This is a genomic window from Streptomyces sp. NPDC049837, assembly GCF_040674455.1.
GTDB lineage: Bacteria > Actinomycetota > Actinomycetes > Streptomycetales > Streptomycetaceae > Streptomyces.
This window is the reverse complement of record NZ_JBFAMP010000006.1, coordinates 412,441-467,809: the sequence shown is the minus strand read 5'-3', so window position 1 is coordinate 467,809 and position 55,369 is coordinate 412,441. Positions and strand designations below refer to the sequence as shown.

57 protein-coding genes and 1 pseudogene (2 of these 58 running past the window's edge) are annotated in these 55,369 nt (G+C 72.0%); 38 read left to right on the top strand and 20 right to left on the bottom strand.

Annotation, left to right across the window (positions count from 1 at the left end):
• The 4 genes from AB0J57_RS19930 to holA form a co-directional block, all read left to right on the top strand.
• Positions 1–442, top strand: partial view of a ComEA family DNA-binding protein gene (locus tag AB0J57_RS19930; RefSeq protein WP_366129533.1) — the final stretch only. Its footprint begins 602 nt before the window's first position; the window shows 442 of its 1,044 coding nt (coding positions 603–1,044); its start codon lies off the left edge, out of view; it ends in the stop codon at positions 440–442.
• Complete coding sequence (locus tag AB0J57_RS19925) at positions 439–2,922, top strand: ComEC/Rec2 family competence protein (RefSeq protein ID WP_366129532.1); 2,484 nt, start codon at positions 439–441, stop codon at positions 2,920–2,922. The genes AB0J57_RS19930 and AB0J57_RS19925 overlap by 4 nt, the downstream gene beginning before the upstream one ends.
• Before the next feature lie 24 nt (positions 2,923–2,946).
• Positions 2,947–3,192, top strand: coding sequence for a hypothetical protein (locus AB0J57_RS19920; RefSeq protein ID WP_366129531.1), 246 nt, complete (start codon positions 2,947–2,949; stop codon positions 3,190–3,192).
• A gap of 68 nt (positions 3,193–3,260) precedes the next feature.
• Positions 3,261–4,247, top strand: a complete 987-nt coding sequence (gene holA / locus AB0J57_RS19915) for a DNA polymerase III subunit delta (protein ID WP_366129530.1) — start codon at positions 3,261–3,263, stop codon at positions 4,245–4,247.
• A gap of 509 nt (positions 4,248–4,756) precedes the next feature.
• Here holA and rpsT read toward each other — a convergent pair.
• Positions 4,757–5,023, bottom strand: a complete 267-nt coding sequence (gene rpsT, locus AB0J57_RS19910; RefSeq protein WP_366129529.1) for a 30S ribosomal protein S20 — start codon at positions 5,021–5,023, stop codon at positions 4,757–4,759.
• Positions 5,024–5,230: 207 nt separating this feature from the next.
• Here rpsT and lepA point away from each other — a divergent pair, with 207 nt between their 5' ends.
• The 4 genes from lepA (at position 5,231) to hemW (ending at position 12,894) form a co-directional block, all read left to right on the top strand.
• Entirely contained in the window at positions 5,231–7,102 is a 1,872-nt protein-coding gene (gene lepA, locus AB0J57_RS19905) for a translation elongation factor 4 (protein WP_366129528.1), read from the top strand.
• Positions 7,103–7,519: 417 nt separating this feature from the next.
• Complete coding sequence (locus AB0J57_RS19900; RefSeq protein WP_366129527.1) at positions 7,520–9,409, top strand: long-chain fatty acid--CoA ligase; 1,890 nt, start codon at positions 7,520–7,522, stop codon at positions 9,407–9,409.
• A gap of 176 nt (positions 9,410–9,585) precedes the next feature.
• Positions 9,586–11,634 carry a SpoIIE family protein phosphatase gene (locus AB0J57_RS19895; protein ID WP_366129526.1) on the top strand — a complete coding sequence of 683 codons (2,049 nt, stop codon included), beginning with the start codon at positions 9,586–9,588 and terminating at the stop codon, positions 11,632–11,634.
• Positions 11,635–11,661: 27 nt separating this feature from the next.
• Positions 11,662–12,894 carry a radical SAM family heme chaperone HemW gene (gene hemW / locus AB0J57_RS19890; protein ID WP_366129525.1) on the top strand — a complete coding sequence of 411 codons (1,233 nt, stop codon included), beginning with the start codon at positions 11,662–11,664 and terminating at the stop codon, positions 12,892–12,894.
• Between the two features lie 16 nt (positions 12,895–12,910).
• Here hemW and AB0J57_RS19885 read toward each other — a convergent pair whose 3' ends face one another.
• On the bottom strand, positions 12,911–13,711 hold the full coding sequence (locus tag AB0J57_RS19885) for a DUF3097 domain-containing protein (RefSeq protein ID WP_366129524.1): 801 nt from the start codon (positions 13,709–13,711) through the stop codon (positions 12,911–12,913).
• 10 nt (positions 13,712–13,721) lie between these two features.
• Positions 13,722–14,444 carry an MBL fold metallo-hydrolase gene (locus AB0J57_RS19880; protein WP_366129522.1) on the bottom strand — a complete coding sequence of 241 codons (723 nt, stop codon included), beginning with the start codon at positions 14,442–14,444 and terminating at the stop codon, positions 13,722–13,724.
• A 166-nt stretch (positions 14,445–14,610) separates the two neighbouring features.
• Between AB0J57_RS19880 and hrcA the strand changes: the two genes are divergently transcribed.
• From hrcA to AB0J57_RS19860, 4 genes are all read left to right on the top strand, one after another.
• Positions 14,611–15,627, top strand: coding sequence for a heat-inducible transcriptional repressor HrcA (gene hrcA, locus AB0J57_RS19875; protein WP_366129521.1), 1,017 nt, complete (start codon positions 14,611–14,613; stop codon positions 15,625–15,627).
• Entirely contained in the window at positions 15,628–16,767 is a 1,140-nt protein-coding gene (gene dnaJ / locus AB0J57_RS19870) for a molecular chaperone DnaJ (RefSeq protein ID WP_366129520.1), read from the top strand. It abuts the gene before it with no gap.
• A 78-nt stretch (positions 16,768–16,845) separates the two neighbouring features.
• Positions 16,846–17,922, top strand: coding sequence for a nitronate monooxygenase (locus AB0J57_RS19865; protein ID WP_366129519.1), 1,077 nt, complete (start codon positions 16,846–16,848; stop codon positions 17,920–17,922).
• The gene (locus tag AB0J57_RS19860; RefSeq protein ID WP_366129518.1) at positions 17,919–18,656 is read left to right on the top strand and encodes a 16S rRNA (uracil(1498)-N(3))-methyltransferase; all 738 of its coding nucleotides are present in this window, start codon (positions 17,919–17,921) and stop codon (positions 18,654–18,656) included. The genes AB0J57_RS19865 and AB0J57_RS19860 overlap by 4 nt, the downstream gene beginning before the upstream one ends.
• Before the next feature lie 14 nt (positions 18,657–18,670).
• Here the strand turns inward: AB0J57_RS19860 and AB0J57_RS19855 are convergent, their stop codons facing one another.
• The gene (locus AB0J57_RS19855) at positions 18,671–19,018 is read right to left on the bottom strand and encodes a hypothetical protein (protein WP_366129517.1); all 348 of its coding nucleotides are present in this window, start codon (positions 19,016–19,018) and stop codon (positions 18,671–18,673) included.
• Positions 19,019–19,077: 59 nt separating this feature from the next.
• On the opposite strand from AB0J57_RS19855, the gene AB0J57_RS19850 reads away from it, so the two are divergent.
• From AB0J57_RS19850 to AB0J57_RS19830, 5 genes are read left to right on the top strand one after another with little or no spacing between them, the layout of a single operon-like run.
• Positions 19,078–20,340 carry an ATP-binding protein gene (locus tag AB0J57_RS19850; RefSeq protein WP_366129516.1) on the top strand — a complete coding sequence of 421 codons (1,263 nt, stop codon included), beginning with the start codon at positions 19,078–19,080 and terminating at the stop codon, positions 20,338–20,340.
• Positions 20,337–21,467 (top strand): tetratricopeptide repeat protein, encoded by a 1,131-nt coding sequence (locus AB0J57_RS19845; RefSeq protein WP_366129515.1) that lies wholly within the window; start codon positions 20,337–20,339, stop codon positions 21,465–21,467. Before AB0J57_RS19850 ends, AB0J57_RS19845 begins: the two co-directional genes overlap by 4 nt.
• 40 nt (positions 21,468–21,507) lie before the next feature.
• Positions 21,508–21,870, top strand: coding sequence for a histidine triad nucleotide-binding protein (locus AB0J57_RS19840; protein WP_366129514.1), 363 nt, complete (start codon positions 21,508–21,510; stop codon positions 21,868–21,870).
• A 10-nt stretch (positions 21,871–21,880) separates the two neighbouring features.
• Positions 21,881–22,789, top strand: coding sequence for a ribonuclease Z (locus tag AB0J57_RS19835; RefSeq protein ID WP_366129513.1), 909 nt, complete (start codon positions 21,881–21,883; stop codon positions 22,787–22,789).
• A gap of 30 nt (positions 22,790–22,819) precedes the next feature.
• Positions 22,820–23,824, top strand: a complete 1,005-nt coding sequence (locus AB0J57_RS19830; RefSeq protein ID WP_366129512.1) for an adenosine deaminase — start codon at positions 22,820–22,822, stop codon at positions 23,822–23,824.
• 12 nt (positions 23,825–23,836) lie between these two features.
• Here AB0J57_RS19830 and AB0J57_RS19825 read toward each other — a convergent pair.
• Positions 23,837–25,150 (bottom strand): annotated as a pseudogene (locus tag AB0J57_RS19825) (MFS transporter); the annotation flags it as partial.
• 267 nt (positions 25,151–25,417) lie between these two features.
• Between AB0J57_RS19825 and AB0J57_RS19820 the strand changes: the two are divergent.
• The 9 genes from AB0J57_RS19820 (at position 25,418) to era (ending at position 32,918) form a co-directional block, all read left to right on the top strand.
• A complete protein-coding gene (locus tag AB0J57_RS19820) occupies positions 25,418–26,536 on the top strand; it encodes a PfkB family carbohydrate kinase (protein WP_366129511.1) in 1,119 nt (372 codons plus the stop codon).
• 120 nt (positions 26,537–26,656) lie between these two features.
• Positions 26,657–27,652, top strand: a complete 996-nt coding sequence (locus AB0J57_RS19815) for a PhoH family protein (protein ID WP_366129510.1) — start codon at positions 26,657–26,659, stop codon at positions 27,650–27,652.
• Between the two features lie 12 nt (positions 27,653–27,664).
• The gene (ybeY, locus tag AB0J57_RS19810) at positions 27,665–28,162 is read left to right on the top strand and encodes an rRNA maturation RNase YbeY (RefSeq protein WP_366129509.1); all 498 of its coding nucleotides are present in this window, start codon (positions 27,665–27,667) and stop codon (positions 28,160–28,162) included.
• Complete coding sequence (locus AB0J57_RS19805) at positions 28,159–29,430, top strand: hemolysin family protein (protein ID WP_366129508.1); 1,272 nt, start codon at positions 28,159–28,161, stop codon at positions 29,428–29,430. Before ybeY ends, AB0J57_RS19805 begins: the two co-directional genes overlap by 4 nt.
• On the top strand, positions 29,427–29,780 hold the full coding sequence (locus AB0J57_RS19800; protein ID WP_366129507.1) for an MmcQ/YjbR family DNA-binding protein: 354 nt from the start codon (positions 29,427–29,429) through the stop codon (positions 29,778–29,780). Before AB0J57_RS19805 ends, AB0J57_RS19800 begins: the two co-directional genes overlap by 4 nt.
• Positions 29,781–29,873: 93 nt before the next feature.
• The gene (locus AB0J57_RS19795; protein ID WP_366129601.1) at positions 29,874–30,680 is read left to right on the top strand and encodes a helix-turn-helix transcriptional regulator; all 807 of its coding nucleotides are present in this window, start codon (positions 29,874–29,876) and stop codon (positions 30,678–30,680) included.
• 96 nt (positions 30,681–30,776) lie between these two features.
• A complete protein-coding gene (locus AB0J57_RS19790; RefSeq protein ID WP_366129506.1) occupies positions 30,777–31,490 on the top strand; it encodes a hypothetical protein in 714 nt (237 codons plus the stop codon).
• 27 nt (positions 31,491–31,517) lie between these two features.
• Complete coding sequence (locus tag AB0J57_RS19785) at positions 31,518–31,871, top strand: cytidine deaminase (RefSeq protein WP_366129505.1); 354 nt, start codon at positions 31,518–31,520, stop codon at positions 31,869–31,871.
• A 105-nt stretch (positions 31,872–31,976) separates the two neighbouring features.
• Entirely contained in the window at positions 31,977–32,918 is a 942-nt protein-coding gene (era, locus tag AB0J57_RS19780; RefSeq protein ID WP_366129504.1) for a GTPase Era, read from the top strand.
• Between the two features lie 22 nt (positions 32,919–32,940).
• Here era and AB0J57_RS19775 read toward each other — a convergent pair whose 3' ends face one another.
• Positions 32,941–33,720 (bottom strand): SGNH/GDSL hydrolase family protein, encoded by a 780-nt coding sequence (locus AB0J57_RS19775; RefSeq protein ID WP_366129503.1) that lies wholly within the window; start codon positions 33,718–33,720, stop codon positions 32,941–32,943.
• Positions 33,721–33,780: 60 nt separating this feature from the next.
• Between AB0J57_RS19775 and AB0J57_RS19770 the strand changes: the two genes are divergently transcribed.
• Positions 33,781–34,428: a TetR/AcrR family transcriptional regulator gene (locus tag AB0J57_RS19770; RefSeq protein ID WP_366129502.1), complete on the top strand. Its 648-nt coding sequence runs from the start codon at positions 33,781–33,783 to the stop codon at positions 34,426–34,428.
• On the opposite strand, the gene AB0J57_RS19765 is transcribed toward AB0J57_RS19770, so the two are convergent.
• Together AB0J57_RS19765 and AB0J57_RS19760 are read right to left on the bottom strand one after the other, a co-directional pair.
• Positions 34,412–34,678 carry a protealysin inhibitor emfourin gene (locus tag AB0J57_RS19765; RefSeq protein WP_366129501.1) on the bottom strand — a complete coding sequence of 89 codons (267 nt, stop codon included), beginning with the start codon at positions 34,676–34,678 and terminating at the stop codon, positions 34,412–34,414. The two genes, AB0J57_RS19770 and AB0J57_RS19765, sit on opposite strands and share 17 nt — an antisense overlap.
• 9 nt (positions 34,679–34,687) lie before the next feature.
• Positions 34,688–35,752: a M4 family metallopeptidase gene (locus tag AB0J57_RS19760; protein WP_366129500.1), complete on the bottom strand. Its 1,065-nt coding sequence runs from the start codon at positions 35,750–35,752 to the stop codon at positions 34,688–34,690.
• Between the two features lie 294 nt (positions 35,753–36,046).
• Between AB0J57_RS19760 and leuA the strand changes: the two genes are divergently transcribed.
• The 4 genes from leuA (at position 36,047) to AB0J57_RS19740 (ending at position 40,756) form a co-directional block, all read left to right on the top strand.
• Positions 36,047–37,804: a 2-isopropylmalate synthase gene (gene leuA, locus AB0J57_RS19755; RefSeq protein ID WP_366129499.1), complete on the top strand. Its 1,758-nt coding sequence runs from the start codon at positions 36,047–36,049 to the stop codon at positions 37,802–37,804.
• Positions 37,805–37,963: 159 nt separating this feature from the next.
• On the top strand, positions 37,964–38,659 hold the full coding sequence (locus AB0J57_RS19750) for a TerB family tellurite resistance protein (protein WP_366129498.1): 696 nt from the start codon (positions 37,964–37,966) through the stop codon (positions 38,657–38,659).
• Positions 38,660–38,727: 68 nt separating this feature from the next.
• Entirely contained in the window at positions 38,728–39,717 is a 990-nt protein-coding gene (locus tag AB0J57_RS19745) for an ornithine cyclodeaminase family protein (protein ID WP_366129497.1), read from the top strand.
• 202 nt (positions 39,718–39,919) lie between these two features.
• Positions 39,920–40,756, top strand: a complete 837-nt coding sequence (locus AB0J57_RS19740; protein WP_366129495.1) for a nitroreductase/quinone reductase family protein — start codon at positions 39,920–39,922, stop codon at positions 40,754–40,756.
• A 52-nt stretch (positions 40,757–40,808) separates the two neighbouring features.
• Here AB0J57_RS19740 and AB0J57_RS19735 read toward each other — a convergent pair whose 3' ends face one another.
• Complete coding sequence (locus AB0J57_RS19735; RefSeq protein WP_366129494.1) at positions 40,809–42,173, bottom strand: FAD-dependent oxidoreductase; 1,365 nt, start codon at positions 42,171–42,173, stop codon at positions 40,809–40,811.
• 160 nt (positions 42,174–42,333) lie between these two features.
• Here AB0J57_RS19735 and AB0J57_RS19730 point away from each other — a divergent pair, with 160 nt between their 5' ends.
• On the top strand, positions 42,334–43,086 hold the full coding sequence (locus AB0J57_RS19730) for a hypothetical protein (RefSeq protein ID WP_366129493.1): 753 nt from the start codon (positions 42,334–42,336) through the stop codon (positions 43,084–43,086).
• A 12-nt stretch (positions 43,087–43,098) separates the two neighbouring features.
• Here AB0J57_RS19730 and AB0J57_RS19725 read toward each other — a convergent pair whose 3' ends face one another.
• The 3 genes from AB0J57_RS19725 to AB0J57_RS19715 all read right to left on the bottom strand — a co-directional run bounded on the left by AB0J57_RS19725 (position 43,099) and on the right by AB0J57_RS19715 (position 45,622).
• Positions 43,099–44,448, bottom strand: coding sequence for a PQQ-binding-like beta-propeller repeat protein (locus tag AB0J57_RS19725; protein ID WP_366129492.1), 1,350 nt, complete (start codon positions 44,446–44,448; stop codon positions 43,099–43,101).
• Between the two features lie 71 nt (positions 44,449–44,519).
• Entirely contained in the window at positions 44,520–44,801 is a 282-nt protein-coding gene (locus AB0J57_RS19720) for a DUF397 domain-containing protein (RefSeq protein WP_366129491.1), read from the bottom strand.
• Positions 44,783–45,622, bottom strand: a complete 840-nt coding sequence (locus tag AB0J57_RS19715) for a helix-turn-helix transcriptional regulator (RefSeq protein WP_366129490.1) — start codon at positions 45,620–45,622, stop codon at positions 44,783–44,785. Before AB0J57_RS19715 ends, AB0J57_RS19720 begins: the two co-directional genes overlap by 19 nt.
• 93 nt (positions 45,623–45,715) lie before the next feature.
• Here AB0J57_RS19715 and AB0J57_RS19710 point away from each other — a divergent pair, with 93 nt between their 5' ends.
• Both AB0J57_RS19710 and AB0J57_RS19705 read left to right on the top strand, forming a co-directional pair.
• Positions 45,716–45,949, top strand: a complete 234-nt coding sequence (locus AB0J57_RS19710) for a hypothetical protein (protein WP_366129489.1) — start codon at positions 45,716–45,718, stop codon at positions 45,947–45,949.
• Positions 45,946–46,161: a hypothetical protein gene (locus tag AB0J57_RS19705; protein WP_366129488.1), complete on the top strand. Its 216-nt coding sequence runs from the start codon at positions 45,946–45,948 to the stop codon at positions 46,159–46,161. The genes AB0J57_RS19710 and AB0J57_RS19705 overlap by 4 nt, the downstream gene beginning before the upstream one ends.
• Before the next feature lie 21 nt (positions 46,162–46,182).
• On the opposite strand, the gene AB0J57_RS19700 is transcribed toward AB0J57_RS19705, so the two are convergent.
• Both AB0J57_RS19700 and AB0J57_RS19695 read right to left on the bottom strand, forming a co-directional pair.
• Positions 46,183–46,569: a twitching motility protein PilT gene (locus AB0J57_RS19700; protein ID WP_366129487.1), complete on the bottom strand. Its 387-nt coding sequence runs from the start codon at positions 46,567–46,569 to the stop codon at positions 46,183–46,185.
• Between the two features lie 21 nt (positions 46,570–46,590).
• Complete coding sequence (locus AB0J57_RS19695) at positions 46,591–46,866, bottom strand: hypothetical protein (protein WP_366129486.1); 276 nt, start codon at positions 46,864–46,866, stop codon at positions 46,591–46,593.
• 126 nt (positions 46,867–46,992) lie between these two features.
• Here AB0J57_RS19695 and recO point away from each other — a divergent pair, with 126 nt between their 5' ends.
• From recO to AB0J57_RS19680, 3 genes are read left to right on the top strand one after another with little or no spacing between them, the layout of a single operon-like run.
• The gene (recO, locus tag AB0J57_RS19690) at positions 46,993–47,739 is read left to right on the top strand and encodes a DNA repair protein RecO (RefSeq protein ID WP_366129485.1); all 747 of its coding nucleotides are present in this window, start codon (positions 46,993–46,995) and stop codon (positions 47,737–47,739) included.
• A gap of 30 nt (positions 47,740–47,769) precedes the next feature.
• Complete coding sequence (locus AB0J57_RS19685; protein ID WP_366129484.1) at positions 47,770–48,621, top strand: isoprenyl transferase; 852 nt, start codon at positions 47,770–47,772, stop codon at positions 48,619–48,621.
• Between the two features lie 46 nt (positions 48,622–48,667).
• Positions 48,668–49,213, top strand: a complete 546-nt coding sequence (locus AB0J57_RS19680; RefSeq protein ID WP_366129483.1) for a YcxB family protein — start codon at positions 48,668–48,670, stop codon at positions 49,211–49,213.
• A gap of 57 nt (positions 49,214–49,270) precedes the next feature.
• On the opposite strand, the gene AB0J57_RS19675 is transcribed toward AB0J57_RS19680, so the two are convergent.
• From AB0J57_RS19675 to AB0J57_RS19660, 4 genes are all read right to left on the bottom strand, one after another.
• Positions 49,271–49,678 (bottom strand): Fur family transcriptional regulator, encoded by a 408-nt coding sequence (locus tag AB0J57_RS19675; RefSeq protein WP_366129482.1) that lies wholly within the window; start codon positions 49,676–49,678, stop codon positions 49,271–49,273.
• A gap of 78 nt (positions 49,679–49,756) precedes the next feature.
• On the bottom strand, positions 49,757–50,653 hold the full coding sequence (locus AB0J57_RS19670; protein ID WP_366129481.1) for a metal ABC transporter permease: 897 nt from the start codon (positions 50,651–50,653) through the stop codon (positions 49,757–49,759).
• A 1-nt stretch (position 50,654) separates the two neighbouring features.
• On the bottom strand, positions 50,655–51,437 hold the full coding sequence (locus AB0J57_RS19665; protein WP_366129480.1) for a metal ABC transporter ATP-binding protein: 783 nt from the start codon (positions 51,435–51,437) through the stop codon (positions 50,655–50,657).
• Positions 51,438–51,460: 23 nt separating this feature from the next.
• Positions 51,461–52,426, bottom strand: a complete 966-nt coding sequence (locus AB0J57_RS19660; protein WP_366129479.1) for a metal ABC transporter substrate-binding protein — start codon at positions 52,424–52,426, stop codon at positions 51,461–51,463.
• Positions 52,427–52,570: 144 nt separating this feature from the next.
• Between AB0J57_RS19660 and AB0J57_RS19655 the strand changes: the two genes are divergently transcribed.
• On the top strand, positions 52,571–53,953 hold the full coding sequence (locus tag AB0J57_RS19655) for a glycine--tRNA ligase (protein ID WP_366129478.1): 1,383 nt from the start codon (positions 52,571–52,573) through the stop codon (positions 53,951–53,953).
• Between the two features lie 83 nt (positions 53,954–54,036).
• Here AB0J57_RS19655 and AB0J57_RS19650 read toward each other — a convergent pair whose 3' ends face one another.
• Both AB0J57_RS19650 and AB0J57_RS19645 read right to left on the bottom strand, forming a co-directional pair.
• Positions 54,037–54,633 (bottom strand): TetR family transcriptional regulator, encoded by a 597-nt coding sequence (locus AB0J57_RS19650; protein WP_366129477.1) that lies wholly within the window; start codon positions 54,631–54,633, stop codon positions 54,037–54,039.
• Positions 54,634–54,665: 32 nt separating this feature from the next.
• A protein-coding gene (locus AB0J57_RS19645) for an aldo/keto reductase (RefSeq protein WP_366129476.1) crosses the window boundary here: on the bottom strand, positions 54,666–55,369 show its 3' portion. The gene runs 319 nt beyond the window's last position; the window shows 704 of its 1,023 coding nt (coding positions 320–1,023); the start codon falls outside the window, past its right edge — the gene reads right to left on this strand; the stop codon is at positions 54,666–54,668.

The following is a 55,369-nucleotide window of genomic DNA, read 5'->3' as shown; positions in this document are numbered from 1 at the left end:
GGCGGGGGCGCCGCCCGTCGTGGTCGACGTGAGCGGGAAGGTCCGGCGGCCGGGGGTGCTGCGGCTGCCCGCCGGGTCGCGGGTCGCCGACGCCCTGCGCGCGGCGGGTGGCGTCAGGCCCGGCACCGACCTCACGGGCCTGAACCGGGCACGGGTGCTCATGGACGGCGAGCAGGTCGTGGTGGGCGCCCCACCGGGACCGGCGGGGCAGGTGACGTCCGGGGCGTCCGGGCCGGGTGGCGACGCCGGAGGGCCGGTCAGCCTCAACACCGCCACGGTGGAGCAGCTCGACACGCTGCCCGGTGTCGGCCCCGTGCTGGCCCAGCACATCGTCGACTACCGCACGAGCCACGGAGGTTTCCGGTCGGTCGACGAGCTTCGCGAGGTGAACGGAATCGGCGAGCGCCGGTTCGCGGACCTCCAGCCCCTCGTACGGCCATGAGGCGCCAAGCGGTTCACGCCGCGTCAGGTACGCCGCTGGGCGTCGCCGACCCGAGCCGGGAAGGGCCGGCCGACCTGCGGCTCGTGGCGCCCGCGCTGGCGGCGTGGGGCGCGGCGGCGCTCGCGGTGGGCGCCCCGGGCCGGTGGACGGTGGTGGGCGTGACGCTCTGCGCCGTGGGCGGTGTGGTGCTGCTGCTCGGGCGTGGCGCGTTGGGCGTAGTAGCCCGGTGGCGGGCCAACGGCACGGCGTGCGCGGCGGTGTTGCTCTGCGCCGCGGCAGGCGCCGCGTCCGCCGGACTGCACGGCGCCGATCTGCGGAGGGGGCCGCTGCCGGGGCTGGCGGACCGGTACGCCCGGGTCACCGTCGAGGCGACGGTCACCTCCGACCCACGGCTCACGCACGCGAAGGTGCGCGGACCGCGGGCGGTGCCGGTCTCCGTCGTCCTGAACGCCGACGTGACGCGGGTGACGATGCCCGACGGGGCGGACACCAGGGTCCGCACGCCCGTGCTGGTGGTCGTGTCGCGCGGCGGAGCCGACTGGCGGCTGCTGCTGCCGTCGACCCGGCTGCGGCTGACGGGGCGGCTGGCACCGCCGCAGCGCGACGGCGACCCGTTCGCCGCCGTTCTGCGGGTGGACGCGGGGCCGCCCCGCGTCACAGGCCCGCCAACCGCGCTCCAGCGCACGGCCGGAGAACTGCGCGCAGGACTGCGGGCGGCGGCCGACGGGCTGCCCCCGGACGCCCGTGCCCTGTTGCCGGGGCTGGTCGTCGGGGACACGTCCCGCATTCCGCCCGACCTGCACGACGCCTTCCGGGCGACCGACCTCACTCACCTGTTGGCCGTCTCCGGGAGCAACCTCACTGTCGTGTTGTTGCTGCTCATCGGCCCACCCGGCAGCGCACTGAAGGCCGAACGCGGAGGGATGGCACCACGGTTGGGCATCCCGCTGCGCGCGACCGCACTGCTGGGCGGGGCGCTGACCCTCGCCTTCGTCCTGGTCTGCCGACCCGACCCGAGCGTGCTGCGCGCCGCAGCCTGCGGGCTGATCACCCTGCTCGCCATCGGCACCGGGCGCCGCAGGTCGCTGATCCCCGCGCTCGCCGCCGCCGTGCTGCTGCTGGTGCTCTACGACCCGTGGCTGGCACGCAGTTACGGCTTCCTGCTGTCCGTGCTGGCCACCGGGGCGCTCCTGACCGTCGCCCCGCGCTGGAGCGCCTCGCTGCGGAGGCGCCGGGTGCCGCCACGGATCGCGGAGGCGCTGGCCGCGACCGCGGCGGCCCAGGCCGTGTGCGCCCCCGTGGTGGCGGTCTTCGCCGCCCGGGTCGGCCTGGTGGCGATCCCGTGCAACCTGCTCGCCGAACTCGCGGTGGCCCCGGCGACCGTGCTCGGGTTCGCCGCGCTCGTCACCGCACCGGTCGCGATGCCGCTGGCCGGGGTGCTGGCCCAGTGCGCGGGGTGGCCCGCCGGCTGGATCGCCTCCGTCGCCCGGGCGGGAGCCGCGCTGCCCGGGGCGGAGGTTCAGTGGCCGGGAGGGTGGAGCGGAGGGCTGCTGCTCGCCGCCGTCACGGGGCTGGCGGTGGTGTGCGTACGGCGGGTGCGGCACCGGGCATGGCTGGCCGGCGCGTGCGCGGTGCTGTTGCTGCTCGCCGTGGTGCGGCCGCCGCCGCTCACCAGGCTGCTCACCGGGTGGCCACCGCCCGGCTGGGTGTTCGCGATGTGCGACGTCGGCCAGGGCGATGCGACGGTCCTCGCCGCGGGCCGGGACACGGCCGTGGTGGTGGACGCCGGGCCCGACCCGGAGCCCGTCGACCGGTGCCTGCGCGACCTGGGCGTCAGCCGCGTGCCGCTCGTGGTGCTCACGCACTTCCACGCCGACCATGTCGCGGGACTACCGGGCGTCCTGCGGGGCCGGGCCGTCGGGGCCATCCAGACCACGGACCTCCAGGACCCCGAGGACCAGGCGGCGTTCGTGCGGAGGACGGCCGCCTCGGCCGGGGTGCCCATCGTGCGGGCCGGTGCCGGCGAGCGCCGGCGGCTCGGGCCCCTCGACTGGCGGGTGCTGTGGCCGGGCACCGCCCGGGCGGGGTCCGAGCCGGAGGGACCGAACGACGCCAGCGTCACGCTCCTGGTCCGCGCCGGCGGCATCACCCTGCTGCTCCTCGGCGACCTGGAGCCGCCCGCCCAGCAGGGCCTGCTGCGGGCCCACCCGGACCTGCCGCCGGTGGACGTCCTGAAGGTGGCCCACCACGGCTCGGCCCACCAGGACCCGCGTCTGCTGAGCAGGGCCCGGCCACGGCTGGCCCTGGTCTCGGCCGGCCGGGACAACCCGTATGGGCATCCGTCACCGCGAACGGTGAGCGCCCTGCGGGCCGGGGGAGCGGTGGTGCTGAGCACCGACAGGCACGGCGCGATCGCCGTGGCGGGAAGGGGGAGGGAGCTGCGTGCCACCACGGCCCTGGGGCCGGGGCCGGAGCCGTAGCGGCGCGCAGGAACAATGTCTGTCGTGAGCGATGTGAGACATGTGCTGGTGCTGCCCGACCGGGACGCGGCCGAGGAAGCCGCCGAGGAACTCGGGGAGCGTTTCGGGATCACGGAGGAGCCCCAGCTCGTACGGGACGCCCTGGCCGGTGAGGACGACGCCGAGGACGCCCAGTGGCTGGTGGTCGTCGAGGACCCGGACGGGCGGCTCGCGGCCACCGAGCTGGACGAGTTCGCGGCGCAGTGGGACGGCTGGCGGGAAGAACCGTAGGGCAGCAGTAGGGAGGGGGCGCACGGGCGGAGCCGCGTTGTCGGTGGGCCGTGCGATGCTGGTTCGCGATGGCCACCAGAAAGAATTCGACCGACGACGTCCTCGCGCCCGTCACCCTCGCCGTGGGGCAGGAGGACCTGCTCCTCGACCGCGCGGTGCAGCAGGTGGTGGCGGCCGCCCGTGCGGCCGACGCCGACACGGACGTCCGCGACCTGACGCCCGACCAGCTCCAGCCCGGCGCCCTCGCCGAGCTGACGAGCCCCTCGCTCTTCGCCGAGCGCAAGGTGCTGGTCGTGCGGAACGCGCAGGACCTCTCCGCCGACACGATCAAGGACATCAAGGCGTACCTCGGCTCGCCCGTGGAGGACATCAGCCTCGTCCTGCTCCACGCGGGCGGCGCCAAGGGCAAGGGCCTGCTGGACGCGGCCCGCAAGGCGGGGGCGCGCGAGGTCGCGTGCCCGAAGACGACCAAGCCGGCGGAGCGTCTGACGTTCGTACGCGGTGAGTTCCGCGCGCTGGGGCGCTCGGCGACGCCGGAGGCGTGTCAGGCGCTGGTCGACGCGGTGGGCAGCGACCTGCGGGAGCTGGCGTCGGCGGTGTCGCAGCTCACCGCGGACGTCGAGGGCACCATCGACGAGGCGGTCGTCGGGCGGTACTACACCGGCCGCGCGGAGGCCTCCAGCTTCAACGTCGCCGACCGGGCGGTGGAGGGGCGGGCGGCCGAGGCCCTGGAGGCGCTGCGGTGGTCGTTGTCGACCGGCGTCGCGCCCGTGCTGATCACGAGCGCGCTGGCGCAGGGTGTGCGGGCGATCGGCAAGCTGTCGTCCGCGCGGGGCGGGCGGCCCGCCGATCTCGCGCGCGAGCTCGGCATGCCGCCGTGGAAGATCGACCGGGTGCGTCAGCAGATGCGCGGCTGGACGCCGGACGGGGTGGCCGTCGCGCTGCGCGCGATCGCTGAGGCGGACGCGGGGGTCAAGGGCGGGGGCGACGACCCCGAGTACGCGCTGGAAAAGGCGGTCGTCACCGTCGCCCGCGCGGCGCGCTCCCGCCGCTGACCCCGCGGGGCGGTGCCTCGTGCCGGGCTTCCCCGCGGGGGGCGGCCCCGGCGTCCCGGTCTCCCGCGGGGGGCGGTGCCCCGTGCACCGGTCGGCTGCAGGCCGGTGGGTGTGCGCCCGGCCTCCGGCCGGGCATGGGTTCCCACCCGCACCACCTGTGCGGGAAGGAATGTCGGTGCGGGTCTTCCCGTGGGGGTTGCTCGCCGTCGGCGGCTGCGGGCCGGTCGGCCAGCGGGGGAGGTCGGCCAGCGGGGGAGGTCGGGTGTGGGTCGCCCCGGGCGGTGGGGTGAGGCCGGGGCCGCCCGGGCGGCGGGGGATGCGGGAAGGCCCCGGCATGGCGAAGGCCCCGGCGACGGTCCTGGGAAAGGACGGGCGACGGGGCCTTCGGGTGGTGCGTTGGTGAGCTCGTACCCGCGTGGCGAACGCAGGCCGCGTACGGGCTCGGGGTGCCGGTCAGGAGCGGATGAGAGGGCCCGCTTGGTCCGTTCCGGCGATCAAATCAAGAAAGCTCAGCCCTGGAGGGAGGCAACCTTGGACGCCAGCGCCGACTTCTTGTTGGCGGCGGCGTTCTTGTGGATGACACCCTTCGAGACGGCCTTGTCCAGCTTGCGGGACGCCTCGCGAACGGCCACGGTGGCCTTCTCGACGTCACCCGCGGCGGTCGCCTCACGGGCCTTGCGGATCGCGGTCTTGAGCGACGACTTGACGGCCTTGTTGCGCAGGCGCGCCTTCTCGTTGGTCTTGTTCCGCTTGATCTGGGACTTGATGTTCGCCACGAAAGAGCCTTTTCAGGTTCGTAAGGATTTCTGATGCGTGCCCCGCTGCTTGAGAGGGCTACGAGACACAGCTACCCAGGCTACCAGTCGCCCTCCGGGCGGCCCAAACCGAGCGCCCGTCCCCGTCCGTGGGACCATGGAACCTACGTATCGATCCGACGTCGACCCGAGCAGAGACGCCCGGCGTCTCGAGAATCAGGACCCTGCGTGCCCGCGACCCCTATCCACGTGCCCGAGCCGAGCCGTACCGACCCGGCACTGATCCGCAATTTCTGCATCATCGCGCACATCGACCACGGCAAGTCCACCCTTGCCGACCGGATGCTCCAGCTCACCGGTGTGGTCGAGCAGCGGCAGATGCGCGCTCAGTACCTCGACCGCATGGACATCGAGCGCGAGCGTGGCATCACGATCAAGTCCCAGGCGGTGCGTCTGCCGTGGGCCCCCACCGAGGGGCCCGGCCAGGGCAGCACTCACATCCTCAACATGATCGACACCCCTGGTCACGTCGACTTCACCTACGAGGTGTCGCGGTCCCTCGCGGCCTGCGAGGGCACCATCCTGCTCGTCGACGCCGCCCAGGGCATCGAGGCGCAGACCCTCGCCAACCTCTACCTGGCGATGGAGAACGACCTCACCATCGTCCCCGTGCTCAACAAGATCGACCTGCCGGCCGCCCAGCCGGAGAAGTTCGCCGAGGAGCTGGCGAACCTGGTGGGCTGCGAGCCGGACGACGTGCTCCGCGTCTCGGCCAAGACCGGTCTCGGCGTCGAGGCGCTGCTCGACCGCGTGGTCAAGGACGTCCCGGCGCCGGTCGGCGTGGCCGACGCCCCGGCCCGCGCGATGATCTTCGACTCGGTCTACGACTCCTACCGGGGTGTCGTGACGTACGTCCGTGTCATCGACGGCCAGCTCAACAAGCGCGAGCGCATCCGCATGATGTCCACCGGCGCGACCCACGAGCTGCTGGAGATCGGGACGAACTCGCCCGAGATGCTCCCGGCCGACGGGCTGGGCGTCGGCGAGGTCGGCTACCTGATCACCGGTGTGAAGGACGTCCGGCAGTCCAAGGTCGGTGACACCATCACCACCCTGCACAAGGGCGCCACCGAGGCCCTCGGCGGCTACAAGGACCCCAAGCCCATGGTCTTCTCGGGTCTGTATCCGCTGGACGGCTCCGACTACCCCGAGCTGCGCGACGCCCTGGACAAGCTCCAGCTCAACGACGCCGCACTCGTCTACGAGCCGGAGACCTCCGCCGCGCTCGGCTTCGGCTTCCGCGTCGGCTTCCTGGGGCTGCTGCACCTCGACGTGATCCGCGAGCGGCTTGAGCGCGAGTTCGGGCTCGACCTGATCGCCACCGCGCCCAACGTGGTCTACCGCGTGGTCATGGAGGACGGCAGCGAGCACACCGTCACCAACCCGAGCGAGTTCCCCGAGGGCAAGATCAGCGAGGTGTACGAGCCGGTCGTACGCGCCACGATCCTCGCGCCCAGCGAGTTCATCGGCTCGATCATGGAGCTGTGCCAGACCCGTCGCGGCACGCTCCTCGGCATGGACTACCTCTCCGAGGACCGGGTGGAGATCCGCTACACCCTCCCCCTCGCGGAGATCGTCTTCGACTTCTTCGACCAGTTGAAGTCCAAGACGCGTGGTTACGCCTCCCTCGACTACGAGCCCACCGGCGAGCAGGCGTCCAGCCTCGTCAAGGTCGACATCCTGCTGCACGGCGACAAGGTCGACGCCTTCTCCGCCATCACGCACAAGGACGCGGCGTACGCGTACGGCGTGCGGCTCGTCGCCAAGCTGCGCGAGCTCATCCCGCGGCAGGCCTTCGAGGTGCCCATCCAGGCGGCCATCGGCTCGCGCGTCATCGCCCGCGAGACCATCCGCGCCATCCGCAAGGACGTCCTCGCCAAGTGCTACGGCGGTGACATCTCCCGTAAGCGGAAGCTGCTGGAGAAGCAGAAGGAAGGCAAGAAGCGGATGAAGATGGTCGGTTCCGTGGAGGTTCCGCAGGAGGCCTTCATCGCGGTGCTGTCCAGCGACGACTCGGCGGGCGGCAAGGCCAAGAAGTAGCCGGGCGGTCGCCGGGATCCGCGCCGGGCCGCCCCGGCGCCCCACCCCCGGCGCCCGCCGCCGGGCCCCACCCCCGGCGCCCGCCGCCGGGCCCCACCCCCGGCGCCCGCCGCCGGGCCCCGCCCCCGGCGCCCGCCGCCGGGCCCCACCCCCGGCGCCCGCCGCCCGGCCCCGTGCCCGGCCTCACCCCCCGCAGTACGCCGCCAAAGCGCCCGTTCGGTTCATGGACGGGCGCTTTTGCGTGGTCGGGGCGTGCCGTCGGGAGGCGTAGTCGTTATGAAGCGGGTATGAACCGCCGGGCCACAGCCCCTTACGTGGCGGACCATGGCGCTCTAACCTGATGCCGCCCGAGGGTTACTCGCCAGTTAAACAATCATCCCGTCGTGCAGCCCTGCCGCAAGCCGCCCGGAGGACGTCGTGAGCGACACACAGACCCTGATCGAGAACCGACCGCCCTCCGTGGCGGCCCTCTTCCTGGAGCGCGTGGCCAAAACCCCCGACGCCGAGGCGTACCGCTACCCGGTCCCCAACGCCTCCGGCCAGGGCCCCGACGACTGGAAGTCCCTGAGCTGGTCGCAGGCTGCCGAGCGCGTCTACGCCATCGCCGCCGGCCTCATCGACCTCGGCGTACAGCCCGAGGAGCGGGTCGCCCTGGCCTCCGCCACCCGGGTCGAGTGGATCCTGGCCGACTTCGGCGTGATGTGCGCCGGCGCCGCGACCACCACCGTCTACCCCCAGACCAACGCCGAGGAGTCGGCGTACATCCTCGCCGACTCCGACAGCCGCGTCCTGATCGCCGAGGACGCCTCCCAGCTCGCCAAGGCCCGTGAGCGCCGCGCCGACCTGCCGAAGCTCGCCCACGTCGTCGTCATCGACCCGGCGGGCGTCGAAGCGGACGCCGGCGACCCCGAGGGCTGGGTCCTCTCCCTCGCCGAGCTGGAGGAGCGCGGCCGCGCGTACCTGGAGAAGCACCCGGACGCCGTCAAGGACCGCGTGGCCGCCATCACCGCCGATCAGCTCGCCACGCTGATCTACACCTCCGGCACCACGGGCCGCCCCAAGGGCGTACGGCTGCCGCACGACAACTGGTCGTACATGGCCAAGGCCATCGCCGCCATCGGGCTGATCTCCGCCGAGGACGTGCAGTACCTGTGGCTGCCGCTCGCCCACGTCTTCGGCAAGGTGCTGACCTCCGGCCAGATCGAGATCGGGCACGTCACCGCCGTCGACGGCCGCGTCGACAAGATCATCGAGAACCTGCCGGTCGTCCAGCCGACGTACATGGCCGCCGTACCCCGGATCTTCGAGAAGGTTTACAACGGAGTCGCGGCAAAGGCACGGGCCGGAGGCGGCGCCAAGTACAAGATCTTCCAGTGGGCCGCCGAGGTCGCCCGCGAGTACGCCAGGACCAGCCAGGACAACCTCCGCCGCACCGGCAACGCGAGCGTGCCCTTCGGCCTGAGCGTCAAGCACAAGGTCGCCGACACCCTCGTCTACGCCAAGCTCCGCGACGCCTTCGGCGGCCGGCTGCGCGCCGCCGTCTCCGGATCGGCGGCCCTCGCGCCCGACATCGGCTACTTCTTCTCCGGCGCCGGCATCCCCATCCTGGAGGGGTACGGCCTCACCGAATCCAGCGCCGCCTCCTTCCTCAACCCGGGCGACGCCCCCCGCACCGGCACCGTCGGCAAGCCGTTCCCCGGCACCGAGGTACGGATCGCGGACGACGGCGAGATCCTGCTGCGCGGCCCCGGCATCATGGAGGGCTACCACGGGCTGCCCGAGAAGACCGCCGAGGTCCTGGAGCCGGACGGCTGGTTCCACACCGGAGACATCGGCGAGCTGTCCGCCGACGGCTACCTCCGTATCACCGACCGCAAGAAGGACCTGATCAAGACGTCCGGCGGCAAGTACATCGCCCCGGCGGAGGTCGAGGGACAGTTCAAGGCGGTCTGCCCGTTCGTCTCCAACATCCTGGTCCACGGCGCCGACCGGAACTTCTGCACCGCGCTCATCGCACTCGACGAGCCCGCCATCCTCGGGTGGGCCGAGGAGCACGGCCTGGGCGGCAAGTCGTACGCCGAGGTCGTCGCCACTCCGGAGGCCAACCAGCTCGTCCAGGGCTATGTGGACCGGCTCAACGAGGGGCTCCAGCGCTGGCAGACCATCAAGAAGTTCCGGCTGCTGCCGCGCGACCTCGACATCGAGCACGGTGAGCTGACGCCGAGCCTCAAGCTGAAGCGCCCCGTCGTCGAGCGCGAGTACAAGCACCTCATCGACGAGATGTACGCGGGGACCAGGGAAGTCTGAGCCGACGTACGGCGAACGGGGCCGCGCCACGGCGCGCGGCCCCGTTCGCGTGCGCGAGAGCCCCTTGCGCGATTTCACCCTGCGCGAGTTCGCGTGCGCGGCTTCCCGTAAGCGGCTTCCCGTGCGCGATTTCGCGTATACGGGTTCGCGCGGGCGGGTTCCCGTGGGCGAGTTCGATGACTCCGCGCTTATGGGCGTGCTCGATCTGTCACCCTGTCGGTGTCCGCACCACGAGCCGACCAGGAGCCGACGAGGAGCCGCACGTGGGGTCCTTTCCGACAGGGTCCTTCCCGACACAGCGCGCGACCACCGGTGAATTGCTGCTGCCGCCCCACCAACCGCCCCCGAGCCACACCGTCACACGCACCAGCCTGCCGGGGAACCCGCTCGCGCCGTCCGCCGCCCGCCGCTTCGTGCGCGCCGCGCTCGCGGACTGGACCGGCCTGGCCCTGCCCGCCGCCGCGACGATCAACGACCGGGTCGCCGACGACGCCGTCCTGGTGGTCGGCGAACTCGTCACCAACGCCGTCGTCCACGCCGGCACCACCGTCGAACTCCTCTTCCGGCTCGAGGACCCCGCCGACGGCCGGCCCGCCGCCCTCGTCCTCGAAGTCTCCGACCATCACCCCACCCGTACCGTCCGCCACGAGCACCACCACCGGGAGGACGACGACGGCCTGGACGAGTACGGTCGCGGGCTCCAGCTCGTCGCCGCCCTCGCCGAATGCTGGGGCATCACCTACCGCCCCGGCCTCAAGACCGTCTGGGCGCGCCTCCCCCTCGACGGCTGGGACACCTGCCCCGTACCCGGCGCCGAGCCGGCGATCCAGCGCGGGCTGCGCGCCGCCGAGATCCTCGCCCCGGCGCCGCGCCGGGTGGTGCGCGACGACCACGAGTGGGCCGGCCGCGGGGCGCTGTCGTTCCTCGCCGAGGCGTCCGACCTGCTCGCCGGCCAGTTGGACGAGGACCTCGTCGCCGCGCTCGCCGGCCAGCTCCTGGTGCCGCGCCTGGCCGACTGGTGCGCCTTCTGGCTGGAGGACGACGGCGCGGAGGGCGGCGCGCCGCGCCTGGCGCGGGTGTGGCACGCCGAAGAGTCGGCGCTGGAGACGCTGCGCGCGGTCCTGGAGAAGGAACCGCCCCACATGCCGGAGCCGGCCCGCCCCGGCCCGGTGCCGGTCCCGTGGCCGTCACCGGAGCCCGACAGCCCGGGTGGCGGTACGGCGGGCGGAACCGCGCTCGCGTACCGGCTGGTCGTGGGCGGCCACGCGCTCGGCACGCTGATGCTCGGGCGGCGCGGGCGGGGCCGTATCCCCGACGCCGTCACCACCCTCGTCGAGGACTTCGCGCGCCGCGTCGCCCTCGCCATCGGCGCCGCCCGCCGCTACACCCGCCAGGTCACCATCAGCCGGGTCCTCCAGCGCGGGCTGCTCCCCAGCCAGGTGGCGCAGATCCCGGGCGTCGAGAGCTGCGTCGTGTACGAGCCCAGCGACGACGGTCTCGCGGGCGGCGACTTCTACGACGTGTTCCAGGCCGGGCCGGGAGCGCGGCGCTGGTGCTTCATGCTCGGCGACGTCCAGGGCAGCGGCCCTGAGGCCGCCGTCGTCACCGGCCTCGCCCGCCCCTGGCTGCGGCTGCTCGCCCGCGAGGACCACCAGGTTGGCCAGGTCCTCGACCGGCTGAACCGGCTCCTCCTCGACGACGCCACCGAGGCCGCCGAAGCCGCCGCCTCCATGGTCGCCGCCGCCGGTGATCTGCCCGGTGACCTGCCCGGCGCCCCGCAGCCCCCGCAGCAGCCCCAGTCGCGGTTCCTGTCCCTCCTGTACGGCGAGCTCGTGCCGCTCGCCCCCGAGGAGGGCGGCGGCGCCCGCTGCACCCTCGCCTGCGCCGGCCACCCCCTGCCGCTCCTCCTGCGCCCGGACGGCACCGTGACGCCCGCGGCGGCGCCCCAGGTGCTGCTCGGCGTCGTGGACGACGTCGGGTACGAGAGCCACACCTTCCACCTCGCGCCCGGCGACACCCTCCTGTGCGTCACCGACGGCGTCACCGAGCGCCGCTCCCGCACGGGCCGGATGTTCGACGACGGGGACGGCCTCGCCGAGGCCCTCGCGAGCTGCGCCGGGCTGCCCGCGCGGGAGGTCGCCGACCGCATCCGGCGGGCGGTCCACACCTTCGGCGAGACGCCCGTACGCGACGACCTCGCCCTGCTGGTGCTCCAGACCCGGTAGGGGGCGCGGTGACGGACAATGGGGGGTATGCCTTCCGTACTGCCCGATGGTGAGCCCATGCCCGAGGACGGCGCGCTGCCCGCGTCCGCCCTGCTCGGGGCCGGTGAGCGGCCGCTCGGGTTCTATCTGCACGTGCCGTACTGCGCGACCCGCTGCGGCTACTGCGACTTCAACACCTACACCGCCACCGAGCTGCGCGGCTCCGGCGGCGTGCTCGCCTCCCGCGACAACTACGCCGCCACGCTGACGGAGGAAGTGCGGCTGGCGCGGAAGGTCCTGGGCGACGACCCCCGGCCGGTCCGGACGGTCTTCGTCGGTGGCGGTACGCCCACGCTGCTCGCCGCCGCCGACCTCGTGGCGATGCTCGGCGCCATCCGGGACGAGTTCGGGCTCGCGGACGACGCCGAGATCACCACCGAGGCGAACCCGGAGTCCGTCGGCCCCGCTTACCTCGCCGAGCTGCGCGAGGGCGGCTTCAACCGGATCTCCTTCGGCATGCAGAGCGCCCGGCAGCACGTCCTGAAGGTGCTCGACCGTACGCATACGCCCGGGCGGCCGGAGGCGTGCGTCGCGGAGGCGCGCGCGGCGGGCTTCGAGCACGTCAATCTCGACCTGATCTACGGCACGCCGGGGGAGAGCGACGACGACTGGCGGGCCTCGCTCGACGCGGCGATCGGCGCGGGGCCGGACCATGTCAGCGCGTACGCCCTGATCGTGGAGGAGGGCACCCAGCTCGCGCGGCGCATCCGGCGCGGCGAGGTGCCGATGACGGACGACGACGTCCACGCGGACCGCTACCTGATCGCGGAGGACGTGCTGTCCCGGGCCGGGTTCTCCTGGTACGAGGTGTCCAACTGGGCCACCTCGGACGCGGGGCGGTGCCTGCACAACGAGCTGTACTGGCGCGGCGCCGACTGGTGGGGCGCGGGGCCCGGCGCGCACAGCCACGTGGGGGGCGTGCGGTGGTGGAACGTGAAGCACCCGGGCGCGTACGCCGCCGCCCTCGCGGAGGGGCGCTCCCCGGGGGCGGGGCGTGAGGTCCTGTCGGAGGAGGACCGGCGGGTGGAGCGGGTGCTGCTGGAGCTGCGGCTGCGGGAGGGCTGCGAGCTGTCGTTGCTCAGGCCCGCGGGCCTGGCCGCCGCCGAGCGCGCGGTAAGTGACGGGCTCCTGGACCCCGGTCCTTACGCCCAGGGGCGGGCCGTGCTGACGCTGCGGGGGCGGCTGCTGGCGGACGCGGTGGTGCGGGACCTGGTGGACTAGGGGCCCGCGCAGCGGTCTACGGCGCCGTCACGAAGTCGATCAGCTCCTCCACCCTCCCCAGCAGCGCAGGCTCCAGGTCCTTGTACGAGGTGACCCGCGACAGGATGTGCTGCCAGGCCGCGCCCGTGTTCGTGGGCCAGCCCAGGGCGCGGCAGACGCCCGTTTTCCAGTCCTGGCCGTGGGGGACGGAGGGCCAGGCGGGGATGCCCAGGGAGGAGGGCTTCACGGCCTGCCAGATGTCGATGTACGGGTGGCCCACGACCAGGGTGTGGGCGTCGGTGACGGAGGCCGCGATGCGGGACTCCTTGGAGCCGGGGACCAGGTGGTCCACCAGGACGCCGAGGCGGGCGTCGGGGCCCGGGCCGAAGTCCCGGACGATGGCGGGGAGGTCGTCGACGCCCTCCAGGTACTCGACGACCACGCCCTCGACGCGCAGGTCGTCGCCCCACACCCGCTCGACCAGTTCCGCGTCGTGGCGGCCCTCCACATAGATGCGCCCCGCACGGGCGACACGCGCGCGTGCGCCCGGGACGGCGATGGAGCCCGAGGCGGTGCGGGACGGGCGGGCAGGAGCCGCCACAGGGCGGACCAGGGTGACCGGGCGCCCCTCCAGGAGGAAGCCCCTCGGCGCCAGCGGGAACACCCGGTGCTTGCCGAACCGGTCCTCCAGGGTCACCGTGCCCGCCTCGCAGCGGATCACCGCCCCGCAGAACCCGGTGCTCACCTCCTCGACCACCAGATCGGGGTCGGCGGGCACCTCGGGAGCGGGCCCGGACTTCTTCCACGGCGGCGTCAGGTCAGGGTCGTAAGCGCGCATTCGGCAGACGCTACGACACCCCGAACCGGCGGGCCAGTTCATCGCGTTGGGCGCGCACGAAGGCGGCGTCGACGACGGCACCGTGCCCCGGGACGTACACGGCGTCCTCTCCGCCCAGGTCCAGCAGCCGGTCCAGGGCGGCCGGCCAGCGCGACGGGATGGCGTCCGGCCCGGCCTGCGGGTCGCCCGACTCCTCCACCAGGTCGCCGCACAGGACGACCTCCTGGGAGCCCGGTACGAGCACGGCCAGGTCGTGGCCGCTGTGGCCCGGGCCCACGTTGGCCAGCAGCACCTGCCGCCCGCCCAGCTCCAGCGTCCACTCGCCGCACACCAGGTGGTGCGGGGCCACCAGCACGTCCGTCGCCTCGACGGCGTCCGCCTCGGCGACCCCGTGCCGTACGGCGTCGCGGCGCAGCCCCTCGCGGTCCTTGGTCAGTACGGTGTCGACGCCGACCGCCCCGAAGACCTCCGCCCCCGCGAACGCCGCCGTGCCGAGCACATGATCGAAATGGGGGTGACTCAGTGCGATGTGCGTCACTCTCCGGCCGCCCATCAGCGCCTGCGCCTGTGCCCGGATCTCGGCGCCCTCACGGAGCGTGGCGCCCGTGTCGAACAGCAGGGCCCGGTCCTCGCCGACCACCAACGCCGTGGTCGCGTCCCACACCGGCAGCCTCCTGCGGCCGATCCCGTCGGCGAGACGCTCCCATCCGAAGTCTTCCCAACTGACGTCCATACCGCGACGCTATCGGCAACCACCAGCGCCGTCTCGCGGTAGCGTGGCCCGCCGCCCTTGCCGGGGGCGTACCCCGGCGCCGTACACTGGCCGGGGACAACTGGCACTCGGGCATCGCGAGTGCCAGCCAAGCAGAAGGAACCACAGCCAGACGGAGGTGCGCGCGATGCTCAGCGAACGCAGACTCGAGGTGCTGCGCGCCATCGTCCAGGACTACGTCGGCACCGAGGAGCCCGTCGGGTCGAAGGCCCTCACGGAGCGCCACAACCTCGGCGTCTCGCCCGCCACCGTGCGCAACGACATGGCGGTGCTGGAGGAGGAGGGCTTCATCGCCCAGCCCCACACCAGCGCGGGCCGCATCCCCACGGACAAGGGCTACCGCCTCTTCGTCGACAAGCTCGCCGGCGTCAAGCCGCTGTCGACGCCGGAGCGGCGTGCCATCCAGAACTTCCTGGACGGAGCCGTCGACCTCGACGACGTCGTCGGCCGCACGGTACGGCTGCTCGCGCAGCTCACCCGGCAGGTCGCGGTCGTGCAGTACCCGTCCCTGACGCGCTCCACCGTGCGCCACGTGGAACTGCTGTCGCTGGCCCCCGCCCGGCTGATGCTCGTCCTGATCACCGACACCGGGCGCGTGGAGCAGCGCATGGTCGACTGCCCCGCGCCGTTCGGCGAGACGTCCGTCGCGGATCTGCGGGCGCGGCTGAACAGCCGCGTCGTGGGACGCCGCTTCACGGACGTACCGCAGTTGGTGCAGGACCTTCCCGAGTCCTTCGAGGCGGAGGACCGGGGCACGGTCTCCACGGTGCTGGCCACGCTGCTGGAGACGCTCGTGGAAGAGACCGAGGAGCGGCTGATGATCGGCGGTACCGCCAATCTCACCCGCTTCGGGCACGACTTCCCGCTGACGATCCGGCCGGTGCTGGAGGCGCTGGAGGAGCAGGTGGTGCTCCTCAAGCTGCTCGGCGAGGCCAAGGACTCGGCCATGACCGTACGTATCGGGCACGAGAACGCCCATGAGGGGCTCAACTCCACGTCCGTCGTCGCGGTCGGCTACGGTTCGGGCGACGAGGCAGTCGCCAAACTCGGCGTGGTCGGACCGACCCGCATGGACTACCCCGGAACGATGGGAGCGGTACGCGCAGTGGCACGTTACGTCGGACAGATCCTGGCGGAGTCGTAAGTGGCCACGGACTATTACGCCGTACTCGGCGTGCGCCGCGACGCGTCCCAGGACGAGATCAAGAAGGCGTTCCGGAGGCTCGCCCGCGAGCTGCACCCGGACGTCAACCCCGATCCGAAGACGCAGGAGCGGTTCAAGGAGATCAACGCCGCCTACGAGGTGTTGTCGGACCCGCAGAAGAAGCAGGTCTACGACCTCGGCGGTGACCCGCTGTCCGCCTCCGGCGGCGGCGCGGGCGCGGGTGGCTTCGGCGCGGGTGGCTTCGGCAACTTCTCCGACATCATGGACGCCTTCTTCGGTACGGCGTCCCAGCGCGGCCCCCGGTCGCGCACCCGGCGCGGCCAGGACGCCATGATCCGTCTGGAGGTCGAGCTCCAGGAGGCGGCCTTCGGCACGACCAAGGACATCCAGGTCGACACGGCCGTCGTCTGTACGACGTGTTCCGGCGAGGGCGCGGCGCCCGGTACGTCGGCCCAGACGTGCGACATGTGCCGCGGCCGTGGCGAGGTCTCCCAGGTCACCCGGTCCTTCCTGGGCCAGGTCATGACGTCCCGCCCCTGCCCCCAGTGCCAGGGCTTCGGCACCGTGGTCCCCACCCCGTGCCCGGAGTGCGCGGGCGACGGCCGGGTCCGCTCCCGCCGTACGCTCACGGTCAAGATCCCGGCCGGTGTGGACAACGGCACCCGCATCCAGCTCGCCGGCGAGGGCGAGGTCGGCCCTGGCGGTGGCCCGGCGGGCGACCTGTACGTCGAGATCCACGAGCTGCCGCACCCGGTCTTCCAGCGGCGCGGCGACGACCTGCACTGCACGGTGACGATCCCGATGACGGCGGGCGCGCTCGGTACGAAGGTGCCGCTGGAGACGCTCGACGGCATGGAGGAGGTCGACATCCGGCCCGGTACGCAGTCGGGCCAGTCGATCCCGCTGCACGGGCGCGGTGTCACGCACCTGCGGGGCGGCGGGCGCGGTGACCTCATCGTGCACGTCGAGGTCCAGACGCCGTCGAAGCTGGACCCGGAGCAGGAGCGGCTGCTGCGGGAGCTGGCCAAGCTGAGGGGCGAGGAGCGGCCCACGGGTCAGTTCCAGCCGGGGCAGCAGGGCCTGTTCTCCCGCCTCAAGGACGCGTTCAACGGCCGCTAGGCCGTTCCGCACGAGGCGGGTGCCGGGCGCGCGGGCCCGGGGTTCGGTACGGGCGCGGGGGCGTGACACCATGCGTGCATGTCCTCCGCACTGACCGATCTCTGCCGGTACCCGATCGTGCAGGCCCCCATGGCGGGTGGCGCCTCCTGTCCGCAGCTCGTCGCGGCCGTGTCCGACGCCGGCGGCCTGGGTTTCCTCGCCGCCGGGTACAAGACCGCCGACGGCATGTACCAGGAGATCAAGCAGTTGCGCGGCCTGACCTCGCGGCCCTTCGGCGTCAACCTGTTCATGCCGCAGCCCGGGCAGGCCGACCCCGCCGCCGTCGACGTGTACCGGCACCAGCTCGCCGGTGAGGCCAACTGGTACGACACGCCCCTCGGCGACCCCGACGCCGGGCGGGACGACGGGTACGAGGCCAAGCTGGCCGTCCTGCTGGACGACCCGGTGCCGGTGGTGTCGTTCACCTTCGGGTGCCCGAGCCGCCAGACGGTGGCCGCGTTCAGGCGGGCCGGGACGGTCACCGTCGTGACGGTCACGTCGGTCGAGGAGGCACAGGCCGCGCAGTACGCGGGCGCCGACGCCCTGTGCGTCCAGGGCGTCGAGGCCGGCGGGCACCAGGGCACGCACCGCGACGACCCGGAGGCCGGCGGGACCGGCACGGGGCTGCTGTCGCTGATCCCGCTGGTGCGGGAGGCGGTACCGCTGCCGGTCGTCGCCGCGGGCGGCCTGATGCGCGGCAACCAGATCGCCGCCGTCCTCGCGGCTGGCGCCGAGGCCGCGCAGCTCGGCACGGCGTTCCTGGTGTGCCCCGAGTCGGGCGCGCACGCCCTGCACAAGCAGGCCATGACCAACCCGCTGTTCGTCCGCACCGAGCTGACGCGCGCGTTCTCGGGGCGCCCCGCGCGGGGCCTGGTCAACCGGTTCATGCACGAGCACGGCCCGTACGCCCCGGCCGCGTACCCCGAGGTGCACCACCTGACGAGCGGGCTGCGCAAGGCCGCCGCCAAGGCGGGCGACCCGCAGGGCATGGCACTGTGGGCCGGGCAGGGCCACCGGATGGCGCGCGACCTGCCCGCCGGGCGCCTGGTGGAGGTCCTCAACGCAGAGCTGGACGCGGCGGTGGCCGCCCTCGCGCTGCGGGGCGTGGCGTCATGACCGCCCCCGTCTTCCTGGTCGACCACGTGCCGGGCACGCCCGGGGCCGTCACGCTCGACGGGCCCGAGGGGCGGCACGCCGTGTCGGTACGGCGGCTGCGGGTCGGCGAGGAGATCGTCCTGACGGACGGCGCCGGCACCGGCGCGTACGGCACGGTCGCGGCCGTCGAGGGCAAGGACCGCCTCGACGTGGCGGTGACGGAGGTACGTACGGAGCCCGCGCCCAGCCCCCGTATCACCGTCGTCCAGGCCCTGCCCAAGGGCGACCGGGGCGAGCTCGCGGTGGAGACCATGACGGAGACGGGCGTCGACGCGATCGTGCCGTGGGCGGCGTCCCGCTGCATCACGCAGTGGAAGGGCGACCGTGGCCTGAAGGCGCTCGGCAAGTGGCGGGCCACCGCGCGGGAGGCGGGCAAGCAGTCGCGCCGGCTCCGCTTCCCGGACGTCGCGGACGCGGCGTCGACCAAGCGGGTCGCCGAGCTGCTCGCCGCCGCCGACTTCGCGGCCGTCCTCCACGAGGAGGGCGCCGAGCCGCTGGCGGCCGCCGAACTGCCCGCCACCGGTGACATCGTGCTCGTGGTGGGCCCCGAAGGGGGCGTGGCGCCCGACGAGCTGGCGGCGTTCGCCGAGGCCGGCGCGAAGCCGTACCGACTCGGCCGCAGCGTACTGCGCACTTCGACCGCCGGAACGGCCGCCACGGCCCTGCTGCTGGGCCGCACCGGCCGCTGGTCCTGAAAACCCCCGTCGTTTCAGGCGACCAGCGTGTCGAACAGGGGCCAGCCGTCGGCCTCGTGAATGCCGTGTGCGGTCGGCAGCAGGCCGCACGACGCGGCCTCGCCGAGAAGGCGGCGAACGACGCCCGGCTCGTGCAGGTTGAGGTCGTGGCCGTGGATGTCGCCCACCGACCCCGACGGCCAGTAGCCGCCCTGGGTCACGCGTCCCCGCATGTCACGGAAGACCAGCCGCAGTTGGGCGTGGCGCGCGTCGGCGCGGCGCAGCGTCAGCAGTTCGCGGCACGGGGGGTGTTGATGCCCCACCGACCACAGCCAGGTCGTGCCGTCCACGACCAGCCGCCGCGGGACGCGATCTCGTCTCATCGCGCCCACAGTAGGGGGGCACCGGGCCGATTGTCGTACCCAATTCGTAGGGTGGCGGCATGTCCGACGAGTCTCCTCTCCTCCGCAGCCTGCGCGCCGCCGTCGCCGCCGCGCCCGACGACGTTCCCCTGCGGCTGCACCTCGCCGAACTCCTGCTCCAGGCGGGGCGCAACGACGAAGCCGTGACCGAGGCGGCCGTCGCCCTCCAGCACGCGCCCGGCGACGCGGACGCCCGCGCGCTGATGACGCGTGCCATGGGACTCCCCGAAGCGCCCCGCCCGGCACCGCGAGCACCCCAAGCCCCGGAGCACCGCGACGAGTTCGACTGGGCAGCCGCCGAGCAGGAGGTCGGCGACATCGTGCCGCCCCGGTTCGTCGAGGGCACCGAGGCGCCCCTCACCGTCGACGGCCTCGGCGACGACCCGGGCGGCGCCGACGCCTGGGAGGTGGACGCGCCCGGCGCGGTCCGGCTCGCGGACGTCGGCGGCATGCAGGAGGTCAAGGACCGGCTGGAGGCCGCGTTCCTGGCGCCCATGCGCAACCCCGAGCTGCGCAAGCTGTACGGCAAGAGCCTGCGCGGCGGCCTGCTGCTGTACGGGCCGCCCGGCTGCGGCAAGACGTTCATCGCCCGCGCGGTCGCCGGTGAACTCGGCGCGAGCTTCCTGTCGATCTCGCTCAGCGACATCCTCGACATGTACATCGGCGCCTCCGAGAAGAACGTCCACGACATCTTCGAGACCGCCCGCGCCCAGGCCCCCTGCGTCGTCTTCCTCGACGAACTCGACGCGCTGGGCGCCAAGCGCAGCCGCAGTCACCACAGCGGGCTGCGCAACGTCGTCAACCAGCTCCTGACCGAACTGGACGGTATCGCCGCCGACAGCAACGAGGGCGTGTTCGTCCTCGCCGCCACCAACGTCCCCTGGGACGTGGACATCGCCCTGCGCCGGCCCGGCCGCCTCGACCGCACCCTGCTCGTCCTGCCGCCCGACGCCGCCGCGCGGGACGCGATCCTCCGCTACCACCTGCGCGACCGCCCCATCGAGTCGGTCGACCTCGGCAAGCTCGTCAAGGCCACCGAGGACTTCTCCGGCGCCGACCTCGCCCACGTCTGCGAGAGCGCCGCCGAGGCCGCGCTGCTCGACTCTGCCCGCACCGGCACCGTACGGATGATCAACATGAAGGACCTGATGGGCGCGGCCAGGCAGATCCGGCCGTCCACCGAGCCCTGGTTCTCCGCCGCCCGCAATGTGGCGACCTTCGCCAACGACGGCGGCATGTACGACGACCTCCTCGCGTACCTGAAGAGGAAGCGCAAGCTGTGACCACCCCGGCCACCCCGCCCACCCCGCCCGCCTCGCAGCCGATGACGCTGGAACGGGCCGAGGCGCTGTACGACCTGGAGCGGTACGAGCAGGCCGCCGCCCTCACCGCGCAGCACCTCGCCCAGCACCCGGACGACGCCCACGCGCTCGCCCTGCTCGCCCGCTGCCGCCGCCACCTCGGTGACCGCGCGGAGGCGCTGCGCCTGGCCGACGAGGCGCTGCGCGCCGACCCCGAGCTGCCGTCGGCGTGGTTCCTCCGCGCCGACCTGCTCGCCCACGGGCCGGCCGGCGGGCCCCAGTGGGCGGCCGCCGAGGACTCCGCCCGGCGCGGCCTCGCCCTCGTACCGCACCACTGGAGCGGCTACCACGTCCTCGGCACGATCCTCGCCCGCTCCGACCACCCGGCGCGGCGCCGCGAGGCGTACGCGCTCGCCCTCCGCTCCGTCGAGCTGGGCCCCGAGGAGGACGCCACCCACTTCCTGCTCGGCCTGACCGCGTACCAGCTCAAGGACTACCGCACCGCCGAGAAGGCCTACGAGAACGCCCTGCGCCTCAACCCGGAGAGCAGCGAGGCGCACAACAACCTGTCCCTGCTGCACCTGCGCCGCCGCTGGTACCGGCGCGGGGCGTGGACCAGGGCCGCCGAAGGGTTCGTCGACTCCGCCGCGCTCGACCTGGACGACCGCGAGGCCCGCTTCAACCTGGAGACCATGGCCTGGGGCACGGCGGCGGGCGCCCGCTGGGTCGCCCTGGGCGGGTTCATCGCCGCCAGTATCGGATCGGCCCAGCTCCGCACCGGCGGCTCCGGCACGGGCGCCATGGTGGCCGAGCTCGTCGGCGTCGCCGTGTACGTGGCGCTGTGGGCCGGCTGGGCACTGTGGCTGCGGCGGCGCGTGCCCCCTCGGCTGCGGCGCCCCATGCTGCTGATATCCCGCCGGTGCCCACCGGTGCTGTGGATGGCCGGCGCGGTCGGGCTGCTCGGCCTGCACTCGCTGGTCACCCTGGCGCTGCCCATGCTGACCGCGGGCGTGGTCGCCGGGCTCGGCGCGCCGCTGTTCTGGGGCGTGGTCATCACGTACTGGGTCAGCAGGTCCGCGCTCAACAGACGCGCGCCCGGCCGCCGATAGAGTGCCCTCGTACGCAGTCGGTGACAGAAAGGACCAGGACATGGCCGGAGAGCCGCATCAGAGCGACTGTCTGTTCTGCAAGATCGTGGCGGGGGAGGTCCCGGCCACGATCGTCCGCGAGTCGGAGACGACCGTCGCCTTCCGCGACATCAACCCGCAGGCGCCGACGCACGTCCTGGTCATCCCCAAGGCGCACTACCCGGACGCCGCCGCACTGGCCGCCGCCGCGCCGGAGCTCGCGGCGGACGTGCTGCGCGAGGCCGGGCACGTCGCGGCGGACGAGAAGGTCGACGGCACCGGCTACCGCGTCGTCTTCAACACCGGCACCGGCGCCGGGCAGACCGTCTGGCACGCGCACGCCCACGTGCTCGGCGGCCGCGGCCTGAACTGGCCCCCCGGATAGTCACCCCGTCATGTCCGTACGAGAACTCGTCGTGCTGGGCACCGCCAGCCAGGTGCCCACCCGACACCGCAACCACAACGGCTACCTGCTGCGCTGGGACGGCGAGGGCATCCTCTTCGACCCGGGCGAGGGCACCCAGCGCCAGATGCTGCGCGCCGGGGTCGCCGCGCACGACATCGACCGCATCTGCGTCACCCACTTCCACGGCGACCACTCCCTGGGCCTCGCCGGGGTGATCCAGCGCATCAACCTCGACCAGGTGCCGCACCCGGTCACCGCGCACTACCCGGCGAGCGGGCAGCGCTTCTTCGACCGGCTGCGGTACGCGACGGCCTACCGCGAGACGGTGAAGCTCGTCGAGGCGCCGGTCGCCGCCGACGGGGTGCTCGCCGCGAGCCCCGTGTACACCCTGGAGGCCCGCCGTCTGTCGCACCCCGTCGAGTCGTTCGGCTACCGGCTGACCGAGCCCGACGGGCGCCGCATGCTGCCCGAGAGGCTCGCCGCGCACGGCATCAAGGGCCCGGACGTGGGCCGCATCCAGCGCGAGGGCGCGCTGGGCGGGGTGCGCCTGGAGGACGTCAGCGAGGTACGGCGCGGGCAGCGGTTCGCGTTCGTCATGGACACCCGGCTGTGCGACGGCGTCCACGCGCTCGCCGAGGGCTGCGACATGCTGGTCATCGAGTCGACGTTCCTCGACGAGGACGTCCTCCTCGCCGAGGACCACGGCCACCTGACGGCCGGACAGGCGGCCGTGGTCGCCCAGCAGGCGGGCGTACGCCACCTCGTCCTCACCCACTTCTCGCAGCGCTACAGCGACCCCGACCTGTTCGAACAGCAGGCGCGGGCGGCCGGTTTCGACGGTGAGCTGACCGTCGCCCACGACCTGATCCGCGTCCCCCTCCCCAAACGCCACCCGTAAGGCCACGCGCCAGTAAGGCCCAGGCATCCCATGCACCTCCCCGAAGCGATCCCCAAGGCAGAACTGCACCTCCACATCGAGGGCACCCTCGAACCCGAGCTCGCCTTCGCGCTCGCCGCGCGCAACGGGGTCGAGCTGCCGTACGCCGACACCGAGGAGCTGCGCAAGGCGTACCTCTTCAGCGACCTCCAGTCCTTCCTGGACCTGTACTACGGGCTGATGGCCGTGCTGCACACGGCAGACGACTTCACCGACCTCGCGGACGCCTACCTGGAGCGGGCCGCGCGGCAGGGCGTACGGCACGCCGAGATCTTCTTCGACCCGCAGGCGCACACCGAGCGCGGCGTGCCGATCGGCACGGTGATCGAGGGCCTGGCCCGGGCGCTGGAGCGCGGCGAGGAGCGGCACGGCATCTCCACGCAGCTCATCATGTGCTTCCTGCGTGACCGGCCGGCCGAGTCGGCGATGGAGACGCTGGAAGCCGCGAAGCCGTACCTCCGCCACATCGTGGGCGTCGGCCTGGACTCGGCGGAGGTGGGCCACCCGCCGTCGAAGTTCGCCGAGGTGTACGAGGCGGCCGGGGCGCTCGGGCTGCGGAAGGTCGCGCACGCGGGCGAGGAGGGCCCGCCCGCGTACATCCGCGAGGCCCTGGACGTCCTGGGCGTCGAGCGGATCGACCACGGGCTGCGGGCGGTGGAGGACCAGGAGCTGGTCGAGCGCCTGGCACGGGACCGGGTGCCGCTGACGCTGTGCCCGCTGTCGAACGTCCGGCTGCGCGCCATCGACGTCCTGGAGGACCACCCGCTGCCCGCCATGATGGCGGCGGGGCTGCTGGTGACCGTGAACTCCGACGACCCGGCCTACTTCGGCGGATACGTCGGCGACACCTTCCACGCGGTCCACGAGGCGCTGGGGCTGGGCGAGGAGCAACTGCGCGAGCTGGCCCGCAATTCGTTCCTGGCGTCCTTCCTGGACCACGACGAGGAGCGGCGCTCCCGGTACCTCGCCGAGGTCGAGGCGTACGAGTTCGACTGACCGCCCCGGTCAGCGCGGGCCCGCCGGGCGGTAGGTGCGGCGGCGGACGAGCAGCGGGGCCAGGGAGCGGACCGGGAACTCGGTGACCGGCTGCTCGGGCGCGCCGATCTGCGGGGCGGCCAGGCCCGCCGCCGCGCCCGTGGTGCCCGCGACGACCGCGGCGGGGGCACCGCCCCGGCGGCGGACGGCGCCCGGCACCAGCGGGCGGCCCGAGGTGTGCAGGGCCACGGCGGTCAGCGGGACGGCGAGCAGCAGCAGGAGGGCGCCCAGCACCAGGCCCATGCCCGGGTAGCCGGCCAGGTCCGACAGGACGCTGCCGGTGACCGGGCCGCAGGCCACGCCCAGCGAGGACGCCGAGCCCGCCAGCACCGCCCAGCGGCCGCGCGGGTCCAGGGAGGCGGCCAGGCCGATCAGGTACGACAGGACGACCGGGTAGCAGGCGTTCCATAGGACCTCGCCGGCCGCGAAGGACGCCAGGCCCTCGGCGGCGGACGTCAGCACGATGCAGCCGGCGATCAGCACCGTACCGAGGCCGATCGGCACCGCCCGCCCGAGCCGGGCGCCCAGCGCGCCGGCCGCCGTGACGCCCAGCAGCCCCGCGCCGAGCGCCGCCGCGAACACCGCCCCGACGGTCACCTCGCTCAGGCCCGCCTGGGTGAGCCCGATCCGGCCGCTGACGCCCCACAGGGCGTTCTGCGCCATGGACCAGCACACCATCGCGCCCGCCAGCACCAGGCCCGCGCGCGGCCGGGGCAGCGGCGCCCCCGCCTCCCGGGCCTCACCCGTGTCGTGGCCCGTCTCCAGCCGCCCCGTCGCCGGCCACACGGCCGCCGCGACCAGCGCCAGCGACGCGAACGGCAGCGAGTGCCCGCCGCCCAGGTGCGGAAGCGTCAGGTACAGGGCGCCCGCCGTGGCCGACACCGACAGCAGGCCCAGCGTCGAGGCGCGGTGCGGGTCGCGCCGCCCCGCGATCCCGGCGGCCGCGACCGCCGTCGCCGTACCGGAGCCGAAGCCGCCGGCCACCGCGCCCGCCACGACCGGCGGGACGGCCGGGGCGAGGGCGGCGCAGCCGTAGCCGGCCACCGCCAGCAGCAGGCCCGCCCGGGCCAGTTGGCGCGGCCCGTACCGGTCCACGCGGGACGCGAGCGTGAAGCCCGCGGCGGCGGAGCCGAGGAGCAGGCCGGAGCCGACCAGACCGGCCTGGGCCGGGGTCAGTCCGAGACCGGCGGAGAGACGGCCGACGACGGTCGGCAGGAGGTACGCGGCGAGGTAACCGGCCGTGAACACGGCGACGAGCGGCCACAGGGCGCGCTGGCGCGAGGGCATGGGCGTTCCCGAACAGGGCGAAGGGGGAAAGGGGTGGAGCGCCCGGTGTCGTACGGGAACGTGCACGGGAACGCGGGCCAATTTGTATCAAGCCGGCCGGTCGCGCGAGAAGGCGAGAAGGCCTCATCGACATGTGATCTGAGTCACGAAGTGTTTGTGTGGTGGGAGGACGGGTAAGCGCACCTGTTTCCCGCACGCCGGCGCCCTTCGCGAGCGGCGGGAATCGGGCACACTGTCCTGATCCGTACCGCGACCGGGGAGCCCGCCGTGACCACACCCAGAGGAGAGCAGCAGCAGCGGCAACACACGGCCGGAATCGACCCTTTGGACGCGCTGCGCACGCCCGCCGACCCCGAGTACGACGTGTTCCTCACCGGCACGGTCTTCCTCGACATCATCTTCACCGGCCTGGACAGCGCCCCCGTGCGCGGCACCGAGACATGGGCGCGGGGCATGGGCTCCAGCCCCGGCGGTGTCGCCAACATGGCCACCGCCCTCGCCCGGCTCGGGCTGCGCACCTCCCTGGCGGCGGCCTTCGGCGACGACCACTACGGCGAGTACTGCTGGGACGCCCTGGAGCAGGGCGAGGGCATCGACCTGTCCCGGTCGCGCACCGTGCCCGGCTGGCACTCGCCGGTGACCGTCTCCATGGCGTACGAGGGCGAGCGCACCATGGTGTCCCACGGCCACGAGGCCCCGCCCCTGGACGGCTCCCTCCCGGCGTGCCCGCCACGCGCGCGTGCCGCCGTCGCGTCCCTCGCGCCCGGCCGCCCCGAGGAGTGGGTCACCGACGCGGCCCGCCAGGCCACCCGCGTCTTCGCCGACGTCGGCTGGGACGAGACCGGCCGCTGGGACCTGGCCGCCCTGCCCGACCTGGACCACTGCGAGGCGTTCCTGCCCAACGCCGAGGAGGCGATGCGCTACACCCGCACCTCCTGCCCCCGCGCCGCCGCCCGCGCGCTCGCCGACAAGGTGCCGCTCGCCGTGGTCACGCTCGGTTCGGAGGGTGCCTACGCCGTGGACGGCGGGACCGGCGAGACCGCCGAGGTCCCGGCCATCCAGGTCGCCGCCCTCGACCCGACCGGCGCCGGGGACGTCTTCGTCGCCGGGTTCGTCACCGGCACCCTCGCCGGGTGGCCGCTCGCGGACCGGCTCGCCTTCGCCGGGCTGACCGCCGCCCTGTCGGTGCAGGAGTTCGGCGGGTCGCTGTCCGCGCCGGGGTGGGTGGAGGTCGCCGCCTGGTGGGACTACGTCCAGGGCTGCTCGGACCAGGACCCGGCGGCTCTGCGCCGGTACGCGTTCCTGGAGTCGCTGCTGCCCGCCCCCATCAGGCCCTGGCCGCTGCGGCGGGCCGTGCCCACCATCGGCTTCGGGCGGTCGGCGTAACAGCGGGTGGGTGGAAAAGCCTTCGGGGTTGTCAGCGCCACGACGTAGGCTGGATGTCCAGAGGTTGTCGAGCAGCGAGAACCCTGCAACGGAGGTATGTGCAGGCCTGAGAGCCGGCCCATGACGCAGACACCCACAGACCAGGTACGAGCCCATTTCACGGTCCCCGCGAAGCACCCCATGGTGACCGTGCTCGGCTCGGGCGACGCCCTGCTGCGCGTGATCGAAGAGGCGTTCCCGGCGGCGGACATCCACGTGCGCGGCAATGAGATCAGCGCGGTCGGCGACGCCACGGAAGTCGCCCTGATCCAGCGCCTGTTCGACGAGATGATGCTGGTGCTCCGCACCGGGCAGCCGATGACGGAGGACGCAGTGGAGCGGTCCATCGCGATGCTCAAGGAGGAGACGGGCGGCAAGGCCGTCGAGACCCCCTCGGAGGTCCTCACCCAGAACATCCTCTCCAGCCGCGGCCGCACCATCCGCCCCAAGACGCTCAACCAGAAGCGGTACGTCGACGCGATCGACAAGCACACGGTCGTGTTCGGCATCGGCCCCGCCGGTACCGGCAAGACGTACCTGGCGATGGCCAAGGCGGTCCAGGCCCTCCAGTCCAAGCAGGTCACCCGGATCATCCTGACCCGGCCGGCCGTCGAGGCGGGCGAGCGGCTCGGCTTCCTGCCCGGCACGCTCTACGAGAAGATTGACCCGTACCTGCGGCCGCTGTACGACGCGCTGCACGACATGCTCGACCCCGACTCGATCCCGCGCCTGATGGCGGCGGGCACGATCGAGGTCGCGCCGCTGGCGTACATGCGCGGCCGGACGCTGAACGACGCCTTCATCATCCTGGACGAGGCGCAGAACACGAATCCCGAGCAGATGAAGATGTTCCTGACCCGGCTCGGGTTCGACTCCAAGATCGTCATCACCGGTGACATCACCCAGATCGACCTTCCGGGCGGCACCAAGAGCGGTCTGCGCCAGGTCCGGGAGATCCTGGAGGGGGTCGAGGACGTCCACTTCTCGATGCTCACGTCGAACGATGTCGTACGGCACAAGCTCGTCGGCCGTATCGTCGACGCGTACGAGAAGTACGACAACCAAAACGGGAAGTAGCACACGAGCACCATGTCGATCGACGTCAACAACGAGTCCGGCACCGAGGTCGACGAACAGGCGATCCTCGACGTTGCTCGGTACGCGCTCACGCGCATGCGCATCCACCCCCTCTCCGAGCTGTCGGTGATCGTGGTGGACGCCGAGGCGATGGAGCAGTTGCACATCCAGTGGATGGACCTGCCGGGACCGACGGACGTCATGTCCTTCCCGATGGACGAGCTGCGCCCGCCGGCCAAGGACGACGAGGAGCCCCCGCAGGGCCTCCTCGGCGACATCGTGCTCTGCCCGGAGGTCGCCACCAAGCAGGGCCAGGAGGCCCCCACGCAGCACTCCATGGACGAGGAGCTCCAGCTCCTCACCGTCCACGGGGTGCTGCACCTGCTCGGGTACGACCATGAGGAGCCGGACGAGAAGGCCGAGATGTTCGGGCTTCAGGCGGCGATCATCGACGGCTGGCGCGCGGAGAAGGGCCTGACGGGCCCCTCCCCGGCGCCGACCGTCTCATGACCGCCCAGCTCATCCTCGGCGCGGTCGCGCTGGTCGTGGTCGCGTGGCTGGCGGCGTGCGCCGAAGCGGGCCTGGCCCGGGTCTCCGGCTTCCGCGCCGCCGAGGCGGTACGGGTCGGCCGGCGCGGCGCCGCCAAGCTGGTCCAGGTCGCCTCCGACCCCACCCGGTACCTGAACCTGGCCCTGCTGATCCGGGTCGCGTGCGAGATGGCGGCCGGGGTCATGGTCACGTACGTCTGCCTGAACGAGTTCGCCGAGACGTGGTCGGCCCTGCTGGTCGCGATAGGCGTGATGGTGCTGGTGTCGTACGTCGCCGTCGGCGTCTCGCCCCGCACCATCGGCCGCCAGCACCCGCTGAACACGGCGACCGCCGCCGCGTACGTGCTGCTGCCGCTGGCCCGCGTGATGGGCCCGGTGCCGCAGCTCCTGATCCTCATCGGCAACGCGCTCACACCCGGCAAGGGCTTCCGCAAGGGCCCCTTCGCCTCCGAGGCCGAGCTGCGCGCCATGGTCGACCTCGCCGAGCAGGAGTCCCTGATCGAGGACGACGAGCGGCGCATGGTCCACTCCGTCTTCGAGCTCGGCGACACCCTTGTGCGGGAGGTGATGGTCCCGCGCACGGACCTGGTCTCCATCGAGCGGTACAAGACCATCCGCCAGGCCCTGACCCTGGCGCTGCGCTCCGGCTTCTCCCGCATCCCGGTGACCGGGGACAACGAGGACGACGTCGTCGGCATCGTCTACCTGAAGGACCTGGTCCGCCGCACCCACATCAACCGGGACGCCGAGAACGACCTGGTCTCCACGGTCATGCGGCCCGCGACGTTCGTCCCCGACACCAAGAACGCGGGCGACCTGCTGCGGGAGATGCAGCAGGAGCGCAACCACTGCGCCGTGGTCATCGACGAGTACGGCGGCACGGCCGGGATCGTCACCATCGAGGACATCCTGGAGGAGATCGTCGGCGAGATCACCGACGAGTACGACCGGGAGCTGCCGCCCGTGGAGGAGCTCGGCGGGGGCCGCTTCCGGGTGACCGCGCGGCTCGACATCGGCGACCTCGGCGAGCTGTTCGGCCTCGACGAGTACGACGACGAGGACGTCGAGACGGTCGGCGGACTGCTCGCCAAGGCCCTCGGCCGCGTCCCCATCGCGGGCGCCTCCGCCGTGGTCGACCTCCCCGACGGGCGGGCGCTGCGGCTGACGGCCGAGTCCCCGGCCGGCCGCCGCAACAAGATCGTCACGGTGGTCGCGGAGCCGGTCGCATGACCCCGGAGCAGCTCCGGACGTTCTGCCTCGCCTTCAACGACGCGGTGGAGGACTTCCCCTTCGGCCCGGAGACGTCGGTCTTCAAGGTCGCGGGCAAGATGTTCGCCCTGTCGGCCCTGGACGCCCGGCCGCTCAGCGTCAACCTCAAGTGCGACCCCGAGATCGCGCTCCAACTGCGCGCCGAGCACCCGGCGATCGTGCCGGGCTGGCACATGAACAAGCGCCACTGGAACACGGTCACCGTCTCCGGGCTCCCGGACCGCCTGGTCCGCGAACTGATCGAGGACTCCTACGACCTGGTCGTCGCGGGCCTCCCGAAGGCGACCCGGCTGCGCCTGGACCGTCCGTAGCCGCACCACCAGGCAGGGGGAGGACGACCGGTGACTGTGACCGAAAGCGCGAGCTCCAAGGCCCACCGGCTCGCCGAACTCCGCGCGTTCCTGATGAGCCGTCGGGCCCGCGTCACGCCCGCCGAGGCGGGGCTCCCCGACGGCGGCGCCCGGCGCCGTACCCCCGGCCTCCGCCGCGAGGAGGTCGCCGTCCTCGCGGGCGTGGGGGCCTCCTGGTACCAGTGGCTGGAGCAGGGACGGGACATCACCGTCTCGCCGCAGGTGCTCGACTCGGTGGCCCGGGTGCTCCGCCTCAGCCCCGCCGAGCGCCGCCACCTCTACGTGCTGGCCGGGCTCAACCCGCCCGCGCCCGAGGTGGCTCCGGAGCAGCGGAACATGTGCGCCGGGCTGCGACGGCTCATCGACGCGTGGATGCCGTACCCCGCGCACATCATGGACCGGTACTGCAACACGGTCATGTACAACGACTCGGCCTCGACCATGCTGGGTATGCGCCCCGGCATGTCGCAGAACGGCCTCATCGCGTTCTTCACCGACCCCCTCTACCGGTCGCGGGCCAAGAGCTGGGCGCGCAACGCCCCGCAACTCGTCGCCCAGTTCCGGGCGGCCTGCTCGGAGTGCCCGGACGACGAGGGCTTCCGCGCGGTGGTGGAGGAGGCCAAGGCCGCCGACGCGGAGTTCGCCGAGCTGTGGGAGCGCCGCGACATCGCCCCGGCGGGCCAGGTGCACAAGGAGCTGGAGCACCCGGTGGTCGGCACGCTGCACGTGGAGTCGACCCAACTGCGCGTCCCTGCCCGGCCCGACCTGACGATCGTGCTCCACACCCCGCTCCCGGAGGCGGACACGGCGGCGAAGCTGGAGCGGCTGGCGGGGCGAGAGGCTCCTGTGCCCTTCCTGTGACCTGACCGTGTGTATTCTCAGCGGGCCGATCACGGCGGGGAGGGGGGAACCACAGCTCCCCAGGACATTCACGCCCCAAGGGGAGAACACATCTTCATGCGTACTCGTATACGTCGCGGCGTCGCCGTCGCGCTCACCGTCTCCGCGCTCACCTTCACCGCCGCGTGCGGTGGCTCCGCCGACAAGGGCGGCGACAAGGCCGACAAGTCCAAGGACAAGGCCGCCGACAAGCCGGCGGCCGCGGCGCCGCTGACGGCCGCGCAGATGAAGGCGGGCATCCTGGAGGTCAAGGACCTGCCGGCCGGCTGGAAGGCCGAGAGCGCCCCCAGCACGGGTGACCAGTCCAAGGCCGAGAAGCCCGAGTGCCAGCCGCTCGCCCAGATCATGTCGGACAAGATCGACGGGGCGACCATGGGCGGCAACCAGGAGTTCGCCCACGGCGGTGGCGCCAGCCTGCTCGCGCAGCAGATCTTCAGCATGCCGGGCACCGGCGCCGCCGACTTCGTCAAGAGCGTCGAGACCGCCATCCCCGCCTGCGCCACCTTCAGCATGGTCCAGGACGGTCAGCCGGTTCCGGTCAAGGCCGCCGCGCTGCCCACCGGCAAGGCCGGCGAGTCGTCCACAGGCGTGCGCCTGACCATGGAGATCCCCGAGCTCAAGATGAAGATCGAGTCCGACGTCCTCATCGCTCAGCAGGGCACCGGCGTGATGCGCCTCGCCTACGTGCCGATGAACGGCGAGGGCCACAAGGCGTTCGACGACCTCGCCAAGCGCGCGGGCGACAAGTTCGTCAAGGCCGCCCAGAGCTGACGCTGATCGCGGACTTATCCTCGGGGCATGACACAGAGCACCGACATCGGCCCCGAGGACCGCAAGATCATCACGCTGGCGCGCAGCGCCCGTGCCCGTAACGGCGTGCCCGAGGGCGCGGCGGTGCGGGACGAGACCGGGCGCACGTACGTCGCCGGGACCGTCGCGCTGGAGTCGCTGAACCTCAGCGCGCTCCAGACGGCGGTCGCGATGGCCGTGGCCAGTGGTGCCAAGTCGCTGGAGGCCGCGGCCGTCGTCACCGAGGCCGGTGCCGCCTCGGACGCGGACCGCGCCGCCGTCCGTGACCTGGGCGGCCCGGCCACGCCCGTGCTGGTGGCCGGCCCCGACGGTGAGCTGCGCGCCACGGTCAGCGCCGGCTGACGGGCGGTACGGGGGAGGGGGCCGGGGGGGCTGACCCACCCCCGGCTCGTCGCCGGAGGGGGCAGCGGTACGTGAGCGGTGCGCGCATCGGGGAGAATGGCCCCCATGAGCGCTCGTAACCCTGACACCGAAACCACCCACAGGGCCGGTTTCGCCTGCTTCGTCGGCCGCCCCAACGCGGGCAAGTCCACCCTCACGAACGCTCTGGTCGGCCAGAAGGTGGCGATCACCTCCAACCGGCCGCAGACCACCCGGCACACCGTGCGCGGCATCGTGCACCGCCCGGACGCGCAGCTCATCCTGGTCGACACCCCCGGCCTCCACAAGCCGCGCACCCTGCTGGGGGAGCGGCTCAACGACGTCGTGCGCACCACGTGGGCCGAGGTCGACGTGATCGGCTTCTGCCTGCCCGCGAACGAGAAGCTGGGGCCCGGCGACCGGTTCATCGCCAAGGAGCTGGCGGAGATCAAGAAGACCCCGAAGGTCGCGATCGTCACCAAGACGGACCTGGTGGACTCCAAGACGCTCGCCGAGCAGCTCATCGCGATCGACCAGCTCGGCAAGGAGCTGGGCATGGAGTGGCAGGAGATCGTCCCCGTCTCGGCGGTGGGCGGCAAGCAGGTCCAGCTCGTGGCCGACCTGCTGATCCCCCTTCTCCCCGAGGGCCCGGCGCTCTACCCGGAGGGCGACCTCACGGACGAGCCCGAGCAGGTGATGGTCGCCGAGCTGATCCGCGAGGCCGCGCTGGAAGGCGTACGGGACGAGCTGCCGCACTCGATCGCGGTGGTCGTCGAGGAGATGCTCCCGCGCGAGAACCGCCCGGCGGACAAGCCGCTGCTGGACATCCACGCCAACGTCTACATCGAGCGCCCCAGCCAGAAGGGCATCATCATCGGCCCGAAGGGCCAGCGCCTGAAGGAAGTCGGCATCAAGTCCCGCAAGCACATCGAGGCGCTGCTGGGTACGCCGGTCTTCCTCGACCTGCATGTGAAGGTCGCCAAGGACTGGCAGCGCGACCCGAAGCAGTTGCGGAAGCTCGGGTTCTGAGACTGCCCGGCCGGCGCCCCGCTCACGGTGCCGTGCGCAGGTCCTTCAGCGCCGGGACCGCCGTCGCCAGGAGCCGGGTGAGGCCCGGCTCCGAGGGCCGGGAGGTCTCGTCGACCAGTGTCGCGACGCCCGCCGCCAGGGTGCGCGCCCAGGCGCGGTAGCCCAGGGGTGACGGGTGGAACCGGTCCTCGGCGAACCAGGCGCCGGGGAAGCGGGGCGGGCCGCCCGACGGCAGGTGGACGACGTGCGGGGTGCGGCGGGCGACGACGCGGAGCTGGCGGTCCAGCAGCCGTACGTACACCGACAGCGGCGCCCGGAACGCGCGGGGCAGCGACGCGATCCGGTCCGTCTCCGGCAGGCCCGCCAGGACCACGGGGACGTCATCGCCCAGCCTGAGCCCGATGTCCCGCACCAGCCGGGAGACGTCCGCCCGGAACGCGCGGGGGCGGCGGCGCCGCAGCGCGTCGTTCGTACCGGCGGTCACCACGACGAGGTCGGGCTCCCAGCGGCGGGTGGGATCGGTGAGCCGGTTCAGCAGGACGCGCCGCACCGTGCGGACCGTCGCGCCCGCTCGCGCCACGACCCGCCAGTCCACGCCCCGCCCGGTCAGCGCGGTCACCGCCGTGGCCAGGTGGCCCGCCAGCGCCTCGCTGTGCCGGGCCGCGCCGACCCCGGCGGCCGTGGAGTCGCCCAGCACCAGCAGCCGCAGGGCCGGGCCGGTGCCGACCGTCGCACCGCTGTCGCCCTCCGCCTCCGGCAGCCGGATCACCCGTGTACGCAGCACCCGCTTGGTCAGCAGCATGCCGCACCCCCATCACTCGACATAACAGTGTTATATCCATAACAGCGTTATGCTGCTCCCGTGTCAACCGCACAATCAGCCGACTCCGTACGCCGCCGGCTCCTCGACGAAGCCGCCCGCGTCCTCGCCGAACAGGGCCCCGCCGCCCTCAGCGCCCGCCGCCTGGTCAAGGCCGTCGGCGCCTCCACCATGGCCGTCTACACCCACTTCGGGTCCATGCCCGAACTCGTCCGCGTCCTGATGCGCGAAGGCTTCGACCGCTTCCGCGCCCGCGCCGAAGCCCTCGGCCGGGACCCCAGCGACCCCGTGGCCGACCTCGCCGCCCTCTGCCGCTGCTACCAGGACTTCGCCCGTGCCGAACCGGAGGTCTACGCCGTGCTCTTCGGCGGCTCCGCGCTCGCCGGCTTCGAGCTGACCGACGACGACCGCCGCATGGGCGTGTCCGTGCTCCGCTTCCCGCGCGACGCCATCCGCCGCGCCGTCGCCGGCGGCCGCTTCCGCGCCGACGCGGACCCCGACCTCCTGGTCCGCCAGCTCTTCACCCAGATGCACGGCATCGCGCACCTGTCCCGCCACGGCTACATCATGGGCGGCTACACCGCCGACCAGATCCTCACCGGCGCCCTGCGCGACTTCGCCGTGGCCGCCGGCGACCGGCCGGAGGCGGCGGCGGGCTCCGTCGCCACCGGGCTCACGCGCCTTCCCTGAGCACCCGCGCCACCAGCTCCCGCTGCGCCTCGGTCAGCCCCGGGTCGGCGCAGTACACCGTCCGGCCGTCCACCGTGATCTCGTAACCGAACCCGTCCGGCACCCCCACCGGCCGCTCGCTTCGCCCGCCGGCCAGCGCCGCCTCGGCCAGGGCGTGCCAGTCGCGGGCGTCCGGCAGCCCCGAGGTGTCCACCTCGGCCCGCCGCTCGATGCCCGCGAACCCGCCCGTGCGGATGACCCGAATACGCATGGGCCCTGTCTACTCCGTCGGCAGCCCCACCGTCGACCAGGCCTTCACCACCGCGTCGTCCTCCGCGCCGCCCGCCCCGAACCGCTCACGCGTCGCCGCCACCGTCAGCTTGGAGAAGTCCGCGAACTGCGCGTCCACCGCCAGCCGGCCGCCCGTCAGCACGTCGTACCAGACCTTCCCGGCCTTCTCCCAGGCATGACCGCCCAGCTCCTTCGCGAAGAGGTAGAAGGCGTGGTTCGGGATGCCCGAGTTGATGTGCACGCCGCCGTTGTCGGAGCCCGTGTGGACGTAGTCCTCCATCTTCGCGGGCTGCGGGTCCTTGCCCAGGATGTCGTCGTCGTACGCCGTCCCCGGGGCCTTCATGGAGCGCAGCGCCACGCCCTGCACCTCCGGTGCCAGCAGACCGGCGCCGATCAGCCAGTCGGCCTGCTCGGCGGTCTGCCCCAGCGCCTTCTGCTTGACCAGCGAGCCGAAGACGTCCGACATCGACTCGTTCAGCGCGCCGGGCTGGCCGAAGTACGCCAGGTTCGCGGTGTACTGGGTGACCCCGTGGGCCAGTTCGTGGCCGATGACGTCCACCGCGATGGTGAAGTCGAGGAAGATCTTGCCGTCCCCGTCGCCGAAGACCATCTGGTCGCCGTTCCAGAAGGCGTTGTTGTAGTCGCGGTCGTAGTGGACGGTCGCGTCCAGCGGCAGCCCCGACCCGTCGATCGAATCGCGCCCGTACGCGTCGCGGAACAGCTCGAAGGTCGCGCCGAGACCGGCGTACGCGCGGTTGACGGTCGCGTCCTTCGTCGGCTTCTCGCCCTCGCCGCGCACCTTCTTGCCGGGCAGGGCGGTCTTGTGACCGGCGTCGTAGACGGTCCGCTTCGGCTTGTCGGCGGGCGCGTCCGCCGCGACGGGTACGGGGGCGGCGCCGACGACCGTGGTCAGCCGGCGGGCGGTGCGGTTGGCGGCGTCCGCGACGAGGGTGCGGCGGGCTGCGGCGGCGATGACCGGGTCGGCGGCGCGGGAGAGCCGGTCGAGCAGGTGCGGCGGGACGATCGTGCAGAACACGGAGGGGGAGGCAGTCATGTCCCGCAATGTGGCAGCCTGTCACCATGCTGTCACGACCTGCGACGAGGATTCCCGAAAAGGAGTGATGTGTCACTCTTTGACGGTTACCGCGCCGAATCCCGCATACTGAAACGGCACCTCCACTCACGGTGTTGCTCGGCTAGGCTTCTTCGCATCATGCGTTTCGGGCTGCTTCTCCTTAGCTGCCGCGGCGAGGGCCTGTAGTCGTAGGCCGACCCCCTCCCCGCGGAGTCTGGTGCTGCTTCGACCCAGTCGGCCGTCCCTTGAAGGACAACCGAGGAGCCCTACGCAATGTCCCAGCCCGTTGGCCGCCCCACGCCCGTCACCAACGCGACGCACACCCAGAAGCCGTCCGGGATGCCGATCCACAAGTACGGCCAGTACGAGGCCGTCGACATCCCCGACCGCACCTGGCCGGACAAGCGCATCACCAAGGCGCCGCGCTGGCTGTCCACCGACCTGCGGGACGGCAACCAGGCGCTGATCGACCCCATGAGCCCCGCCCGCAAGCGCGAGATGTTCGACCTGCTCGTACGCATGGGCTACAAGGAGATCGAGGTCGGCTTCCCGTCCTCCGGTGAGACCGACTTCAACTTCGTGCGCTCCATCATCGAAGAGGGCGCCATCCCCGAGGACGTGACGATCTCCGTCCTGACCCAGGCCCGCGAGGACCTGATCGAGCGGACCGTGGAGTCCCTGCGCGGCGCCCACCGGGCCACCGTCCACATGTACAACGCCACCGCGCCCGTCTTCCGCCGCGTCGTCTTCCGCGGCTCCAAGGACGACATCAAGCAGATCGCGGTCGACGGCACCCGTCTGGTGATGGAGTACGCCGACAAGATCCTGGGCGACGAGACGGTCTTCGGCTACCAGTACAGCCCGGAGATCTTCACCGACACCGAGCTGGACTTCGCCCTGGAGGTCTGCGAGGGCGTCATGGACGTCTGGCAGCCCGAGGAGGGCCGCGAGATCATCCTGAACCTGCCCGCCACCGTGGAGCGCTCGACGCCCTCCACGCACGCGGACCGATTCGAGTGGATGTCCCGCAACCTGTCCCGCCGCGAGTACGTCTGCCTGTCCGTCCACCCGCACAACGACCGCGGTACGGCGGTGGCGGCGGCCGAGCTGGCGATCATGGCCGGCGCCGACCGCATCGAGGGCTGCCTGTTCGGGCAGGGCGAGCGCACCGGCAACGTCGACCTGGTGACGCTGGGCATGAACCTGTTCTCGCAGGGCGTGGACCCGCAGATCGACTTCTCGCAGATCGACGAGATCCGCCGCACCTCCGAGTACTGCAACCAGATGGAGGTCCACCCGCGCCACCCCTACGCGGGCGACCTGGTCTACACCGCCTTCTCCGGCTCCCACCAGGACGCCATCAAGAAGGGCTTCGACGCCATGGAGGCCACCGCGGCCGCCGCCGGCAAGACCGTCGACGACATCGAGTGGGCCGTGCCGTACCTGCCGATCGACCCGAAGGACGTCGGCCGGTCCTACGAGGCGGTCATCCGCGTCAACTCGCAGTCCGGCAAGGGCGGCATCGCGTACGTCCTGAAGAACGACCACAAGCTGGACCTGCCGCGCCGGATGCAGATCGAGTTCTCGAAGCTCATCCAGGCCAAGACCGACGCCGAGGGCGGCGAGGTCACGCCGAAGGACATCTGGTCCGTCTTCCAGGACGAGTACCTGCCCAACCCGGACAACCCGTGGGGCCGCATCCAGCTCCGTTCCGGCCAGACCACGACCGACAAGGACGGCACGGACACGCTGACCGTCGAGGCGGTCGTCGACGGCACCGAGACGGTCCTGACCGGCTCCGGCAACGGCCCGATCTCGGCCTTCTTCGCCGCGCTCCAGGCCATCGGCATCGACGTCCGCCTGCTGGACTACCAGGAGCACACGATGAGCGAGGGCGCGTCCGCGCAGGCCGCCTCGTACATCGAATGCGCCATTGACGGCAAGGTGCTGTGGGGCATCGGCATCGATGCCAACACCACCCGCGCCTCGCTGAAGGCGGTCATCTCCGCCGTGAACCGCGCCGCGCGCTGACCCGGCACACCTGAACCCCGCCTTTTCCGGAGGCTTTCCGGAGGGCGGGGTTCAGCCATGTCCGTGGCGATCTCACGCCGGGGTGCTGACGTGACATCACCGATGTGGCTAACATCACGCCAACGCGGCAAGGCGGCCGAGGCGTTCTGGAGGTGCGACGTGCTGCCAGCACGAGGCTCACGCGGGCGAAAAGTGCGTATCTGCTCCATTTCCACCTCATGGAACACCGTCGGCGACGGCCAGTTCTTCTGCCCCGGATGCGGCGGAGACCGCAATTACCGGCGCCGCACCGGCCGTCGGCGCCTCACCCTCCTCGGGCTGCCGCTGCTGCCCCGCGGGCTCGCCGGGCCGGTCGTCGAATGCGCGGCCTGCCACACCCACTTCGGCACCGACACCCTGGACCACCCCACCACGGCCCGCTTCTCCGCCATGCTGCGCGACGCCGTGCACACCGTCGCCCTCGCCGTCCTGGCCGCCGGCGGCGTCTCCTCGCGCCCGGTCCTGGAGACCGCCGTCTGCGCCGTCCGCGCCGCCGGGTACGAGGACTGCACCGCCGACAGCCTCACCGCCCTCATCGAGGCCCTGGAGGCCGACACCGGCCGCTTCGTCGCCGACGCCGGCGCCCCGTGCGGTGCCGCCCTCGCCATCGAGCTGCACGAGGCCCTGGAGCCGCTCACCCCGCACCTCGCACCCGCAGGCCGCGAGTCGATCCTCCTCCAGGGCGCCCGCATCGCCCTCGCCGACGGCGCCTACACCACCGCCGAACGAGACGTCCTCACCACCGTCGGCAACGCACTGCACCTCCGCGCGGACGACACGGCCCGGCTGATGGAGGCGGCGAGGACGCCGTTCTGACCTCCTCCGGGGCCCCTCCGGGCGTGTCGTCATGGCCACCACGAGGGCTCGTGGCAGAGGCTGGGCGAATGCTGGTACTGGGACGCTCACAGGTCGAGGCGCTGCTCGACATGGACGCGCTGATCGACGGGCTCGGCCCCGCGATGGTGGACCTCAGCGAGGGCCGGGCCTCCGTGCCCGACCGGGTCGCCGCCGTGGTGCCCGAGCAGGACGGGTTCCTGGCGGCCATGCCCGGGTTCGTGCCGTCCGCCGGGGTGCTCATGACCAAGCTGGTCTCCCTCTTCCCGCACAACGCCGGGACGCCCCTGCCGACCCACCAGGCGCTCATCGCCGTGTTCGACCCGGAGACGGGCGCCCCCCAGGCCCTCCTGGACGGCACCGCCATCACCGCCGCCCGCACCGCCGCCGCCTCGGCGCTGTCGGCACGGCTCCTCGCCCGCCCCGACGCCTCCGTCCTCGCCCTCCTCGGCACCGGCGTCCAGGCCCGGACGCACGCCCACGCCATGTGCCGGGTGCGGCCCGTGCGGCACATCCGGGTGGCCGGCCGCGACCCCGTCCGGGCGGCCGTGCTCGCCGACGAGCTGGCGGCCACGCTGAACGTCCAGGTCGACGCCGCACCGACGTACGCCGAGGCGCTCGACGGGGCCGACATCGTCGCCGCCGCCACCCACGCCGTCGACCCGGTCGTACGCCGCGCATGGCTGACGCCCGGCGCCCACATCGCCTCGGTGGGCTTCAACCGGGGCGGGCGCGAGGTCGACGACGCGACCGTGGCCGACGCCCTGGTATGCGTCGAATCGCGCCGGGCCGCCCTCGCGCCGTTCCCCGCCGGCAGCAACGACCTGATCTTCCCCCTCCGCGACGGAGTGATCACGGCCGACCACATCCACGCCGAACTCGGCGAGCTGATCAACGGCAGCAAGCCGGGCCGCGGCTCCGCGGACCAGATCACCCTCTACAAGTCGGTCGGCGTGGCCGTCCAGGACGCGGCCGCCGCCGCCCTCGTCATCAACGCCGCGCGCGAGCAGTCGGTCGGTGACGAAATCCGCCTGGACTGATGGCGGTTGCTGGCCGGTTTTCGCCGTTGCACATGATCGTTCGTCATCGGTACGTTGACGGCGTGACTGCCGGGTCGGCCATGGGCCACACACGAGTAGGGCACCCGGCCTCGGCGTGACGCCGGGGCGGGCCAGAGCCCCGCCTTTTCTGTTTTCTCCTCCGCGTACAGCAGTCCTTCACCCTGGAGCAGAAAGCAGAGAATTGCCGAACGATTTCAACCAGCCCATCATCGAAGAGTTCCGGGCCAACCACGGCCGCGTGGGCGGGTGGTTCGAGGGAGCCCGCCTCCTGCTGCTGACCACCACCGGCGCCCGGTCCGGGAAACCCCACACCACCCCCGTCGGCTACCTCCCCGACGGCGACGGCCGCGTCCTCGTCATCGCCTCCGCCGCCGGAGCGCCCCAGCACCCGGCCTGGTACCACAACCTGCTGGCCAACCCCCGTGTCACGGTCGAGAGCGGCGTCTTCACGTACGAGGCCGACGCCACCGTCCTCCAGGGCGAGGAGCGCGACCGCGCCTTCGCCCGCGCCGTCGAAACCGACCCCGGCTGGGCCGAGTACCAGGCGAAGACCAGCCGCGTCATCCCCGTGGTCGCCCTCACCGAGGTCCCCGGCCCGCCCCACTTCAACGCCGCGTCCATGAGCGAGGCCATCAAGGCCGTCCACGACGCGTTCCGGCACGAACTGGCCCTCATACGCAAGGAGATCGCCGAGTCCGGCACCGCCGGCGGCCTCGCCACGCAGTTGCGGGTCAACTGCCTGACCGTCTGCCAGGGCCTGCACAACCACCACACCGGGGAGGACACGATGCTCTTCCCGATGCTCGCCGACAGCCATCCCGGCCTCGCCCCGGTGATGGACCGGCTGAAGCAGGAGCACGAGCAGATCGCCGCCCTCCTCGCCGACCTCAAGAAGGCGGTGTCCGATGAGGAAGCGGACCCCCGGCACGTGCTGGGCGAGGTCGAACGGCTCACGGACGAGCTGGAGGCCCACCTCGTGTACGAGGAGGAGCACATCCTCCCCATGCTCGACGCGTGAAAAGACGGTGGGCCGCCCCCGGAGAACCCAGGGGCGGCCCACCGGCGTGCGACTACTGCCCGGCGCTCGCGCGGAGCATGCCCTCACGCTCGACGATCTTCACGCGCTCGCGGCCCTCGGCCTCGCCCAGGGCACGCTCGGCGGCGTCCAGCCGGTACCAGCCCTCCCACGTCGTGTACTCCACGCCCTTGTCCCGCAGGTACGCCACCACGGCGTCCTCCTCCGGTGCCGTCGGCGTGAGGAGCCGGCCCTCGCGGTGGTCCTCCAGCAGATTGGCCACCGTCTCGTTGGCGTCGCCCTTGGTGTGGCCGATCAGACCGACCGGGCCGCGCCGGATCCAGCCCGTGACGTACGTGGACGCCATGTGCTCACCGCCCTCGATCACCCGGCCGCCCTCGTCCGGGACGGTGCCGCTGGCGACGTCGAACGGCAGCTTGGGCAGCTCGTCGGAGAGGTAGCCCACCGCGCGGTACACGGCCTGGACGTCCCAGGTGGTGAACTCGCCCGTGCCCTTCACGTTGCCCGTGCCGTCCAGCTCGGTGCGCTCGGTACGCAGCCCGACGACCTTGCCGTCCTCGCCGACGACTTCGGCGGGCGACTCGAAGAAGTGCAGGAACAGCTTGTGCGGCCGGTCCCCGACGTCACGGATCGCCCAGTTCTCCAGGGTCTTGGCGACCATGTCGACCTGCTTGTTGGAGCGCCGCTGCTCGATGGACCCGGCGTCGTAGTCGATGTCCTCGGGGTTGACGATGACCTCGATGTTCGGCGAGTGGTCCAGCTCGCGCAGTTCCATCGGGCTGAACTTCGCCTGCGCCGGACCGCGCCGCCCGAAGACGTGGATCTCCAGCGCCTTGTTGGCCTTCAGGCCCTCGTACACGTTCGGCGGGATCTCGGTCGGCAGCAGCTCGTCCGCCGTCTTGGCGAGGATGCGCGCCACGTCGAGCGCCACGTTGCCCACGCCCAGCACGGCGACACTCGTAGCCTCCAGCGGCCAGGTGCGCGGCACGTCCGGGTGGCCGTCGTACCAGGACACGAAGTCGGCGGCGCCGTACGAACCGTCCAGGTCGATGCCGGGTATGTCCAGCGCCCGGTCCGCCATCGCGCCCGTCGAGAAGATCACCGCGTCATAGAACGCCCGCAGGTCGTCCAGGGAGATGTCGGTGCCGTAGTCCACGTTGCCGAACAGCCGGATCTGCGGCTTGTCCAGCACCTGGTGCAGCGCGGTGATGATGCCCTTGATACGCGGGTGGTCGGGGGCCACGCCGTACCGGATCAGGCCGAACGGCGCGGGCATGCGCTCGAAGAGGTCGATCGATACGCCGGGGTCGGCGGCGGCCTCGGACTTCAGCAGCGCGTCGGCGGCGTAGATTCCGGCGGGGCCGGCACCGACGATCGCGACCCGCAGGGGGCGGGGCATGAGGGATTCCCTTCGAGCGAGGAGCAGGCGGTCACTTGAGTGATCATATGCACCCTAAGTAAGGCTGCCCTCACTTGGTACCCGCCCCCGACCTATGGGCCCATAAGTGAGGCTTATGGCCTCTCTCGCCTCCACGCATGAACCGCGCCACGCTGGAACCATGAACGGCGCCACCGGCTGGGGCGCCAGGCTGATGAACAGCTCGATCACCGGGATGTCCCCGTGGATCCTCTTCTCCCTGCTGGTCGGCCCCAGCCGCTACGAACTCGCCGCCGCGCTCTCCCTCGCGGTGGCGGTCGTCCTCGTGCTCGTACGGCACCGGCCGGTCTTCCTGGAGGTCGCCGGGCTCGTCTTCTTCGGCGTCCTCACCGTCATCGGCATGATCGCCCCGGCGGACACGCTGCACTGGCTGGACACCTACGCGGGTGAGCTGTCCAACCTGACCATCGCCGCCCTCGCGGGCCTCTCCGTCGCGGCACGGGCGCCGCTGACGACCCCGTACGCCCGCAAGAAGGTGCCGCGCGAGTTCTGGCACACCCCGGAGTTCCTCCGCGCCAACGTACTGATCACCTACGTCTGGGGCCTCGCCTTCCTGGCGGCGGCCCTCGCCGGCCTGATCGGCGACCTGGTGCTGCACAACCCGGACAACCTCTGGACGGCCTGGCTGATCCAGGCCTCCGCGCTCGTCACCGCGATGCGCTTCACCGAGTGGTACCCGGCCGTGCCGAGGCCACCGGTACGGAGCCTGCTCATGCCGTTCGTCGGCCTGCTCATCCCCATGGGCGTCCTCGTCCTGGTCTTCGACGCCGCACCCAGGTGGTTCGCCGTCGCCCTCATGGTCGTGGGCGTGGTGCTCGCGCGAGCGCTGCGGACGGAGGTTGTCGTGGCGAAGGAGGAGGGCCGGGAGCCGTAGGGCCCCGGCCGCTCACCACCGCTCGAACGCGGTGAAGGTCAGGCCACCGCCCGACCCGGCGGCGATGAGCCGCCCCTCGTGCTCGTAGAAGCGGGAACCGGGGACCTCGCCGCGGAAATGGCGTTCGTCGAGTTCCTCGCCGTTGCCGGCGTCGAACACGAACAGATCGGTGATGTCGCTGGCCTGCGTGGACCACTCGACCAGGACGGTGATCCGGTCGCCCCGCGCGAGCAGCGCGGCGGCGGGCTCGTCCAGGGGCTCCTTCCACACCGTCTCGCCGGTCGTCAGGTCGAAGGCGACGAGATTGTGGTGCTCGCCCTTCTGCCACCAGCCCGCCAGCGCGTACATCCGCTCCCCGACGATCGCCGTCTGGGTCGGATCGGCCGCGTCGATCTTGCCGTGATCGTTGGTGAACTCGATGCGGGGGCGCGGCCGGCCGTCCTCGCCGAAGGAGAGGTACGTGCCCGAGTCGAGGCTCCCGCTGCGCCCGACGGCGAGCACCAGTGGGTCGGTGGACTCGATGGAGACCATGGCGCGCAGGTCCAGGGGGAGGCGTGCGTCCATCGGGATCTTCCAGTTCAGGGCGCCTGTCGCGCGGTCGAAGGCGGCCATGTTCAGCTCGGCGCCGTCCGTGCTGCCGATGCCGAACTCATCGGCCTCCTTGCCGCCGCACTCCAGGACCGCGAAGACCTGCTCCTTGCCCACGGCGACCTTGTACGTGCCGCACTTGTCGGGCATGGCTGCCGTCCAGCGGGGCTTGCCGGTGCGCAGGTCCACGGCGCGGAGGGAAGTGTGGTCGTCCTTGGTCCGCGCCTGCCGTGCGTCACGGTGGTCATGTGCGATCACGGCGATGTCGCCGCCCGCGTCCATGAACTGGGAGCCCTCGTCGAACCGGCCGGTCGCGACCTTCCGCTGGGCGGTCCACAGCTCCCGGCCGTCCTTCAGGTCGAGAGCGAGGACGGTCGCACAGCCCTTGCCCCGCGGGGCGGGGTCACTGAACTCGCCGCCTTCTTCCCCGTAAGCGACGAGCAGGACCGACGCGTCCGCGTGCCGCGCGCTCCCGCATACCCGGGTGCGGCCGGGCGGCACGTACTCCCAGAGCTTCTTGCCGTCCTGCCCGTCCGCGATACCGAAGCCGGTCACCGCGTCGAACCGGCTGCGGACGGCGACGTCACCGACGACCCATGTGTTGTTGGCACTGGTGTCGTCGGTGGGCCGGTCCTTCGCCGCCGTCCAGGTCCGCACCATGGCGTCGCCCGGCAGATAGCCCTGGTACGACAGGAACCAGGCCGTGATGGACCCGATCACCGTCAGAACGACGGCTGTCGTCGTCAGCGCTTTCGCGAGCGTTCTCCCCGACATCACGCGGCCCCCCAGTTGATCTGCGAAAGACGATCAGGGTAAGGCAGGGCTGCCGGCACGGGACAGGACAGTCACATGGTGGAACGCCCGACACCCTCGATGAACGCCCGCCAGGCGGGGGCGGTGACCAGGAGGACGGGGCCGGCGGGGTTCTTGCTGTCCCGGACGGGGACGACGCCGGGGAAGTCGTCGCGGACTTCGAGGCAGTTGCCGCCGTCGCCGTCGCTGTAGCTGCTCTTGCGCCATGGGGCGGCGCCCGGGAAGTCGTACGCGACTTCGACGCACTCGCCGCCGTTGTCGTCGCTGAAGCTGCTCTTACGCCACCGAGCGCCGCTCAGGTCGTACTCGCGCATCGTCTGTGGTCCTCCGCCGCTGATTCGATCAGGGTCAGGGACGCCGTTGGCGCCAGTGCGCTGGCCCTGAGCAGATCGTAAGCGGCCTGTACGCGCTTCACCAGGGCAGGATCGTCCAGCAGATTCCCCGAATACACGGCCTCTGTATAGGCGGTTGGCGGCGCGTCCTCGAACTCCATGAGCCTGAGCATCCGTCCCATGAGGGGATGGGCCCCCGCCGCGTAGGGAAGCACCTGGACCAGCACCCTCCGGCTTCGGGCCAACGCCGCGATGTGGTCTAGCTGCTCGGCCATGACGGCAGGCCCGCCCGTGGGGAGCCGCAGCACGTGCTCGTGCAGGATCACCCAGTGCTCGGGCTTGGCCGGGTGTTTCAGGAGGCGCGCCCGCTCCATGCGGGCGGCCACCTTCTCCTCGATCTGGTCGTCGGAGGCGAACGGGTTGCTCGCGAGGATCACGGCCCGGGCGTACGGCGCCGTTTGGAGCAGGCCCGGCACGATCGTCGGGGCGAAGTCGCACAGCTTCGTCGCCAACGCCTCCAGCTCCGCCGCAGCCGCGAAATACTCCGCGTACGGCGACTTGTTGATGAGCTGGCGGCACATCCGCTCGAAAATACCGCCGGTTTGCAGCACCTCGTCGATCCTCGCCGCCACGTCCAACTGGGGCTTACGAATCGCCTGTTCGAATTGGCCGATGTACCCGCCCGATACGAAGACCCTCCGCCCCAGTTCCTGCTGCGTCATATTGGCGGCCTCGCGTCGATTCTTCAGCTCCGTACCGAAGAACTCCCAGGCGGCCTGCCTGGACGAGCCTGCGTTGGCCATGGCTTAACACCCCAGTCCTGCCGCGCAGTTGTAGCGCGGTCGCAACCCCCAATGCTAGGGGCGCGGGTCCATCCTGGGGGCAGTAAGCGGGAAATGGATTCGGAAAGGACGGCGTTGGTGAAGGAAGAGATGCGGGACGCGAAGAAGGCGGTGACGGAATTGCGCGCGGCACTCGAAAGGGCGGGAATCACGCTGCCCTCCCTGGGGTTGGACCCCGTCACGTGCGCTGCCGAGCCGCCTCGGCCGCTGGTGGAACTGGGACGTTGCACGGTGGAGACGGCGCGCCGGCTGGCCGCCGCTCTGCGGGAGGAAGGTGACCGGGGATGAGCCTGCCCGTCGGGTCGTACGTCGTCGATGTCCGCAGCGGACGCGTGGGGCGCGTCATGGGGCACGTGGGGCCGTACCTCCAGCTCAGACCGGTCGGAGGCGGCCGGGAGTGGGACTGCCCCCCGGACGGGGTGCGGCGGGCGACGGACGCGGAACGGATCAGTGCGGTGACGGCGTACGCGAACGCGCGGAGCAGGGGCGAGGTGCCGTGAGTACCGCTGAACAGGGCTGGCCTAGTACAGCGATTTCACGGTGGCTCGTTTCCCGACCCGACCGAGGTGGTCCAGGAGGTGCTGGATGTCGCCGGGGTCCGAGGTGATTACCGTGGCGGAGGTGCGCGCGCTGATCAGGGCGACTGCGCCATCGACGGGGTCCACCACGTTGGCGTGCCCGAGGAGCTCGCCCACTCTTCGGGCCAGGGCGTCGTCCAGTGGCGAGATATCACAGCCCTGGAGCAGGCGGGCGAGCGCTGCTTGCCGTGCGCCGTTTCGCCAGACTTGGACAACGACGGGGGACGGTACGACCGGTACGCCGCCCGCTGTCAGGTATGAGCGGTGCATGCGCCAGAAGGCCGACTGGTTCCGCTCGGCGGCAATGAGCGCCCCTGCGTCGTACACCATGGTTCGCAGAGTGGTCACCGGTCAGGCCGCATCGTGGTCGGAGGCTGAGTTGTCCGTGACCACCGGGCAGGTCACCAGTTCCATGACGGAGTCCACCCAGGCCTGTTCCTCCGGAGTCGGTGGGCCCAGTTCCGCCAGGACTTCCTCGGCGGCGGTCAGACCTGCCTCGATCTTGGCTGCCTTCTCGGCTGCCCGGGACAGCCACGCCGAGACGCTGAGGCCATCCCGCTCCGCGGCCTGCCGAACGGCTTCGAGCGTCTCGCTCGGGATCGTGATGGTGACGCGCTCCAGACTCATACTGAGAGTATTACCGCTGGTTCACGGCGGTGCTATGCCGAGTCGGCGGCTTCACCGGCACGAGTGACCGGACCCCGATCCCGGAGCCGGGCCCGCGCCACCCTCCCCGTACGGGACAATGGCCCCATGACCCTGTTCCGCGACGACGGCATCGTGCTGCGCACCCAGAAGCTGGGTGAGGCGGACCGCATCATCACGATCCTGACGCGCGGGCACGGGCGCGTGCGGGCCGTCGCGCGGGGCGTGAGGCGCACCAAGTCGAAGTTCGGGGCGCGGCTGGAGCCGTTCTCCCACGTGGACGTGCAGTTCTTCGCGCGGGGCAGCGAGCTCGTGGGGCGCGGGCTGCCGCTGTGCACGCAGAGCGAGACGATCGCGGCGTACGGCAGCGGGATCGTCACCGACTACGGGCGGTACACCGCGGGGACGGCCATGCTGGAGACCGCCGAGCGGTTCACCGATCATGAGGGCGAGCCGGCCGTGCAGCAGTACCTGCTGCTCATCGGCGGGCTCCGGACCCTTTCGCGGGGGGAGCACGCCCCGAACCTGATCCTGGACGCCTTCCTGCTGCGGTCCCTGGCCGTGAACGGCTACGCGCCCTCGTTCGAGGACTGCGCCCGGTGCGGGATGCACGGGCCGAACCGGTTCTTCTCGGTCGCGGCGGGCGGCGTCATATGCGGCGACTGCCGGGTGCCCGGGAGCGTCGTACCCTCTGCGGAGGCCGTCGGTCTGCTCAGCGCACTGCTGACCGGCGACTGGGAGACGGCGGACGCGTGCGAGCCGCGCCACGTCAGGGAGGGGAGCGGACTGGTGTCCGCGTATCTGCACTGGCATCTGGAGCGGGGGCTGCGCTCCCTTCGGTACGTCGAGAAGTAGCAGCAGCAGATTGAGGAGAGTGTGAGCCGCATGGCACGACGCGGATTCCTGGGCCGGTCCCGCCGCGACTACAAGGACGTCGAGCCGCACCCGTCCGGCGCGCGACCCCCGAAGATCCCGGGCGAGCTGGTGCCGAACCACGTGGCGATCGTCATGGACGGCAACGGCCGCTGGGCCAAGGACCGCGGCCTGCCGCGTACCGAGGGGCACAAGGTCGGCGCCGAGCGCGTGCTGGACGTCCTCCAGGGCGGGATCGAGATGGGCGTCGGGGCCATCTCCCTGTACGCCTTCTCCACCGAGAACTGGAAGCGCTCGCCCGACGAGGTCCGCTTCCTGATGAACTTCAACCGCGACTTCATCCGCAAGACCCGCGACCAGCTCGACGAGCTGGGCATCCGGGTGCGCTGGGTGGGCCGGATGCCCAAGCTGTGGAAGTCGGTGGCCAAGGAGCTCCAGATCGCCCAGGAGCAGACCAAGGACAACGACCGGCTCACTCTCTACTTCTGCATGAACTACGGCGGGCGCGCGGAGCTCGCGGACGCCATGCAGGCGATCGCCGAGGACGTGAAGGCGGGCAAGCTCGACCCGTCGAAGGTCGGCGAGAAGACGATCCAGAAGTACCTGTACTACCCGGACATGCCGGACGTGGACCTGTTCCTGCGGCCCAGCGGCGAGCAGCGCACCTCCAACTACCTGATCTGGCAGAGCGCCTACGCCGAGATGGTCTTCCAGGACGTGCTGTGGCCGGACTTCGACCGCCGCGACCTGTGGCGCGCCTGCCTGGAGTTCGCCCAGCGCGACCGCCGCTTCGGCGGGGCGATCCCGAACGAGGAGCTGCTGGCGATGCAGGGCCGACCGGAGGGCGAGACTCCGGCTGTCTGACCCGGTCGCTACGATCACGGGCCGTCTCACTACGACTGGAGGGCCCGTGACCGAAGCAGTGCCCGAGGCGGCACAGGACGCCGTGGAACTGACCTATGAACCCGCCCTCGCCGACGCGGTCGGAGCGATCCGCGCCCGGGCGAAGGCCACCCCGGCGGGACGGTTGCAGAACGGCGTGCTGCTGGCGTGCGCGCTCTTCATGCTGGGCTCGCTCGTCCTGAACTTCACCGGACCCAAGGGGCCCACTGTCGGTGCGACGGTGCTCTGCCTCACGGTCCTGCTCTTCATCCTCGGCATGTACTTCCTGATGCCCGGGCTCCAGGGGCAGCAGGTGCACCGGCTGTACGCCACGCAGCCGGAGTTCCGGGTCGTCGTGGACGACGCCGGCGTACGCCAGTGCGCACGGGACCTGGACATGACGTACCGCTGGCCCGCGATGCCCCGGTACACCGAGACCGCCGAGCTGTTCGTGCTGCTCTCGGGCGACCGGCACGGCGTCGGCATCGCCTTCCTGCCCAAGCGGGGCATATCCGACCCGGAGGGTGTGGACCGGCTTCGGGCGATCCTGGACCGCAACATCACCCGCCTGTAGCGCGTACGCGAAAGGGGCCCGCACCGGACACTTCCGGTGCGGGCCCCTCTCGTCACGTCACTTCGCGGCGCACTCCGCGCACGTACCGAAGATCTCGACCGTGTGCGCCACGTTCACGAAGCCGTGCTCGGCCGCGATCGTCTCGGCCCACTGCTCCACCGCCGGGCCCTCGACCTCGACCGCCTTGCCGCAGACCCGGCACACCAGGTGGTGGTGGTGCTCACCGGACGAGCAGCGGCGGTAGACCGCCTCGCCGTCGCTGGTGCGCAGGACGTCCACCTCGCCGGCGTCGGCGAGGGACTGCAGGGTGCGGTAGACCGTCGTCAGGCCCACCGAGTCGCCGCGGTGCTTGAGCATGTCGTGCAGCTCCTGCGCGCTGCGGAACTCGTCCACCTCGTTCAGCGCCGCCGACACGGCAGCTCGCTGCCGGGTCGACCGGCCGCGCACGCCGGGGGTTCCAGCCATCGCCACAGGTGCCTCCTCAACACTCGGCCCGCTCACACATACGTCGGGCCATTCTGCCAGGCCGCCGTAGCGGGCCCGTCAGACCTTCACGTCGTCCGCCCGGCCACCGGTGTCCGTGACGGCCACGTCACAGCCGTCCACGGCCGCGGGCTCGGTGGCCCTGGCGCGGCGCCGGGCCAGGGGCGTGGCCAGGGCGGTCAGCACCACGAACACCGCGATGGCCAGCAGCACAATCGTCGCGCCCGGCGGCACGTCCTGGTAGTAGGAGGTCGCGGTACCGGCCAGCGTCACGCCCGTACCGATCAGCACCGCGAGGCCGAACGTCATCCGGAAGCTCCGCGACAACTGCTGCGCCGCCGCGACCGGCACCACCATCAGCGCGCTGACCAGCAGCAGGCCGACGACCCGCATGGCGACCGTGACGGTCACGGCGGCGGTGACCGCGATCAGCAGGTTCAGCGCCCGCACGGGCAGGCCTGTGACCCGTGCGAACTCCTCGTCCTGGCTGACCGCGAACAACTGCCGCCGCAGCCCCAGCGTGACGAGGATCACGAAAGCCGCCAGCACGCAGATGGCGGTGACGTCCTCCTCGGACACCGTCGACAGGGAGCCGAAGAGGTACGAGTTGAGGTTGGCGTTCGACCCGGTCGGCGACAGGTTGATCAGCATGACGCCGCCGGCCATGCCGCCGTAGAAGAGCAGCGCGAGCGCGATGTCACCGCGCGTGCGCCCGTACGCCCGGATCAGCTCCATGGTGATCGCGCCCAGGATGGAGACGGCCGCGGCCATCCACACCGGGTTGGTGGACATCAGGAAGCCGAGGCCGACGCCGGTCATGGCGACGTGCCCGATGCCGTCGCCCATCAGGGCCTGCCGGCGCTGGACCAGGTAGATGCCGACGGCCGGAGCCGTGATGCCGACCAGGACGGCCGCGAGCAGCGCGCGCTGCATGAAGGCGAGCTGGAGGATTTCCATGTCAGGTCAGCAGTCCCGTGCGGAGCGGCTCGTCGGCCGCGTGCGGATGTACGTGGTCGTGGCCGGGCAGCGCGTGCTGGCCGACGGCCCGGGGCGGCGGCCCGTCGTGGACGACGCAGCCGTCGCGCAGCACGACCGCGCGGTCGATCAGCGGCTCCAGCGGGCCCAGCTCGTGCAGCACCAGCAGCACGGTCGCCCCGTCCGCGACCTTGGCGCGCAGGGTGGCGGCGAGGATCTCCTGGCTGGCCAGGTCGACGCCCGCCATCGGCTCGTCCATGATCAGCAGCTCGGGGTCGGCGGCGAGGGCCCGGGCGATCAGCACCCGCTGGTGCTGGCCGCCGGACAGGGCGCTCACCGAGTCCTTGGCGCGGTCGGCGAGCCCCACGAGCTCGATGGCCCGCTCCACGGCCGCCCTGTCGGCCCTGGAGGGCCACCTCAGCCTCGTACGCGAGAGGCGGCCGGACGAGACGACCTCGCGGACCGTGGCGGGCACACCGCTGGCGGCGGTGGTGCGCTGCGGTACGTAGCCGACGCGTGCCCAGTCGCGGAACCGCCTCAGCTCCGTACCGAACAGGGAGACGGACCCGCCGGTGAGCGGGACCTGGCCGATCACCGACCGTACGGCGGTGGACTTGCCCGAGCCGTTCGCGCCGAGCAGCGCGACGACCTCACCGTGGTGCACGGTGAGGTCGATCCCGCGCAGCACGGGGCGGGAACCGAGCGTGGCGGTGGCCGAGCGGACGGATATGACCGGCGCGGGTATGGCGGGCTCGGTGCTGCTCACGTCGCTGCCTCCATCACTGGGTGTCACTTGGCGCCGAGTGCCTTCTTCAGCGCGGCGAGGTTGGACTCCATGACCTCGATGTAGTCAGCGCCCTTGGACTTGTCCGTGATTCCCTCCAGCGGGTCCAGGACGTCGGTCTTGAGGCCGGTGTCCTTGGCGAGGGTCTTCGCGGTCCTGTCACTGGCGAGGGTCTCGAAGAAGACGGTGGTGACCTTGTCCTTCTTCGCGATGTCCTGGAGCTCCTTGATCCGGGCGGGGCTCGGCTCGGACTCGGGGTCCATGCCGGAGATGCCCTCCTGCTCCAGCTTGTACCGCTCGGCGAGGTAGCCGAAGGCGGAGTGCGTGGTGATGAAGGTCCGGGTGGTGGTGTTCTTCAGGCCCGCGTCGAACTTGGCGTGGAGGGCGTCGAGCTTCTTCACCAGCTCGGCGGTGTTCTTCTTGTAGTCGGCCGCGTGGTCCGGGTCGGCCTTCTCCAGGGAGGCGCCGACGCCCTTGGCGACCTCGGCGTACTTCACCGGGTCGAGCCAGATGTGCGGGTCGGCCCCGGCCTCCTGCTCGTCGCCGTGGTGATCTTCCTCGTGGCCGTGGTCGTGGCCGACCTCGGTGCCGTGCTCCTCCAGCGTGGTCAGCGTGCCGGCGTCGACGGTGTTCTTGACGCCCGCCTGCTTGATCGCGTCGTCGACGGCGGGCTGGATGCCCTTGAGGTAGAGGATGTAGTCCGCTTCGCCGAGCTCGCCGATCTGCTTCGGCTTGAGCTCCAGGTCGTGCGGCTCGACGCCCGGCTTGGTGAGGGTGGTGACGGAGACGTTGTCGCCGCCGATCTGCTCGGCCAGGAACTGCATGGGGTAGAACGACGCCACCACGTTCAGCTTGCCGTCGTCGGATGCCGCGGCGGAGCCGGACGAACCGCCGCAGGCGGAGAGCGTGACCAGGCCGAGGGTCACGGCTCCGGCGAGGGCGGTGGTGGGTATGAGGCGTCGCACGTTCATGGGATTCATTTTCAACAAAAGTGGAAACGATTGTCAACAAAGGCGGTAAGTGGCTCCGGCCACCCACCGATTTGATCCCGGGGGTGCGCGCGCCGGTAACCTGAAGCATTCGCCGTTCGCCATCGTCGTTATGAAGAGAGCACAGTGGCCGCCGACAAGATCGACACGATCGTCAACCTGAGCAAGCGCCGTGGCTTCGTCTACCCGTGCAGCGAGATCTACGGCGGTCAGCGGGCCGCCTGGGACTACGGGCCGCTGGGTGTCGAGCTCAAGGAGAACATCAAGCGCCAGTGGTGGCGCTACATGGTCACCTCGCGCGAGGACGTCGTCGGTATCGACTCTTCGGTGATCCTGGCGCCCGAGGTCTGGGAGGCCTCCGGTCACGTCGCCACCTTCACCGACCCGCTCACCGAGTGCACCTCCTGCCACAAGCGCTTCCGCGCGGACCACTTGGAGGAGGCGTACGAGGAGAAGCACGGCCGCCTCCCCGAGAACGGCCTCAAGGACCTGAGCTGCCCCAACTGCGGCAACAAGGGCACGTTCACCGAGCCCAAGCAGTTCTCGGGCCTGCTCTCCACCCACCTCGGCCCGACCCAGGACTCCGGCTCCGTCGCCTACCTGCGCCCCGAGACCGCCCAGGGCATCTTCACCAACTTCGCGCAGGTGCAGCAGTCCTCGCGCAAGAAGCCGCCGTTCGGCATCGCGCAGATGGGCAAGTCCTTCCGGAACGAGATCACTCCGGGCAACTTCATCTTCCGCACCCGCGAGTTCGAGCAGATGGAGATGGAGTTCTTCGTCAAGCCGGGCGAGGACGAGCAGTGGCAGGAATACTGGATGGAGCAGCGCTGGAACTGGTACCGCGACCTTGGTCTCCGTGAGGAGAACATGCGCTGGTACGAGCACCCCAAGGAGAAGCTCTCCCATTACTCCAAGCGCACCGCCGACATCGAGTACCGCTTCCAGTTCGGCGGCAGCGAGTGGGGCGAGCTGGAGGGCGTCGCCAACCGCACCGACTACGACCTGTCGGCGCACTCCAAGGCCTCCGGCACGGACCTGTCGTACTTCGACCAGGAGGCCGGCGAGCGCTGGACGCCGTACGTCATCGAGCCGGCCGCCGGTGTCGGCCGCACGATGCTGGCGTTCCTGCTCGACGCCTACAACGAGGACGAGGCGCCCAACGCCAAGGGCGTGATGGAGAAGCGCACCGTGATGCGCCTCGACCCGCGCCTGGCCCCGGTCAAGGTCGCCGTCCTGCCGCTGTCCCGCAACCCGCAGCTCTCGCCGAAGGCCAAGGGCCTCGCCGCCGACCTGCGCAAGAACTGGAACATCGAGTTCGACGACGCGGGCGCCATCGGCCGCCGCTACCGCCGCCAGGACGAGATCGGTACGCCGTTCTGCGTCACGGTCGACTTCGACACGCTCGACGACAACGCGGTGACCGTGCGCGAGCGCGACACCATGAAGCAGGAGCGCGTCTCGCTGGACCAGATCCAGGGCTACCTGGGCAGCCGCCTGCTCGGCTGCTGACGTCTCACGCGGACGCGCGAAGCCCCCGGTTCCTGGTGAGGGACCGGGGGCTTTCCCGTGCCCGGGCACTGCCCGGGCGTTGCTCAGGCGCGCAGGCCCCGGAGGAGGAGCGCGACCACGGCGTCGAAGGCGGCGTCGATGCCGGGGTCCGTCCAGTCGGCGGCGTGCACCGGGTCGTGGAAGCGGTCCGTGGCGTCGAACACCGCGCGGGCCGTGGTGGTGTAGTCGCCCCCGAGGCTCTCCGGTGAGGCGAACTCGCCCTGCCGGTGGCCGTCCTCGATGATCCGGGCGAGCTGCCCGACGAGGTGGTCCACGTGCTCGGCCACCACGGTGCTGCTCTCGCCGATCAGCACCTCGTACGTGGCGAACAGCTCCGGGTCGCCGCCCGCCTTGCGGCGCTTGGCCGCGAAGAGCGTCGACAGCCAGTCCGTGAGCCGCCGGGCGGCGGGGCCCGGCCCTTCCGCGAAGGGGGCCAGCTCGGTCACCGCCCGCTCCAGCCAGCGCTCGGTGACCGCCTCGCGCAGCGCCGCCTTGGTGCGGAAGTGGCGGTAGACGCTGCCGTGGCTGACCCCGAGGGCCCGTGCCACGTCGACCACCGTCGCCTTGGCCGGGCCGTAGCGGCGCAGCACCTCCTCGGTGGCTTCGAGGATGCGGTCCGGGGTCAGGGCGTCGGTGCTCATGAACAGTGAAGGTACCCCGGCCGGGCCAGGCGTCAGCGTTCGCTGTCCAGGTGCGCCATCTGGGCCGCCGGGTAGCGCTCGCCGGCGGCCGCCCCCGCCGGGACGGCCGCCTCGATGGCGGCGAGGTCCTCGGCGCGGAGGGTGACGTCGAGGGCGCCGAGCGCCTCGGCCAGCCGGTCGCGGCGGCGGGCGCCGATGAGCGGCACGATGTCGTCGCCCTGGGCGAGCACCCAGGCGATGGCGGTCTGGGCGACCGTGACGCCCTTTTCCTCGGCGACCTTGCGAAGCCGCTCCACCAGGTCGAGGTTGCGGTGCAGGTTGTCGCCCTGGAAGCGCGGGCTCATGCTCCGGAAGTCGCCGGGCGCCAGCGCGCGGTCGCGGGAGAAGTGGCCGCTGATCAGGCCACGGGAGAGCACTCCGTAGGCCGTGATGCCGATGCCCAGTTCGCGCGCGGCCGGCAGGATCTCGTCCTCGATCCCTCGTGAGACCAGCGAGTACTCGATCTGGAGGTCGGCGATCGGCGCGACGGCGGCGGCCCGGCGCAGGGTCCCGGCGCCGACCTCGGACAGGCCGATGTGGCGTACGTGCCCGGCCTCGACCAGCTCGGCGATGGCGCCGACTGTCTCCTCGACGGGGACGTCGGGGTCGACGCGGGCGATCCGGTAGATGTCGATGTGGTCGGTGCCGAGGCGCTGGAGCGAGTACGCGGCGAAGTTCTTCACCGCGGCCGGGCGCC

Coding starts and splice junctions, on each gene's coding strand:
- hemW (WP_366129525.1), top strand. CDS start 11,662: ATGCCTTCCGTACTGCCCGATGGTGAGCCCATGCCCGAGGACGGCGCG.
- AB0J57_RS19785 (WP_366129505.1), top strand. CDS start 31,518: ATGACACAGAGCACCGACATCGGCCCCGAGGACCGCAAGATCATCACG.
- holA (WP_366129530.1), top strand. CDS start 3,261: ATGGCCACCAGAAAGAATTCGACCGACGACGTCCTCGCGCCCGTCACC.
- AB0J57_RS19650 (WP_366129477.1), bottom strand. CDS start 54,633: ATGAGCACCGACGCCCTGACCCCGGACCGCATCCTCGAAGCCACCGAG.
- hrcA (WP_366129521.1), top strand. CDS start 14,611: ATGCTCAGCGAACGCAGACTCGAGGTGCTGCGCGCCATCGTCCAGGAC.
- AB0J57_RS19895 (WP_366129526.1), top strand. CDS start 9,586: ATGACTCCGCGCTTATGGGCGTGCTCGATCTGTCACCCTGTCGGTGTC.
- AB0J57_RS19685 (WP_366129484.1), top strand. CDS start 47,770: ATGGCACGACGCGGATTCCTGGGCCGGTCCCGCCGCGACTACAAGGAC.
- AB0J57_RS19715 (WP_366129490.1), bottom strand. CDS start 45,622: ATGGCCAACGCAGGCTCGTCCAGGCAGGCCGCCTGGGAGTTCTTCGGT.
- AB0J57_RS19850 (WP_366129516.1), top strand. CDS start 19,078: ATGTCCGACGAGTCTCCTCTCCTCCGCAGCCTGCGCGCCGCCGTCGCC.
- AB0J57_RS19775 (WP_366129503.1), bottom strand. CDS start 33,720: ATGCTGCTGACCAAGCGGGTGCTGCGTACACGGGTGATCCGGCTGCCG.
- AB0J57_RS19720 (WP_366129491.1), bottom strand. CDS start 44,801: ATGCGCGAGTACGACCTGAGCGGCGCTCGGTGGCGTAAGAGCAGCTTC.
- AB0J57_RS19725 (WP_366129492.1), bottom strand. CDS start 44,448: ATGTCGGGGAGAACGCTCGCGAAAGCGCTGACGACGACAGCCGTCGTT.
- era (WP_366129504.1), top strand. CDS start 31,977: ATGAGCGCTCGTAACCCTGACACCGAAACCACCCACAGGGCCGGTTTC.
- AB0J57_RS19885 (WP_366129524.1), bottom strand. CDS start 13,711: ATGCGCGCTTACGACCCTGACCTGACGCCGCCGTGGAAGAAGTCCGGG.
- AB0J57_RS19925 (WP_366129532.1), top strand. CDS start 439: ATGAGGCGCCAAGCGGTTCACGCCGCGTCAGGTACGCCGCTGGGCGTC.
- AB0J57_RS19840 (WP_366129514.1), top strand. CDS start 21,508: ATGGCCGGAGAGCCGCATCAGAGCGACTGTCTGTTCTGCAAGATCGTG.
- AB0J57_RS19800 (WP_366129507.1), top strand. CDS start 29,427: ATGACCCCGGAGCAGCTCCGGACGTTCTGCCTCGCCTTCAACGACGCG.
- AB0J57_RS19735 (WP_366129494.1), bottom strand. CDS start 42,173: ATGCCCCGCCCCCTGCGGGTCGCGATCGTCGGTGCCGGCCCCGCCGGA.
- AB0J57_RS19675 (WP_366129482.1), bottom strand. CDS start 49,678: ATGGCTGGAACCCCCGGCGTGCGCGGCCGGTCGACCCGGCAGCGAGCT.
- AB0J57_RS19865 (WP_366129519.1), top strand. CDS start 16,846: ATGTCCTCCGCACTGACCGATCTCTGCCGGTACCCGATCGTGCAGGCC.
- AB0J57_RS19790 (WP_366129506.1), top strand. CDS start 30,777: ATGCGTACTCGTATACGTCGCGGCGTCGCCGTCGCGCTCACCGTCTCC.
- AB0J57_RS19695 (WP_366129486.1), bottom strand. CDS start 46,866: ATGAGTCTGGAGCGCGTCACCATCACGATCCCGAGCGAGACGCTCGAA.
- leuA (WP_366129499.1), top strand. CDS start 36,047: ATGTCCCAGCCCGTTGGCCGCCCCACGCCCGTCACCAACGCGACGCAC.
- AB0J57_RS19705 (WP_366129488.1), top strand. CDS start 45,946: ATGAGCCTGCCCGTCGGGTCGTACGTCGTCGATGTCCGCAGCGGACGC.
- AB0J57_RS19760 (WP_366129500.1), bottom strand. CDS start 35,752: ATGACTGCCTCCCCCTCCGTGTTCTGCACGATCGTCCCGCCGCACCTG.
- AB0J57_RS19805 (WP_366129508.1), top strand. CDS start 28,159: ATGACCGCCCAGCTCATCCTCGGCGCGGTCGCGCTGGTCGTGGTCGCG.
- AB0J57_RS19815 (WP_366129510.1), top strand. CDS start 26,657: ATGACGCAGACACCCACAGACCAGGTACGAGCCCATTTCACGGTCCCC.
- ybeY (WP_366129509.1), top strand. CDS start 27,665: ATGTCGATCGACGTCAACAACGAGTCCGGCACCGAGGTCGACGAACAG.
- AB0J57_RS19745 (WP_366129497.1), top strand. CDS start 38,728: ATGCTGGTACTGGGACGCTCACAGGTCGAGGCGCTGCTCGACATGGAC.
- AB0J57_RS19855 (WP_366129517.1), bottom strand. CDS start 19,018: ATGAGACGAGATCGCGTCCCGCGGCGGCTGGTCGTGGACGGCACGACC.
- AB0J57_RS19700 (WP_366129487.1), bottom strand. CDS start 46,569: ATGGTGTACGACGCAGGGGCGCTCATTGCCGCCGAGCGGAACCAGTCG.
- AB0J57_RS19730 (WP_366129493.1), top strand. CDS start 42,334: ATGAACGGCGCCACCGGCTGGGGCGCCAGGCTGATGAACAGCTCGATC.
- AB0J57_RS19835 (WP_366129513.1), top strand. CDS start 21,881: ATGTCCGTACGAGAACTCGTCGTGCTGGGCACCGCCAGCCAGGTGCCC.
- AB0J57_RS19880 (WP_366129522.1), bottom strand. CDS start 14,444: ATGGACGTCAGTTGGGAAGACTTCGGATGGGAGCGTCTCGCCGACGGG.
- recO (WP_366129485.1), top strand. CDS start 46,993: ATGACCCTGTTCCGCGACGACGGCATCGTGCTGCGCACCCAGAAGCTG.
- AB0J57_RS19860 (WP_366129518.1), top strand. CDS start 17,919: ATGACCGCCCCCGTCTTCCTGGTCGACCACGTGCCGGGCACGCCCGGG.
- AB0J57_RS19830 (WP_366129512.1), top strand. CDS start 22,820: ATGCACCTCCCCGAAGCGATCCCCAAGGCAGAACTGCACCTCCACATC.
- AB0J57_RS19710 (WP_366129489.1), top strand. CDS start 45,716: ATGGATTCGGAAAGGACGGCGTTGGTGAAGGAAGAGATGCGGGACGCG.
- AB0J57_RS19660 (WP_366129479.1), bottom strand. CDS start 52,426: ATGAACGTGCGACGCCTCATACCCACCACCGCCCTCGCCGGAGCCGTG.
- AB0J57_RS19765 (WP_366129501.1), bottom strand. CDS start 34,678: ATGCGTATTCGGGTCATCCGCACGGGCGGGTTCGCGGGCATCGAGCGG.
- AB0J57_RS19670 (WP_366129481.1), bottom strand. CDS start 50,653: ATGGAAATCCTCCAGCTCGCCTTCATGCAGCGCGCGCTGCTCGCGGCC.
- AB0J57_RS19795 (WP_366129601.1), top strand. CDS start 29,874: ATGAGCCGTCGGGCCCGCGTCACGCCCGCCGAGGCGGGGCTCCCCGAC.